The organism is Halalkaliarchaeum sp. AArc-GB (assembly GCF_031432225.1).
Taxonomy (GTDB): domain Archaea; phylum Halobacteriota; class Halobacteria; order Halobacteriales; family Haloferacaceae; genus Halalkaliarchaeum.
In genome coordinates, this window is the sequence record NZ_JAVKGM010000005.1 from 55,663 (window position 1) to 111,264 (window position 55,602).

General features: G+C 61.6%; 59 protein-coding genes and 2 pseudogenes (2 of these 61 cut by a window edge). 34 read left to right on the forward strand and 27 right to left on the reverse strand.

The window, feature by feature from the left end; translation table 11 throughout:
• From RH858_RS07010 to RH858_RS07055, 10 genes and pseudogenes are all read left to right on the forward strand, one after another.
• Positions 1–671 carry the 3' portion of a DUF5821 family protein gene (locus RH858_RS07010; protein ID WP_310561426.1) on the forward strand. The gene continues 148 nt to the left of window position 1, outside the view, so only the last 671 of its 819 coding nucleotides appear in the window; its start codon lies off the left edge, out of view; its stop codon occupies positions 669–671.
• Positions 672–865: 194 nt separating this feature from the next.
• Positions 866–1,228: a 50S ribosomal protein L7Ae gene (gene rpl7ae, locus RH858_RS07015; RefSeq protein WP_259535389.1), complete on the forward strand. Its 363-nt coding sequence runs from the start codon at positions 866–868 to the stop codon at positions 1,226–1,228.
• Between the two features lie 6 nt (positions 1,229–1,234).
• On the forward strand, positions 1,235–1,459 hold the full coding sequence (locus RH858_RS07020; protein WP_119815905.1) for a 30S ribosomal protein S28e: 225 nt from the start codon (positions 1,235–1,237) through the stop codon (positions 1,457–1,459).
• Positions 1,459–1,635: pseudogene (locus tag RH858_RS07025) on the forward strand (50S ribosomal protein L24e); the annotation flags it as partial. The gene RH858_RS07020 and the pseudogene RH858_RS07025, both read left to right, overlap by 1 nt.
• A 218-nt stretch (positions 1,636–1,853) precedes the next feature.
• Positions 1,854–2,327, forward strand: a complete 474-nt coding sequence (ndk, locus tag RH858_RS07030; RefSeq protein ID WP_259535390.1) for a nucleoside-diphosphate kinase — start codon at positions 1,854–1,856, stop codon at positions 2,325–2,327.
• A 145-nt stretch (positions 2,328–2,472) separates the two neighbouring features.
• On the forward strand, positions 2,473–4,458 hold the full coding sequence (locus RH858_RS07035; RefSeq protein ID WP_310561427.1) for an aconitate hydratase: 1,986 nt from the start codon (positions 2,473–2,475) through the stop codon (positions 4,456–4,458).
• Between the two features lie 90 nt (positions 4,459–4,548).
• Positions 4,549–4,926: a hypothetical protein gene (locus RH858_RS07040; protein WP_259535392.1), complete on the forward strand. Its 378-nt coding sequence runs from the start codon at positions 4,549–4,551 to the stop codon at positions 4,924–4,926.
• Between the two features lie 108 nt (positions 4,927–5,034).
• On the forward strand, positions 5,035–5,589 hold the full coding sequence (locus RH858_RS07045; RefSeq protein ID WP_259536530.1) for a GNAT family N-acetyltransferase: 555 nt from the start codon (positions 5,035–5,037) through the stop codon (positions 5,587–5,589).
• A 34-nt stretch (positions 5,590–5,623) separates the two neighbouring features.
• Complete coding sequence (gene pepF, locus RH858_RS07050; protein WP_259535393.1) at positions 5,624–7,420, forward strand: oligoendopeptidase F; 1,797 nt, start codon at positions 5,624–5,626, stop codon at positions 7,418–7,420.
• An 82-nt stretch (positions 7,421–7,502) separates the two neighbouring features.
• Positions 7,503–8,402, forward strand: coding sequence for a DMT family transporter (locus RH858_RS07055; protein WP_259535395.1), 900 nt, complete (start codon positions 7,503–7,505; stop codon positions 8,400–8,402).
• A 2-nt stretch (positions 8,403–8,404) separates the two neighbouring features.
• Here RH858_RS07055 and RH858_RS07060 read toward each other — a convergent pair whose 3' ends face one another.
• Positions 8,405–9,373 (reverse strand): carbohydrate kinase family protein, encoded by a 969-nt coding sequence (locus tag RH858_RS07060; RefSeq protein ID WP_259535397.1) that lies wholly within the window; start codon positions 9,371–9,373, stop codon positions 8,405–8,407.
• Between the two features lie 10 nt (positions 9,374–9,383).
• Positions 9,384–10,367: a ribose 1,5-bisphosphate isomerase gene (locus RH858_RS07065; protein WP_259535399.1), complete on the reverse strand. Its 984-nt coding sequence runs from the start codon at positions 10,365–10,367 to the stop codon at positions 9,384–9,386.
• Positions 10,368–10,605: 238 nt separating this feature from the next.
• On the opposite strand from RH858_RS07065, the gene RH858_RS07070 reads away from it, so the two are divergent.
• Entirely contained in the window at positions 10,606–11,613 is a 1,008-nt protein-coding gene (locus tag RH858_RS07070) for an ABC transporter permease (protein WP_259535401.1), read from the forward strand.
• Here RH858_RS07070 and RH858_RS07075 read toward each other — a convergent pair.
• The 6 genes from RH858_RS07075 to RH858_RS07100 form a co-directional block, all read right to left on the reverse strand.
• Positions 11,610–12,923, reverse strand: a complete 1,314-nt coding sequence (locus RH858_RS07075; protein WP_310561428.1) for an ABC transporter permease — start codon at positions 12,921–12,923, stop codon at positions 11,610–11,612. The two genes, RH858_RS07070 and RH858_RS07075, sit on opposite strands and share 4 nt — an antisense overlap.
• Positions 12,924–13,035: 112 nt before the next feature.
• On the reverse strand, positions 13,036–13,638 hold the full coding sequence (locus tag RH858_RS07080; protein WP_259535405.1) for a HemK2/MTQ2 family protein methyltransferase: 603 nt from the start codon (positions 13,636–13,638) through the stop codon (positions 13,036–13,038).
• Positions 13,639–13,641: 3 nt separating this feature from the next.
• Positions 13,642–14,523: a 16S ribosomal RNA methyltransferase A gene (locus tag RH858_RS07085; RefSeq protein ID WP_310561429.1), complete on the reverse strand. Its 882-nt coding sequence runs from the start codon at positions 14,521–14,523 to the stop codon at positions 13,642–13,644.
• A complete protein-coding gene (locus RH858_RS07090) occupies positions 14,520–15,131 on the reverse strand; it encodes a DUF655 domain-containing protein (RefSeq protein ID WP_310561430.1) in 612 nt (203 codons plus the stop codon). Before RH858_RS07090 ends, RH858_RS07085 begins: the two co-directional genes overlap by 4 nt.
• A gap of 84 nt (positions 15,132–15,215) precedes the next feature.
• Positions 15,216–15,572 carry an RNA polymerase Rpb4 family protein gene (locus tag RH858_RS07095; protein ID WP_259535411.1) on the reverse strand — a complete coding sequence of 119 codons (357 nt, stop codon included), beginning with the start codon at positions 15,570–15,572 and terminating at the stop codon, positions 15,216–15,218.
• Position 15,573: 1 nt separating this feature from the next.
• Positions 15,574–15,867: a 50S ribosomal protein L21e gene (locus tag RH858_RS07100; protein ID WP_310561431.1), complete on the reverse strand. Its 294-nt coding sequence runs from the start codon at positions 15,865–15,867 to the stop codon at positions 15,574–15,576.
• Between the two features lie 115 nt (positions 15,868–15,982).
• Here RH858_RS07100 and RH858_RS07105 point away from each other — a divergent pair, with 115 nt between their 5' ends.
• Positions 15,983–16,723: a PAC2 family protein gene (locus tag RH858_RS07105; RefSeq protein ID WP_310561432.1), complete on the forward strand. Its 741-nt coding sequence runs from the start codon at positions 15,983–15,985 to the stop codon at positions 16,721–16,723.
• Between the two features lie 110 nt (positions 16,724–16,833).
• Entirely contained in the window at positions 16,834–17,889 is a 1,056-nt protein-coding gene (locus RH858_RS07110; RefSeq protein ID WP_310561433.1) for a TrmB family transcriptional regulator, read from the forward strand.
• A 109-nt stretch (positions 17,890–17,998) separates the two neighbouring features.
• Here the strand turns inward: RH858_RS07110 and RH858_RS07115 are convergent, their stop codons facing one another.
• Positions 17,999–18,796, reverse strand: coding sequence for a hypothetical protein (locus tag RH858_RS07115; RefSeq protein ID WP_259535419.1), 798 nt, complete (start codon positions 18,794–18,796; stop codon positions 17,999–18,001).
• Positions 18,797–18,965: 169 nt separating this feature from the next.
• Between RH858_RS07115 and RH858_RS07120 the strand changes: the two genes are divergently transcribed.
• Genes RH858_RS07120 through RH858_RS07135 form a run of 4 tightly spaced genes read left to right on the forward strand, consistent with a single transcriptional unit; the run spans position 18,966 to position 23,611 of the window.
• Positions 18,966–20,420: a substrate-binding domain-containing protein gene (locus tag RH858_RS07120; protein WP_310561434.1), complete on the forward strand. Its 1,455-nt coding sequence runs from the start codon at positions 18,966–18,968 to the stop codon at positions 20,418–20,420.
• Positions 20,421–20,435: 15 nt separating this feature from the next.
• On the forward strand, positions 20,436–21,446 hold the full coding sequence (locus RH858_RS07125) for a sugar ABC transporter permease (protein ID WP_259535423.1): 1,011 nt from the start codon (positions 20,436–20,438) through the stop codon (positions 21,444–21,446).
• Complete coding sequence (locus tag RH858_RS07130; RefSeq protein ID WP_259535425.1) at positions 21,443–22,480, forward strand: carbohydrate ABC transporter permease; 1,038 nt, start codon at positions 21,443–21,445, stop codon at positions 22,478–22,480. The genes RH858_RS07125 and RH858_RS07130 overlap by 4 nt, the downstream gene beginning before the upstream one ends.
• 3 nt (positions 22,481–22,483) lie before the next feature.
• The gene (locus tag RH858_RS07135; RefSeq protein ID WP_259535427.1) at positions 22,484–23,611 is read left to right on the forward strand and encodes an ABC transporter ATP-binding protein; all 1,128 of its coding nucleotides are present in this window, start codon (positions 22,484–22,486) and stop codon (positions 23,609–23,611) included.
• 15 nt (positions 23,612–23,626) lie between these two features.
• Here the strand turns inward: RH858_RS07135 and RH858_RS07140 are convergent, their stop codons facing one another.
• Positions 23,627–24,010, reverse strand: coding sequence for a DUF4870 domain-containing protein (locus RH858_RS07140; protein ID WP_259535429.1), 384 nt, complete (start codon positions 24,008–24,010; stop codon positions 23,627–23,629).
• Positions 24,011–24,130: 120 nt separating this feature from the next.
• Here RH858_RS07140 and RH858_RS07145 point away from each other — a divergent pair, with 120 nt between their 5' ends.
• From RH858_RS07145 to RH858_RS07155, 3 genes are read left to right on the forward strand one after another with little or no spacing between them, the layout of a single operon-like run.
• Positions 24,131–25,192: a Gfo/Idh/MocA family oxidoreductase gene (locus RH858_RS07145; protein ID WP_310561435.1), complete on the forward strand. Its 1,062-nt coding sequence runs from the start codon at positions 24,131–24,133 to the stop codon at positions 25,190–25,192.
• Positions 25,193–25,234: 42 nt separating this feature from the next.
• Positions 25,235–26,206, forward strand: coding sequence for a sugar phosphate isomerase/epimerase (locus tag RH858_RS07150; RefSeq protein ID WP_310561436.1), 972 nt, complete (start codon positions 25,235–25,237; stop codon positions 26,204–26,206).
• A gap of 10 nt (positions 26,207–26,216) precedes the next feature.
• Positions 26,217–27,344, forward strand: a complete 1,128-nt coding sequence (locus RH858_RS07155) for a Gfo/Idh/MocA family oxidoreductase (protein ID WP_310561437.1) — start codon at positions 26,217–26,219, stop codon at positions 27,342–27,344.
• A 27-nt stretch (positions 27,345–27,371) separates the two neighbouring features.
• Here RH858_RS07155 and RH858_RS07160 read toward each other — a convergent pair whose 3' ends face one another.
• On the reverse strand, positions 27,372–27,854 hold the full coding sequence (locus tag RH858_RS07160; protein ID WP_310561438.1) for an adenylyltransferase/cytidyltransferase family protein: 483 nt from the start codon (positions 27,852–27,854) through the stop codon (positions 27,372–27,374).
• Complete coding sequence (locus RH858_RS07165) at positions 27,851–28,345, reverse strand: Mov34/MPN/PAD-1 family protein (RefSeq protein WP_310561439.1); 495 nt, start codon at positions 28,343–28,345, stop codon at positions 27,851–27,853. Before RH858_RS07165 ends, RH858_RS07160 begins: the two co-directional genes overlap by 4 nt.
• Before the next feature lie 119 nt (positions 28,346–28,464).
• Between RH858_RS07165 and RH858_RS07170 the strand changes: the two genes are divergently transcribed.
• Positions 28,465–30,369, forward strand: a complete 1,905-nt coding sequence (locus RH858_RS07170) for an OB-fold nucleic acid binding domain-containing protein (RefSeq protein WP_259535441.1) — start codon at positions 28,465–28,467, stop codon at positions 30,367–30,369.
• 35 nt (positions 30,370–30,404) lie between these two features.
• Here RH858_RS07170 and RH858_RS07175 read toward each other — a convergent pair whose 3' ends face one another.
• On the reverse strand, positions 30,405–31,238 hold the full coding sequence (locus tag RH858_RS07175) for a phospholipase D-like domain-containing protein (protein WP_310561440.1): 834 nt from the start codon (positions 31,236–31,238) through the stop codon (positions 30,405–30,407).
• 53 nt (positions 31,239–31,291) lie between these two features.
• Here RH858_RS07175 and RH858_RS07180 point away from each other — a divergent pair, with 53 nt between their 5' ends.
• The 6 genes from RH858_RS07180 (at position 31,292) to RH858_RS07205 (ending at position 37,390) form a co-directional block, all read left to right on the forward strand.
• Positions 31,292–31,849: a hypothetical protein gene (locus tag RH858_RS07180; RefSeq protein ID WP_310561441.1), complete on the forward strand. Its 558-nt coding sequence runs from the start codon at positions 31,292–31,294 to the stop codon at positions 31,847–31,849.
• Positions 31,850–31,851: 2 nt separating this feature from the next.
• Entirely contained in the window at positions 31,852–32,841 is a 990-nt protein-coding gene (locus RH858_RS07185) for a site-specific integrase (protein WP_310561442.1), read from the forward strand.
• Positions 32,842–33,910: 1,069 nt separating this feature from the next.
• On the forward strand, positions 33,911–34,774 hold the full coding sequence (locus RH858_RS07190; RefSeq protein ID WP_310561443.1) for a hypothetical protein: 864 nt from the start codon (positions 33,911–33,913) through the stop codon (positions 34,772–34,774).
• 629 nt (positions 34,775–35,403) lie between these two features.
• Positions 35,404–36,768, forward strand: coding sequence for a helix-turn-helix domain-containing protein (locus tag RH858_RS07195; protein ID WP_310561444.1), 1,365 nt, complete (start codon positions 35,404–35,406; stop codon positions 36,766–36,768).
• Between the two features lie 96 nt (positions 36,769–36,864).
• Positions 36,865–37,191 (forward strand): DUF4326 domain-containing protein, encoded by a 327-nt coding sequence (locus RH858_RS07200; RefSeq protein ID WP_310561445.1) that lies wholly within the window; start codon positions 36,865–36,867, stop codon positions 37,189–37,191.
• A 4-nt stretch (positions 37,192–37,195) separates the two neighbouring features.
• Positions 37,196–37,390: a hypothetical protein gene (locus tag RH858_RS07205; RefSeq protein ID WP_310561446.1), complete on the forward strand. Its 195-nt coding sequence runs from the start codon at positions 37,196–37,198 to the stop codon at positions 37,388–37,390.
• 1 nt (position 37,391) lies between these two features.
• Here the strand turns inward: RH858_RS07205 and RH858_RS07210 are convergent, their stop codons facing one another.
• Positions 37,392–38,213: a DUF4352 domain-containing protein gene (locus RH858_RS07210; RefSeq protein ID WP_310561447.1), complete on the reverse strand. Its 822-nt coding sequence runs from the start codon at positions 38,211–38,213 to the stop codon at positions 37,392–37,394.
• A gap of 784 nt (positions 38,214–38,997) precedes the next feature.
• The gene (locus RH858_RS07215) at positions 38,998–39,882 is read right to left on the reverse strand and encodes a phospholipase D-like domain-containing protein (protein ID WP_310561448.1); all 885 of its coding nucleotides are present in this window, start codon (positions 39,880–39,882) and stop codon (positions 38,998–39,000) included.
• Between the two features lie 82 nt (positions 39,883–39,964).
• On the opposite strand from RH858_RS07215, the gene pcm reads away from it, so the two are divergent.
• Positions 39,965–40,591 (forward strand): protein-L-isoaspartate O-methyltransferase, encoded by a 627-nt coding sequence (pcm, locus tag RH858_RS07220; protein WP_259535445.1) that lies wholly within the window; start codon positions 39,965–39,967, stop codon positions 40,589–40,591.
• Between the two features lie 25 nt (positions 40,592–40,616).
• Positions 40,617–41,030: a universal stress protein gene (locus RH858_RS07225; RefSeq protein WP_259535447.1), complete on the forward strand. Its 414-nt coding sequence runs from the start codon at positions 40,617–40,619 to the stop codon at positions 41,028–41,030.
• A gap of 51 nt (positions 41,031–41,081) precedes the next feature.
• Here the strand turns inward: RH858_RS07225 and RH858_RS07230 are convergent, their stop codons facing one another.
• From RH858_RS07230 to RH858_RS07240, 3 genes and pseudogenes are all read right to left on the reverse strand, one after another.
• Positions 41,082–42,446 (reverse strand): HEAT repeat domain-containing protein, encoded by a 1,365-nt coding sequence (locus RH858_RS07230; RefSeq protein ID WP_259535449.1) that lies wholly within the window; start codon positions 42,444–42,446, stop codon positions 41,082–41,084.
• Positions 42,447–42,528: 82 nt separating this feature from the next.
• Positions 42,529–43,530 carry a VOC family protein gene (locus RH858_RS07235; RefSeq protein ID WP_259535451.1) on the reverse strand — a complete coding sequence of 334 codons (1,002 nt, stop codon included), beginning with the start codon at positions 43,528–43,530 and terminating at the stop codon, positions 42,529–42,531.
• 69 nt (positions 43,531–43,599) lie between these two features.
• A pseudogene (locus RH858_RS07240) lies at positions 43,600–43,737 on the reverse strand (DNA-directed RNA polymerase subunit M); the annotation flags it as partial.
• An 89-nt stretch (positions 43,738–43,826) separates the two neighbouring features.
• Between RH858_RS07240 and RH858_RS07245 the strand changes: the two are divergent.
• Positions 43,827–44,042: a helix-turn-helix domain-containing protein gene (locus tag RH858_RS07245; RefSeq protein WP_259536531.1), complete on the forward strand. Its 216-nt coding sequence runs from the start codon at positions 43,827–43,829 to the stop codon at positions 44,040–44,042.
• 38 nt (positions 44,043–44,080) lie between these two features.
• On the opposite strand, the gene RH858_RS07250 is transcribed toward RH858_RS07245, so the two are convergent.
• The 6 genes from RH858_RS07250 to RH858_RS07275 form a co-directional block, all read right to left on the reverse strand.
• Entirely contained in the window at positions 44,081–44,236 is a 156-nt protein-coding gene (locus RH858_RS07250; protein ID WP_193588503.1) for a hypothetical protein, read from the reverse strand.
• 60 nt (positions 44,237–44,296) lie between these two features.
• Positions 44,297–45,589 carry a tRNA (N(6)-L-threonylcarbamoyladenosine(37)-C(2))-methylthiotransferase gene (locus RH858_RS07255; RefSeq protein WP_310561449.1) on the reverse strand — a complete coding sequence of 431 codons (1,293 nt, stop codon included), beginning with the start codon at positions 45,587–45,589 and terminating at the stop codon, positions 44,297–44,299.
• 95 nt (positions 45,590–45,684) lie between these two features.
• A complete protein-coding gene (locus tag RH858_RS07260) occupies positions 45,685–48,042 on the reverse strand; it encodes an amino acid permease (RefSeq protein ID WP_310561450.1) in 2,358 nt (785 codons plus the stop codon).
• Positions 48,043–48,317: 275 nt separating this feature from the next.
• Entirely contained in the window at positions 48,318–50,552 is a 2,235-nt protein-coding gene (locus RH858_RS07265; protein WP_259535457.1) for a universal stress protein, read from the reverse strand.
• A gap of 157 nt (positions 50,553–50,709) precedes the next feature.
• Positions 50,710–50,943, reverse strand: a complete 234-nt coding sequence (locus tag RH858_RS07270) for a hypothetical protein (RefSeq protein WP_259535459.1) — start codon at positions 50,941–50,943, stop codon at positions 50,710–50,712.
• A gap of 23 nt (positions 50,944–50,966) precedes the next feature.
• A complete protein-coding gene (locus RH858_RS07275) occupies positions 50,967–51,413 on the reverse strand; it encodes a DUF5796 family protein (protein WP_310561485.1) in 447 nt (148 codons plus the stop codon).
• A 145-nt stretch (positions 51,414–51,558) separates the two neighbouring features.
• Between RH858_RS07275 and RH858_RS07280 the strand changes: the two genes are divergently transcribed.
• Positions 51,559–52,419 carry a shikimate kinase gene (locus RH858_RS07280; RefSeq protein ID WP_259535460.1) on the forward strand — a complete coding sequence of 287 codons (861 nt, stop codon included), beginning with the start codon at positions 51,559–51,561 and terminating at the stop codon, positions 52,417–52,419.
• A 10-nt stretch (positions 52,420–52,429) separates the two neighbouring features.
• A complete protein-coding gene (locus RH858_RS07285) occupies positions 52,430–52,765 on the forward strand; it encodes a chorismate mutase (RefSeq protein WP_259535462.1) in 336 nt (111 codons plus the stop codon).
• A 29-nt stretch (positions 52,766–52,794) separates the two neighbouring features.
• Here RH858_RS07285 and RH858_RS07290 read toward each other — a convergent pair whose 3' ends face one another.
• Both RH858_RS07290 and cofD read right to left on the reverse strand, forming a co-directional pair.
• Positions 52,795–53,589: a tRNA-dihydrouridine synthase gene (locus RH858_RS07290; protein WP_310561451.1), complete on the reverse strand. Its 795-nt coding sequence runs from the start codon at positions 53,587–53,589 to the stop codon at positions 52,795–52,797.
• Positions 53,586–54,584, reverse strand: coding sequence for a 2-phospho-L-lactate transferase (cofD, locus tag RH858_RS07295; protein WP_259535467.1), 999 nt, complete (start codon positions 54,582–54,584; stop codon positions 53,586–53,588). The genes RH858_RS07290 and cofD overlap by 4 nt, the downstream gene beginning before the upstream one ends.
• Before the next feature lie 211 nt (positions 54,585–54,795).
• Between cofD and RH858_RS07300 the strand changes: the two genes are divergently transcribed.
• Together RH858_RS07300 and RH858_RS07305 are read left to right on the forward strand one after the other, a co-directional pair.
• Positions 54,796–54,999: a hypothetical protein gene (locus RH858_RS07300; protein ID WP_259535469.1), complete on the forward strand. Its 204-nt coding sequence runs from the start codon at positions 54,796–54,798 to the stop codon at positions 54,997–54,999.
• A 154-nt stretch (positions 55,000–55,153) separates the two neighbouring features.
• A complete protein-coding gene (locus tag RH858_RS07305; RefSeq protein ID WP_259535471.1) occupies positions 55,154–55,348 on the forward strand; it encodes a cold-shock protein in 195 nt (64 codons plus the stop codon).
• A gap of 166 nt (positions 55,349–55,514) precedes the next feature.
• On the opposite strand, the gene RH858_RS07310 is transcribed toward RH858_RS07305, so the two are convergent.
• On the reverse strand, positions 55,515–55,602 hold the 3' end of the coding sequence (locus RH858_RS07310) for a hypothetical protein (RefSeq protein WP_259535473.1). It continues 248 nt past the right edge of the window; the window shows 88 of its 336 coding nt (coding positions 249–336); its start codon lies beyond the right edge, outside the window; it ends in the stop codon at positions 55,515–55,517.

A 55,602-nucleotide genomic window follows, 5' to 3' on the forward strand; every position in this document is an offset into this window, starting at 1 on the left:
ACGTTCGACTACTCGCCGACGAGGACGTACTGAAATACGTCATGGACGACTTTATCGTCGGATCTGCCGCCGCAGATCTCGTCGAAGAGGGAACACTCGAGATGCGCACGCTCGTCGAAGACGAGGACAACTCGCTTCTCGTTTCCGCGGAGGCAGTGATGGCCCTCGTCACCACCGGGGACAACGTGGGTGCTTTGGTCACCGAGGACCGGGATTTCGTCGACGCTGTCGTCGCCGCCTACGACGAGGTCTGGGCCGCCGCGGAACCGTACAACCTCCGAACGCCGGCGATCAGTCACGTGAGGGAGACGCTCGCCGCGGAGATCGGTGAGGCGACGCGGGACGACTTCGACGCCGTCCTCGGCGCACTCGAGACTGCTCGTGGCAACGGAGACGGGCTCGACGAGGTGACGATTTCGCTGATCGTGGCCGCGAAAAACGACGTGTTGCTGTACGACATCTCCAAGTGGGGCGAAGACGTCGGCATCGCGTCGAAGGCGACGTTCTCGCGGACCAAAACCTACCTCGAGGACGTCGGCGCGATCGACACCGAGAAGGTTCCGATCGACGTTGGCCGTCCCCGTCTGCGCCTCAAACTCGGCGACGGCCGGCTCGTCGGTGTCGCTCCGGAGGAACTCGCGTCAGTCACGATGGAACTGCTCGCCGAATGAACGCCCCACCGACGTCCCCCCTCGATCCGAGCCCCGTGCCTCCTGTTCGCACGCGCTCGGTAGTTTGAAAGCGTTTTTAACCGAACCCGCTCAACGGAACTGTACAGCCTGTTCGGGGTTGATGATGTGCCGCGCCGTCAGGGACTCGACCGCCGGCGTGGTCACGCGAGCCCACGGGCAGGAGGGTAACAACCATGCCAGTTTACGTCGACTACGAAACTCCGGCCGACCTCGCGGACCGAGCACTCGAGGCGCTCGAGATCGCCCGCGATACAGGGATCGTCAAGAAAGGAACCAACGAAACGACCAAAGCCGTCGAGCGCGGCAACGCCGACCTCGTCATCGTCGCCGAGGACGTTCAGCCCGAGGAGATCGTGATGCATCTCCCGGAGCTGGCCGACGAGAAGGGGATCGCTGTCGTCTTCGTCGAAACGCAAAACGACGTCGGGCGCGCGGCCGGCCTGGAGGTCGGCAGTGCGGCGGCGGCGATCGTCGACGCCGGCGAGGCGAGCGACGACGTCGAAGACATCGCCGAAAAGGTCGAGGAACTCCGGTAAGCGACCATGAGCGCAGAAGAGGGCACCGGCGACTCGACCTCCGCGGAGGTCATCGAGGTCGTCGGCAAGACCGGGATGCACGGCGAGGCCATGCAGGTCAAGTGCCGCATCCAGGAAGGATCGAACAAGGGACGAATCATCACGCGGAACGTCCTGGGTCCCGTCCGGGAGGGCGACATCCTCCAGCTTCGGGAGACCCAGCGTGACGCCGATTCGATCGGAGGACAGTAATGGTCGAAAAGCGTACCTGCGATTACACCGGTGAGGAGATCGAGCCCGGTACGGGCACGATGTTCGTCAAGACGGACGGAACCGTGCTCCACTTCAAGGACTCCAAGGCCGAGAAGAACTATCTCCTCGGCCGCGAGGCCCGCGACCTGGAGTGGACCGAGGCGGGACGCTCCGAACGCGCCTCGGCCGTAGAGCACGAGGAAGCTGAAGAGGTCGAAGAGGCAGAAGAGGCTGAAGAGTCTGAGGAAGCCGAAGAGGCTGAAGAGTCCGAGGAAGGCGGAGAAGCCGAAGAGGTCGAAGGGGCCGAAGAGGCGGAAGAGTCCGAGGAAGGCGAAGAAGCCGAAGAGGTCGAAGACGCGGAAGCTGAAGCAGACTCGGACGAGGAGGACGACGGATGAGCCACCACGACGAGCGCACGTTCGTGATGATCAAGCCCGACGGCGTCCAGCGCGGGCTAATCGGGGAGATCCTCTCCCGCTTCGAAGACCGCGGCCTGAAGGTCGTCGCCGGCAAGTTCCTGCAGCTCGACGAGGAACTCGCCAGCGAACACTACGCCGAGCACGAGGACAAGCCGTTCTACGACGATCTGGTTTCGTTCATCACGTCGGGTCCCGTCTTCGCGTTCGTGCTGCAGGGCGCGGACGCGACCCGACAGGTCCGTAGCATGGTCGGCACGACGGACCCGCTGGAAGCCGATCCCGGGACGATCCGCGGGGATTACGGCCTCGATCTGGGTCGCAACGTCGTCCACGCCTCCGACCACGAGGACGAGGGGGCCAACGAACGCGAGATCGCGCTGTTCTTCGACGAAGGGGAGCTCGTCGACTACGAGCGGATCGACGAGACCTGGCTGTACGAGGACCACTGACCTCGGCAGCTGTCTCACCGGCTACTCTTTCCGAGCTCGTAGCGACAGTTCGGGTAGTATGGATAAGTGGCCGGGCTAATTGTTCAAGGGGTTTATCCATCGACTCAAGGGATTTATACCGAAGGCGTCCCGACAATGAGACGATATGGGACAGACAGTCACGGAGCAGATTCTCGCGGATCATCTCGTCGACGGCGAGCTCGAACCCGGCGAGGAGATCGGGATCGAGATCGATCAGGTGCTCACCCAGGACACCACTGGCACGATGGTGTGGCTCCAGTTCGAGGCGCTGGAACTGGAGGAAGTCCAGACGGAGCTTGCAGCGCAGTACTGCGACCACCAGACCTACCAGTTCGACTTCAAGAACACCGACGACCACCGGTTCCTCCGATCGGCGTCGGGCAAGTACGGCGCCTACTTCTCCCGTCCGGGGAACGGGATCTGTCACCAGGTTCACAAGGAGAACTTCGCCGCGCCGGGCAAGACGCTGCTCGGCTCCGACTCGCACACGCCGACCCCGGGTGGACTGGGTCAGTTCGCGATCGGTGCCGGCGGGCTCGACATCTCGGTCGCGATGGGCGGGGGCCCCTACTACGTCGAGATGCCCGAGATCGTCAACATCCGTCTCGAGGGTGAACTCCCCGAGTGGGCGACCGCCAAGGACGTGATCCTCCACCTGCTCGACGAGCTCTCCGTGAAAGGGGGCGTCGGCAAGGTACTGGAGTACACCGGCCCCGGGGTCGAATCGCTCACGGTCCCCGAACGCACTACGATCACCAACATGGGAACAGAGCTCGGGGCGACGAGTTCGATCTTCCCCACTGACGAGGAGACAAGAGACTGGCTCTCGAGGATCGGCCGGGAGGAGGAATACGTCGAACTCACTCCCGACGATGACGCGGAGTACCACGACGAGGTCGTCGTGAACCTCTCGGAACTCGAGCCGCTGATCGCCGCCCCGAGCATGCCCGACAACGTGATTCCGGTTCGAGAGGCCGCCGGAACCGAGGTGGACCAGGTGATCGTCGGCTCGTGTACCAACGGCGCCTACGAGGACGTCCTCCCCGCGGCGAAGATGCTCGAGGGGCGGGAGGTCTCGAAGGGGGCCGAAATGATCGTCGCCCCCGGATCGAAGCAGGCCTCGGAGATGCTCTCCCGGGAGGGATGGACCGCCGAGCTGATGGCCGCCGGCGTCAACTTCTCGGAGGCAACCTGTGGGGCGTGTATCGGGATCGGCCACGTTCCCGCCTCAGATTCGGTCTCGCTGCGGACGTTCAATCGGAACTTCGAGGGCCGGTCGGGGATCGAAGACGACGCGGTGTACCTGTGTTCCCCGGAGGTGGCGGCTGCGGCGGCGATCACCGGCGAAATCGTCGATCCGCGAGACCTCGCCGAGGAGCTCGGCGATCTGGAGGCACCCGGCTTCGAGATCGGGGACGGCTACTCCCCGGGGATGGGACAGGACGATCCGGACATCATCGCCCCCGAGGAAGCGATCGACGACGAACTCATCAAGGGGCCCAACATCGGCGAGGTCCCACTCAGGGACGAACTGGAGTCGGAACTCGCCGGCGAGGCGCTGTTGAAGATGGGGGACAACATCACGACCGACCACATCATCCCCGCCACCTCCGACATCCTGATGTACCGGTCGAACATCCCGAAGCTGTCGGAGTTTACGCTCTCGCGGGTCGACGAAACGTTCGCCGATCGGGCGCTCGAGGCCGACGGCGGCTTCCTGGTGGCCGGCGAGAACTACGGGCAGGGTTCCTCCCGGGAGCACGCCGCGCTGTGTCCGATGTATCTCGGCGTGCAGGGCGTGTTCGCACGGAGCTTCGCCCGGATCCACAAGGCGAACCTGTTCAACTTCGGTCTCGTCCCGCTGACGATCGACGCTGAAACCTACGGGCGTCTCGACCAGGGTGACGACCTCGAAATCGTCGACGACGTCGGCAAGGGCGTCCGCTCCGGGAAGGAGACGTTCACCGTCCGCGTCAACGACGACTGGGAGTTTACTGCACAGCTGGACGCCTCCGAGCGGGAGCGGGAGATCCTCGCGGCCGGCGGCAAGCTCTCGTGGACAAAACAGCACCACGAAAGCGGCTCCGGCGCCGCGCCGGCCGACGACTGATCGCGGCGACGACCGACCGCAGCGACGACTGATCGCGGCGACGACCGACCGCGCCCACGACGCCTCGACCGATCACATCCGTTCGATCCCATGACAGACGCACGAACCGTCGAAGCGAAAACGCCCCACGGCTCCGTCGAGTACGACGTGGTCGCGTGTTCGAACTGCAGGACGGAGATCGTCCCGGAGGAGGCAGTCATCGTCGGCGTCGGCCGCGAGACGTACACCTGTGACGGGTTGCCGATCTGTCGGACGCAACACGAGCGGCCGGCCGAGACGCGGGTCCTCTGTTCCTACTGTGCCGAGGAAGTACTCGACTACGGCGGCGGCCCCGACGGCGTCGGCGACCGACTCGCCGAACTGGCCGCGGAAACGTCCCCCCTTTCGGTCGGCGTGTGGCTCGGCACCGCGGTCGGGATCGCCCTGGTCGTCACCGTCGCCATCCTTCGGCTGTTCGGGCTCCTTTGAGCGGCGCGTCGACTCGCGCACCGGTCGGGCAGCACGAACGAGCGTCTTTTTACTGGAGGGTCGTTATCTCTTTGCGTGACCACGGTTCCCGAACGCGAGACTGGCTCCATGTACGTTCGGCGGGCGACCCAGAGCGACCTGCTCTCAGTCTCGCGGATCGAACGGGCGGTGTTTTCCCAGCCGTGGACGTTTTCCGTATTCGAGCGCTTTCTCGGTGAGAAAGGGTTCATGGTCGCGGCCCGTCCGGAATCGGACGACCGCGAGCGGCGACAAAACGACAGGGAATCTCCGCGTCGCATCGGCGACGACGGCGAGACAGTCCTCGGATACGTCGTCGCCGACGTCACGCCGAACTTCGGGCGCGACATCGGTCACGTGAAGGACCTGGCGGTGCGGCCCGACGAACAGGGCGCTGGAGTCGGCCGCAGGCTCCTCGGCCGGGCGCTCGTGTCGCTGCTGATCCAGGGTGCGACCGTGGCCAAGCTCGAAGTGCGTCCCAGCAACGAGGCCGCGGTGTCGCTGTATCGGTCGGAAGGGTTCGAACCCGCACGTCGGGTGCCCCGATACTACGCCGACGGCGAGGACGCGCTCGTCATGCTTCTCGACCTCGAAAACTGGGGTGCGAGGGTCGAATTCACCGACGACGTCGGGCACCTGAAGTGAGAAGACTTACCACTCGACCGATCGTTTATCGGGTATGAGTTCCCTCCCCGAGCGCGAGGAGATCGATCGCGAATACAAGTGGGCTCTCGAGTCGATTTACGAGGACGACGACGCCTGGGAGTCCGCCTTCGAGGGGGTGAGCGATCGCGTCGACGAGCTCGCCGCCTACGAGGGTGAACTGACTGACGATCCTGGGACGCTTTTGGAATTTCTCGAACTCCGCGAGGAACTGATGCGGACGGTGGCAACCGTTGTAACGTACGCGAACCTCCGGAAAAGCGAGGACACCAGAAACCAGGAGTACCAGGCGCTCTCGGCGAAGGCCTCGGCGCTGCAGTCCGACGCGGCGGCGGCGACCTCGTACGTGGAGCCGGAACTGCAGACGCTTGCGGAAGAAGACGTGGAGGCGTTCATGGAGCGGGAACCCGAACTCCGCGAGTACGAGCACTTCTTCGACGACGTGCTCCGGATGAAACCGCACACCCGATCCCCCGAGATCGAGGAGCTGCTCGCCGAACTCGGCGAGGTCACCTCGGCGCCCTCGGAGATCTACTCGATGCTTTCGGACGCCGACATGACGTTCCCGACCGTCGAGGATCCGGACGGCGAGCAGGTCGAGATCTCGCAGGCCAACTTCGTCCGTCTCCAGAAGAACCCTCACCGACCGTTCAGACGGACCGTCCACGAGGAGTTTTACGACGAGTGGGAGACGGTCCGGAACGCGGTCGGCACTGCCCTGGAAAAGCAGCTGAAAAAGGACGTGAAGGTCGCCCGCGCCAGAAACTACGACACCGCCCGCGAGGCCGCCCTCGACGGGTCGAACGTTCCGACGGACGTGTACGACGCGCTGGTCGACACCGTCCGGGAGAACCTTGACGCCCTCCATCGACACTCCAATCTCAAACGCCGGGCGCTGGAGGTCGAGGAACTCCGTTCCTGGGACCTGTACATGTCGCTTACGGGCGAGGAAGGACCTGATGTCGAGTACGAACAGGCCGCAGACTGGATCGTCGAAGCGGTCGAACCGCTGGGCGAGCCGTATCAACGCCGACTCCGCGAGGGGCTCGACTCCCGGTGGGTCGACGTCTACGAGAACCGCGGGAAGCGCTCGGGGGCGTTCTCGTCGGGAGCGTACGACACTCAGCCGTTCATCCTGGTGAACTACCAGGACGACGTCCCCTCGATGTTCACGCTCGCACACGAACTGGGCCACTCGATGCACTCGGAGCTCGCAAAGGAGAGCCAGCCGTGGCAGTACGCCGGTTACGACATCTTCGTCGCGGAGATTGCCTCGACGGTAAACGAGACGCTGCTTACGGACTATCTGCTTGCGAACGCACCGAGCGACGAACTCCGGGTCCACGTGCTCGATCAGTACCTCGAGCGGTTCCGGTCGACGCTGTTTAGACAGACGATGTTCGCGGACTTCGAACAGCGGATCCACGCTGCAGTCGAGGACGGGGACCCGCTCACGCCGGACGCGTTCGACCAGCTGTACGGGAAGCTAAAATCAGAGTTCTACGACCCCGCCGAGCTCGACGAGTGGATCCGCCGGGAGTGGATGCGGATCCCCCACTTCTACTACAACTTCTACGTGTTCCAGTATGCGACCGGTATCTCCGCGGCAGCGGCCGCCGTCGAACGGATCCGAAACGAGGGCGAACCGGCCGCGGAATCGTACCGGGAGATGCTCCGCAAGGGCGGCTCGGAGTATCCGATTTCGGTGGTCGAGACCGCCGGCATCGACATGACTTCGCCGGCGCCCGTCGAGTCGGCGATCGGTGTCTACCGGGAGTATCTCGACCGGGCCGAGGAACTGCTCGAGGTGTAGCTGTCGTCGGCTCCGAGGAGAAGTTGCCGCCGGGAGCACCGGTTTCGAAACCGGTAAGCGATCCCCGCTGCCACGTGTTCCCGTGTCGAATCACGTGACTCGGCCGGCCGTCCCACCGATCGGGGGCCTGGGCGTCGCCATCGTCGCGATCAGCTTCGGTGCGATCCTCGTGCGCTGGAGCAATGCCCCGAGCGTGATCGCGGCCTTTTATCGGGTGCTGTTCACGACGCTTCCGCTCTTGCCTGTCGCGTTGATCCGATATCGCGACGATTTCCGCCGGATCACGCGTCGTGATCTCGGATACGCGGTCGTCTCGGGGGCGGCGCTCGCGATCCACTTCGGCGCCTGGTTCGAGTCGCTCGACTGGACCAGCGTGGCGGCCAGCGTCACGCTGGTGCAGGCACAGCCGGTGTTCGTCGCGCTTGGGGCGTGGCTCCTGTTGCGCGAACGGGTCACTCGACGGATGGTACTGGGCATCCTGGTTGCGGTCGCCGGAATGGTCGGACTGTCGCTCGGGGATCTGCTCGGGGGCGTTCTCGTCGGCCCGAACCCGCTTTACGGCAACGCGCTCGCGCTCCTCGGGGCGGTGATGGCGGCCGTCTACGTCCTTGCCGGGCGGGACCTCCGCCAGCGGGTGGCGCTGGTTCCGTACGTCGTCGTCGTCTACTCCGTCTGTACTGTCGTCCTCTTCGGGTTCGTCGTCGTCGGTGGCCATCCGGTTTCGGGATACCCTGCCCGCGAGTGGGTGCTGTTTGCGGGGCTGGCGCTCGGGCCGGGGCTGTTCGGCCACACGGTCATAAACTGGGCGCTGGGGCACCTCGAGTCGAGTGTCGTCTCCGTCTCGCTCCTGGGGGAACCAGTCGGCGCCACGATCCTGGCGCTTTTGTTGCTCGCGGAGGTTCCGACCGCCGTGACGGTCGCCTCGGGAATCGTCGTTCTTTCCGGGATCTATCTCACTGCCTCCGACCGGCAGGCGGCGTGAGGTCACCGATTTGCGTTCTCGACCAGCGACGCGATCCGGTCCCACGCGAGCTCCGTCCGGGCGGTCGCCTCCATCGCGGTCAAGGCGCCGCAGGCGTTCGCGACCGCGAGCACCTCCTCGAGAGGTGGGTCGTCGACATCGTCGGGGAAACCTTCCGAATCGGAGGGGCCGCGGTCACGGCGGAACCGCCGCCGGAACGCCCGGGAACCGAGCCAGGCAGCGAGAAAGCCGGCGGCGAACGCGTCGCCGGCCCCGGTGGTGTCGACGGCGTCGATCTCGTAGCCGGAATGGGAGACGGTGCCGTCCGGTCCCGAGACCGACGCGCCGTCCCCTCCGCGTTTGATCACGAGCAGTCCGTCGTCGGGACCGTGCTCCCGGTAGTCGTCGGCCGAACGTTCCGCCTCCCGGCGGTTGCAAAACAGCACGTCGACGTACGGAAATGCCCGTTTGAAAGCCCGTTGTCCGATACGTCGGCCGGGATCGAAACTGACAGTCCCGCCGACGTCGCGAACCAGTGCCGCGAGTTCGACGGCGGTTTCGGGTCGCTGGCTCGTCAGATGGAGGTGATCCGCTGTTGCAACCACCCGGGGCGGGAGATCGCCGGCTGAAAACGCCTCGTTCGCGCCGTCGCTGGCGAACACCATCACCTCGCCGCAGTCGTCGACGACGAGGTACTTCACCGCGGTCGTTTCGCTCTTCGCGACGAGGACGTGACCGCACTCGACTCCCGAACGGTCCAGCTCCCGCAGGGCGAACGCTCCGGAGTCGTCGCCGCCCACGCTGCCGAAGACCGTCGCGTCGGCTTCGAGCCCGGAGAGGCCGACGGCGACGTTTGCGGCGCTCCCTCCGCCCGACTGGATCAGCTTCCGTATCTGCACCTCGCCGTCAGGCTCGGGCAGCCTGTCGACGTGCATCGTCACGTCCCAGTTGATGTGGCCCGCACAGATCACGTTCGGCTCGTGTTCGTTCATTCCTACCCCGCTACGGCGTAGCGCTCTCGCCGGGTTCCGTCCACGGCTCGTCCGCCGACTCCCCGAACAGCTCCCGCATCAGCGTGACGATGCTCTCGGGTGGGAACTGGCCACTCTCGGTGACGATAGCGTCGACGTACCGGGGGGGCGTGACGTCGAAGGCGGGATTTTCCACCTCGATGTCGCCGATCTCCGCCCGAGTTTCCTCGTCCACGACCTCCTGTTCGTCTCGTGTCTCGATCTCGACGGTGTGTCCCGTCAGCGTCTCCGGGTGGAGCTTGATCGTCTGGGCGGCGACCACGATCGGCGTTCCCAGTTCGCGGGCGCTGACGGCCAGCCCGGAGGTGCCGATCTTGTTTATCACGCTGCCGTCGGCGGCGATCGAGTCGGCTCCCACCAGTACGTGGTCGGCCTCCGGGAGATACCGGTGGGCCGCGGAATCGACGATCAGCGTCACGGGAACGCCGAGTTCGCGGAGCCGACTGGCGGTGATGTGGCCCTGATTCCGCGGGCGGGTTTCCTTTACGTACGCCTCGAGCTGTTTGCCCTTGTCGACCGCGGCCTCGACACACGAGAGGACGTCAGTCGAGTGGCAGTGGGTCATCACGACGTCGCCGTCGCGGAGCCGGTTTGCGCCGACTTCGCCGAGCTTGTCCTGTGCGCGGTCGAGTCGGTCGCCGAACTCTCGGGCGGCATCGACCACGTTCCGCCGCAGCGTGTCGACGTCGTCGACGCCGTCGCCGTCCATTCGACGGAGTACGTATCGGAGCGCGTTGGGCAACGACACCGCGGTCGGACGCGTCTCGTGGAGCCTTCGGGCGGCCGCCCGGAGCTCCCGCCTGAACGCCTCCGGATCGCTCGCGGTGCTCGCCTCCGCCTGGGCGGCAAGTGCGTCTGCCGCCGCCGCAGCGATCGTTGCCGCCCCGCGAATCTCCATCGCGGCGATGGCATCGGCGGTCGACTCTACCGCCTCGCCCAGCGTTGGCGTGGTCATGGCTCCCTGTGGGTGCCCCGAACAAAAGGGCGTTCCGGCCGTGTCGGCTGCCGAGGCCCGGACAGTTCTTCCTGAGCTCCGGCTTCGTCCGAGAAACATTTATGCGGTATGAGGTAACAACCCAGACCGTCGTGTCCCTCCGTACAGTGGTCCTCGCCGCCCGTACAGCCCTCCCCGCCGCCCGCAAACTGCTCGGTCGGCGTGCTCGTCCGACGCTTCGCTTCGCCGTGATCCAACCATGAACCGCGCGTGGTGGCTCGCTCGCCGCCTGGCGTTCTCGCTGTTTGCGCTGTGGATCGTCGTGTCGGTGACGTTCGCCCTCGTTGCGTTCACCGGTGATCCCGGCGAGGCGTCCGTCGAGTTCAGCGTCGCGGCCGAACTCGCGGACAGCGGTGCCAGCGCAGAAGAGATCGAACGGGAGGCCGACCTGGCAGTGCAGGCGTACCGCGAGGCGAGGAACCTCGACCAGCCGGCCCACGAGCGATACGTAAACTGGCTTGCAAGCGTCGCGAGGCTGGATCTTGGAACCTCCTACAGCCATCCGACGCCGGTGACGACGCTGATCGGCGAACGGTTGACGATCACGCTCGGGTACGTGCTCCCGGGCATGGCGATCGCGCTCGTCGGCGGGGTCGCCGTCGGTACCTACTCCGCGATCGGAACGAACCCCGTTCTCTCGCGGGTGGCGACCGGATTCACCTACACCGTGTTCGGCGTCCCGAACTTCTGGATCGCCGCCGTGGCGATCATGGTCGGGATGTACCAGTTCGGGTGGCTGTTCCTGATCGGCTACGACCTCGAACAGCGCGTGCTATCGACGCACAATCTCAAGCGACTGGTGCTGCCGGCGGTCCTGCTCGGCACGGGATTGATCGCCGAGCAGGCCAGATACGTCCGCTCGGCCGTGCTGTCGCGGGAAGGGGAGCTGTTCGTCACGCAGGTTAAAGCAAAGGGGATGGGTCCGCTCCACGTGGTTCGACACCTCCTTCGGATCTCGCTGGTCCCGCTCGTCTCGCTGTTTTTCGCGAACCTTCTCGGCGTACTCGTCGTGAACGTCTTCGTGATCGAGTTCGTTTTCGAACTCCCCGGGTTCGGCACGCTCTGCTACGAGGCGATCATGAACCGCAACCTGCCGGTAATCATCGGGATGACGCTGTTCGTCGCGGGAGTCGGAATCGTCGGGAACTTCCTCCAGGACGTCGCGTACATGGTGTTCGATCCGCGGATCGAACTCGACGGGAGCTAGCGACGGTCGGCGTCGGTCTCCGCTTCGCTCGCGTCACGCGCATCGTTTTCGGGTTCAGAACGTCCAGCCGTGGGGTCGAGCGCGTCGCGGAAGAAATCGCCGAGCACCGTGATCGACAGGACCGTCATCACGAGGAACGCGATCGGGACCGTCGAGATCCACCACGTGTGGACGAACTGGTGCTGGTGGCGCAGTCCCATCGTCGCCGTGTGGCCCCACGACGGGACGCCGATGTCGTTCAAAAGCATAAACGAGATCGCCGCCTCGATCAGCAGGATCCGAGGTATCGCCTGCGTCGCAGAGACCGCGAGGCTGTCGTACACGTTCGGCACCACGTGCCGCCGGAGCACCCGAAAGCGCCCGGCACCCTGGCCCAGCGCAGCTGCGACGTACGCCTCCGTTCGAATCTGGAGCACCTCGCTGCGGACGATCCGGGCGATGCCGCCCCAGCTCAACAGGCCGAACACGAGAACGAGCAGGAACAGGCTCCGACCGTAGACGTAGATCAACACGACGTACACGAGGAAGGCGGGGACGGTACCCTGGACGTCGACGTACCGCATCAACACGGCGTCGGTCCGTCCGCCCGTGTAGCCGGCGATCACGCCGACGGCGAGCGCCAGCGGGACGGCGATCATCCCCACGACGAACGCGACCCGCAGGCTCACGCCGGCACCGAGCACGACGAGTTCGATCAGCCCGTTTCCGTGGGCGTCGGTACCCAGCGGATACTGGACGCTCCCGTGGCACCGCCCGGCCGCCTCGGCGCCGAGACACTGTACCGGAACGTGCTCCGGGACCGAAAAGAAGACGGGCGGCTGGTATCCGTGATCGAGCCCTTCAGAGATCGTGTTCCCCAACAGGGTTCCGACGAGGCCGGCGACAAAAAACGCCAGCAGATACAGCGCGGCCGCGAGCCTGAGCGGCTCGGCCCGGAGGAGACGGACGTAGCGGGCGGCGCGTTGCCGGTCCCGAATCAGCGGAACCACGAGGAGCCAGCCGAACCCCGAAAGCGACAGGAGAAACAGCCAGTCTACCGGCGTCGGATTCCAGCCGAACGCCAGCGGTTCGTTCCCCTCGAGAACGGCGTAGTCGTAGGCAGTGCCGAGGGCGACGGCCAGCCCGGTGAGAACGAGCCCGACCAGCCGGAAGGTGTCACGTCGCTTCCCTGTGCGCCTGACACTGTAGTCGGGGACCGCCGGTGAGCTGTCCGCGGCGGACCCGTGGTGGACGCCGAAGCCGGGCACTGCGTCGGTGTCGGAACCGGAGGACGGACCGTACCCGTCGCCGGGGTCAGTGTCGGAGGGCATACCTCGTGGGAAGGCACTGCGCGGGGGCGGTGTGCTACTCCGAGTCAATCACCCACACACAAAGAACCTTTCGACGGTTCGACCGGCGCTGGGATCCCGTCAGCTCTCGTGTTCACGACGGGTCCGGCCCGGCTGGAACTACCCGCAACACCCACAGCGTCTCGAACGGGTACGACTCCTCCCGGACGGCTTCGGCGTCGAATCCCGCGTCGGCCGCGATCGATTCGACCGCTTCCCGATCGGTGAGGCTGCTCACGAGCAGGAGCACACACCCACCGGGTGCGAGCACGCGTCCGACCCGTTCGAGGAACGGTTCCACGAGACGGCGGCCGGTTTCCCCGCCCGAGAGTGCGGCCTCCATCCAGTCGTCCCACTCGTTGTCCGGGTCGGTGGGGAGGTACGGGGGATTGAACGCGACTACGTCGAAGCTGTCGTCCCGGAACGGGGAGACGAGATCTGCCCGTACCACCTCCAGCCCGCGGTCGTGCGCCTGCCTGCAGGCGTGGGGATTGACGTCGGCGGCGATCACCCGGGCCTCGCGGATCTCGCGGACCTGGGCTGCGACCCAGCCGGAGCCGGTTCCGACCTCGAGCACTGTGTCACTGGGTTCGACCGCCTCGACCGTGGCCGACGCCAGCAGCGCCGAGTCCTCCGCCGGCTGGTAGACGTCGGTTTCGAGCCCGCGGCGCTGTGCGAGGTCGTCGGGTCCGGCCACGTGTTACTCCCCGGGATCGGGCTCGAACCCGTGTTCGGCGGCGACCGCGGCCAGCTCCGCGAACTCCGCCGGGGACAGCTCTCCCGGCCGCTTCGAGAGGGTCGCCTCGTCGACCGCGCTGACGACCGCAGCTGGATCGTCCAGTCCGGAGATGTGGGCGGTGTTGCGGATCGCGTTCCGGACGGTTTTCCGACGCTGGGTGAAAACCGCCTTCACGAACCGGAGAAAGAACGCCTCGTCGTCGACGGTGTAGGACGGGTCGCGAGGAACCGCACGGACGATCGCGCTTTCGACCGCCGGTTGTGGGTCGAACGCCTCCGGGGGCACGACCTCGAGGAGTTCGACGTCGGCGTAATGCTGTGCGCTCACCGAGAGCCGCCCGTAGTCGCTGGTGTTGGGTTCGGCGACCATCCGTTCGGCGAACTCCCGCTGGAACGTCAACACCAGCGGTCGCTTTGCCGGGAGCAACCGGAACGCGAGTTCGCTCGAGACGCCGTACGGCAGGTTCGAGACGCAGGCGGTAAACGCCGGGAGCTCACACTCCAGGGCGTCCGCTTCGACGACGGTAAGTGTTCCGTCGGCGATCTCCGCGTCGAACTCCTCCCGGAGAAACGCGGCGAACGTCGGATCCCGTTCGATCACGGTCACTCGGCCCCCGGGCGGTGCGGCCGCGAGCAGACGGTCGGTCAACGCGCCGGCGCCGCCGCCGATCTCGAGGACGTGGCTCCGGTCGGCCGACTCCGGGAGGTACGTCGGGATCCTGTCGAGCACGCGGTCGTCCACCAGGAAGTGCTGGTCTCGGTCCGGACACCCTCTGACTCCGGCACGTCGTACGAGGGCGTCCGGATCCCGTGACCCGCACCCGGCTCCGCTCCCGCCGGTCATTCGCTTTCGCCGTCCTCCCTGCGGACGAACGTCTTGTATTTGAGATCCTCCTCGCGCAGCTCCTCGATGATCCGCTCGACGACGACTTCCTTCGGACTGTGGAGCCCGCTGACCCGCTCTGTGATCTCCTCGAAGCTCTCGAAGGGACCGCGTTTTCGCTCGTCGAGGATCGTGTTCCTGATCTTCTTTCCGACTCCCGGGAGGAGGTTCAGCTGGTGGAGCCGAAGGGTGATCGGCTGGGCGTCGTTGTAGAAATCGACGAACCGACGCTCGTCGCGGTCGATCATCTCCTCTACGGCGTACTCGAGTTCGGACATTGCGCTGCTCGAGAGGTCGTCGTAGTCGATCTTCCGGATCCGCGAGATCCGCTCGTCCTGTTCGGGTTCGATCCGGATGCGATCGGTGATGTTCAGATCCGGATCCTCGGTAAGCGTAAACTCGAACAGCCGGAATCGGTCCTCGCCGATCGCCTGGGCCACCGGCGACTTCTCGAACTGTGGACGGGAGTCGTCCGGATGTCCGTGCGGGAAGTAGTCGAGCACGACCGCGTAGATCTCCTCCGCCTCGTCGGGCGAAGAGTCGAGAGAGTCTGAGTCCGTCTCTTCCATACCGTCCGATAGGACAACGGGATACTTAAAAAATCGCCCGAGAAGACCGACGACAGCCCACGTCCGCCAGTCCGGTCGACGCGATCACGCGTATTTTGCGATCAGGTTGAGAATCTCGTCGAGTTCGTCGCCGTCGAGGCTGTACCGTTCCTGGGCGAACACCGCGCGAAGTTCCGTCCGGTCCTCCGGAAGGAGGTCGACGATCTTGATCGCGGTCTTCTCGTCGACTTTCTCCAGTTGCTGGAGCTCCTCGACGAGTTCGCGGGCCTCTTCGGGGTCCAGGAACGCGTACCGGTTGACGTGTTCGAGCGCGCGCGCCAACTCGTATCGCATCTCCCGGTCCTCTTCCAGTGCGCGCTCGGACTCCACCTGCGAGAGGTACTCTTTCGCCTCCGCGACCGTGAGATACTCCTCGTCGAGCTTCTCCTTGAATATCGTCATACTACCCCTGCTGGGCGCGGAGGTGAGCCGGATGTGCGAGGACGGTTTTTTGCTTCCCGCCGTCGGTGATCGACACCTTGTAGGCGGATCCCTGCGTTCCGATCACTTCGCCGGTGTGGCCGCTGAACCGCGGGTGGAACCGTCCCTTCGGGACGCTCGGATCGATACGGAGGTGGACCATCTGGCCCTCCTCGTACTCCTGGATCGCCCGCTGAGGCGGTGATTGTCCCCGATCCCGGGGATGGTTGGCGAGCTTTTTCCGCGTTCCCTTCATGGGCCCATTCGAACTCGGCATAATCGTACGACCCTTTACTTCGGGTTCGATTATAAATGGTGCGTTCCCGATCCGCGGACGTGTTGCCCTACCACGCGCCAGAACGACTATATTTCATCCCGCTGAACTGTATCCCATGTTTGGCATGTTCCGTCGGGAAGCGAACGTACGGATCACACACGACCGACAGCCGAGCCGGACGCTCCTGGCCGGGTTCTCGACGCTCGGTCTCGCGGGCTTGACGGCGGCCGATTACCTCGTCGATCACCTCGAACTCGAGGAAACCGGTCACGTGCGGGTCGAGGGGTTGCCGTCGATCACACCGTTCGAGAACGGCCGTCCCAGACATCCGATTCGGCTGTTCTCCCGTCCGGATCTCGACGTGACTGTCCTGGTCAGCGAACTGTTCGTCCCGCCGTACCTCGGCGAGCCGTTCGCCACGGAAGTCCTCGACTGGACCGAATCGCACGGCACAGAGGAGATCGCGATCCTCAGTGGGATTCCGATCGCCCACGGTCCCGAGGATCACCGGACGTTTTACATTGCGACCGACGACTACCGGAACCGCCGACTCGAAGGGAGTGACGTCCCCTCGATGGGAGCCGGGTTCCTCGATGGTGCCCACGCGGCGTTGATCGAGCAGGCGATCGATTCGCCGCTGGGCGTCGGCGTCTTCGTCACGCCGGTGCATCCCCAATCCGTCGACGTCGAAGCCGCACTCAGGCTCGTCGAGACCATCGAAGACATCTACGATCTCGGTGTGGATTCGGAACCACTCAAACAGTTCGCGGAGGAGGTCAGACAGTACTACACCGAACTGGCCGACCGGATCGAGCGCCAGGAGGTGGATATGCCCGACGACCGTATGTACATGTGACGGGCGGCCCTCTCCGATCGCTGTCGACGGGTTCGTGTGTACTGGATTTCGAAAACCGGTGTTACTCGAATACCAGTAAACTCTTTACGGACGGCTCCGAGGCTACGGACATGACGGACGACCTCCGGAGTACCCTCGAACGGTTCGGCGAGCGGTTCAACCTCGGCGAGTACGAGATCGAGGCCTACCTGACCGTTCTCGAGCGCGGGGAGCTTACAGCCAGCGAGATCGCCGACAGAACCGACATTCCACAGCCGCGCGTGTACGACACGGTTCGGAGTCTCTCCGACCGTGGTCTGGTCGAACTGCGCGAGTCCCGCCCGATGAAGATCGTTGCGGTGGACCCGGAGGACGCCTTCGGGGATCTGGAGGCATCGTTCGGCGAGCTCGTTGCCGAGCTGGAGGCCAGATACACAGCACCCACACGGGAGACGGAAGCGGTCTCTCTTGTCAAATCGCGTTCGACGATCCTTCGGTATCTCGAAGAAGTGATCGCCGACGCCGATTACGAGCTTGCCCTGTCGCTCACCCCGGAGCTGTTGCGTCGGTTCCACGACGAGCTCGCAGAGAAGATCGACGACGGCGTCAGCGTGGAACTGCTCGTGACGCCGGCCTCCCGCGCGCCGAACCCGGAGGAGTACGACTACTTCGAGGTCGCGACGATCGCACGGGCACGGCGAGGGATCACGACGCCGATCCTCGCGGTCGCCGACGGGGAGCACTCGGTGTACGCCACCCAGGACGCGCTGCGGGACGACCGCGATCGGTACGGCGTCATCTTCAACCGATCCGCGCTCGGATTCCTGGTGTCGGGCTTTTTCGGCACCGTGCTGTGGACGACTGCAGAGACGCTCGCTTCCGACGGCAAGGAACGTCCGTTCCCGCGACATTACGCGTCGATCAGGCGGGCCGTGAAGGACATTCGCGAACTCGGCGGCGGGTTCTACGCAGCCGTCGAGGGTCGTGACGTCGAATCGGGCGACACCGTCCACGTCGAAGGCGAAGTCGTCGACGTCGCCTTCGAGGAGAGCGAGGAGGTGGCGTCGTTCGTCGTCGAAACCGAGACGGGTGATCGCGTCCGGATCGGCGGCCTCGTGGCCGCCCTCGAGGAGGTCGAAGCCCAGGAGATCCTCCTCGACAGGGATACGGTGCCGTCGCTGGGCTGATACTGATTATTCTCGGTCGTTACCGGACGATCGGCCATCGGATGGACCGATCGACCGGTAAATCACTACAATAACCATTATGGTTTCCTCCGTTCTCGCGGTGCCCCTGTTACGGGTCCGGTTCGTCGAACTCGAACAGGACGACCTCGCAGGATTCACACGCGAGCACCTCGCGCTCCGGGCGTCGAGCGCCCCCGGGACCGCCACAGCAGCGCCTGACCGTCGTTTCCGCCACGGTTCCCCCGCAGTCGGGACACTGTTTCAAGAACAGACGTAGCGGTCGTGCCGCCGCCGTCCGTACTTCGGGGTCGATTCCCCGGTCCGCCAGCGCTTCGACGGCTGCAGTCTCCGCGATGGCGACCGGCCGCGACAGCCAGACGTCCCGCCCCCCGGCAAGCAGGATCCGATCGCCGTGACGTTCGGCGGAGACGTCACCGCGTGCAGCCGCCGCGGCGCGGTCGAGGAACTCGCGTTCGTCGGCGTCGGCCAGTTCCGACATCCGTTCGGTCCAGTCTTCCTCGAACGACTCCGAGAGCGAGAGGTCCTCGTCGCCTTCGAGAATGCAGACCTCCAAGAGCTCGCCGAGAACCGCTTCCGGGTCCGGGCCGACGTCGTCTGCAGTCAACGAGTCAGACACTGGGCCGTCCCCGGGGCCGTGGTTTGGCCCGACGTCGATCGGCAGATGGTCCACCAGTTTCGGCGCGAACTTTGGGGTGTACGGAACTACGTAGCCGCGGAGGTACACGAGTAACAGTCCGCCCAGAAGCACTGGAAGTGCTGCCGGCAGCCACAGGAGTGCCGCGAGAACCGAAGCGGCCCCGACGACGACCGTGTTCACCGCGGTGCAGGGCCAACAGCGACTGTCTCCGGTGTACTCCGGCCTGCGGACCCGTTCGAGTACCGACATGGTTGCAGGACGGTTACCGCCGGGCGTACAAAAGATTCCACGGTGCCTCCCGTAATCGAGTAGGCGCCCCACCTGATCCCTGAACAACCTCTCTGATATAGAACAACAACAGGTGTAGTAACATGTCCCAAATCTATATACGCCTGGTGTCCATATCGACGAAACTGTAATGGTCGATACTGACCCCCAACGCGATTCGAAACGGAGTGGCGTCTCCCGGCGGCGGTTCGTGCAGGCGGCTGGAGCATCGGGCGTTATGGTCGGCGTCGCGGGCTGTCTCGGAGACGACGACGATGGCCCGATCGAAATTACGATGGACGGAGAGTGGGTGGACATAGAGGACGAGGTGATCCAGTCACTGTACGACGCCGGCCTGGACGAAGGGATCGAGGTCGAGATCCTGCCGGGTGACTTCGAAACGGGCGAACGGCGCGCCGACTTCACGTCGGCGCTGGACGCGGGCCGTGGGAGCCCGGACATCTTCATGATGGACTCCGGCTGGACGATCCCGTTTATCGTTCGCGAACAGATCGTCAATCTGGAGGAGGAACTGTCGGAGGACGTCCTGAACACCGTCCAGAACGACTACCTCGATGCAGCGGTCGACACGGCGAGCCACCCGGAGACCGGCGACCTTTACGGGGTGCCGCTGTTCCCGGATTACCCGATGATGCACTACCGGAAGGACCTCGTCGAGGAAGCGGGGTACGATCCGGAGGGAGAAAACTGGGCGACCGAGCCCATGTCCTGGCAGGAGTTCGCCGAGATGGCGGCCGACGTGTGGGAGTATCACGGCGGGGAAGACGAGTTCGATTACGCGTTCACGACGCAGGGTGACAACTACGAGGGGACCTCCTGCTGTACGTTCAACGAACTGATGACGTCGATGGGTGGGGCGTACTTCGGGGACCACGAGAACCTGTTCGGCCCTGTCGGCGAACGTCCGATCACCGTGAACGAGGAGCCGGTCCACGACGCGCTCCGGATGATGCGGTCGTTCATGTACGGTCCCGACGCCGACAACGCACATCCGGACTTCCCGAAGATCTCGACGTCGGACCTCGTCGAGTTCACCGAAGAGCCGTCGCGGGAACCGTTCACGGGCGGCAACGCGATCTTCCACCGGAACTGGCCGTACGTCATCCCGATCAACGCCGAGGACGCTGCCTTCGACTTCGAGGACCACGCGGCGATGCCGCTTCCATACGGCGTCGAGGCGGGGCAGGGGAACTACGCCGGGACGGGCGGTACGGCCCACGCGCTGGGTGGCTGGCATCTCACGGTCAACCCGAACACGTCACAGCTCGAGGAGGCGATCCAGGTCGTGGAGGCGTTCGTCAGCGAGGACGTCATGCTGAGCAACTTCGAGCTCGGCGGGTACATCCCGCCGAGCCCCGACGTCATCGAACAGGCGGATCCCGACGCTGTGGGCCCGATGGGGCGGTTCCTCGACACGCTGGCCGTCGTCGGCGAAAACACCGTTCCGCGACCCGTGACGGCAGTCTGGCCCGAGCAGTCGCCACTCATCTCCTCGGAGATCCACGACGCGTACCTCGGCGACAAGACGCCGGAGGAAGCGATGGCCGAACTCGAGGATCAACTCGAGACGACCGAGGAAGCCTAACGAGGGCCGAGCCGGATGTCTCCCGATTCACAGACCGAACGCGGATCCGGCCGTCTCCTCTCCCGTCCGCTCGACTGGCTCGAAACCCGCAGCGAAGAGGTGTACGCCTACATTCTGTTGCTTCCGTCGTTTCTCCTTTTGGGCGTGATCGCGTTCTATCCGCTCGTGGAGACGTTCCGGTTCTCGCTGCTGGCGGACGAGGTCGCTGCTGCGGATCCGTTCGGCGAATTCGTCGGCCTCGACAACTACGTCGCGCTGCTGTCGGGCGAGGCCCGGATTCCGCGACAGTTCATCGACATCGTGTTCACCGGTCAGTTCCCGTTCGTCGAACTCGGCACGCCGTTTCTCCGGCAGGCGATCATGGTGACGCTCGCGTTCGCGATCATCAGCGTGCTGTTCGAGACGCTGATCGGCTTCGGTCAGGCGCTCGTGATCGACCAGGACTTCTACGGCCGCCGGTGGGTGCGCGTCGCCATCATCATCCCGTGGGCGATCCCGATCGTCATCCAGGCGATGATCTTCTTTTTGATCTTCAATCCGACGATCGGCTTCGGCACCGACTTCATGCAGTGGCTCGGCGTTTTCGGGGACAATCCGCTCGCCAGTAGCCGCGACTCGTTTATCATCGTGCTCGTGGCGGACATCTGGAAGACGGCGGCGTTCATGGCGCTTCTCATCCTCGCAGGGCTTCAAAGCATCGACCGGGGTCTCTACGACGTCGCAAAGGTATCGGGCGCCTCCCCGTGGCAGCGGTTCAAGTTCATTACGTTGCCGCTGGTGATGCCGGCACTTCTGGTCGCGATGCTGTTCCGGACGATGGACGCGATGCGCATCTACGGACTGATCGACGCGACGGCCGGCTGTCAGACGGTACCGTCGTTGACCTGTCTGGTCATCATTTCACTGCAGGAGACCCGTCGGTGGGCGACCGCCTCCGCGGTCGCGTTCCTGACGGCGGTGGTCATCGGGCTGCTGGTGATCGTCTACCTGTGGGGACTTCGTGACACCGACGGAGGGATATCATGAGCGACGACGAACATCCAGACCTCGCTGCACAGCAACGTCCCGAAGAGCCGGAGCTCGACCGGGGAGTCGTCGAGGCGTGGGCGGCACGGATGATCTCGAATCCGGATCGCGCCTACCGTGCAGCCTTCTACACCGCGACGATCGTCTTCCTGGTCACCACGCTTTTCCCCTTCTATTGGCTGTTCGTGCTGGCGGTCACACCGCGCGCACAGCTGGGCGACACCGGGGTTTTGACGCCCGGCGGAACACCGCGGGCGGACATCGAACTTCCCTTGATCGACGCGACCCTGGCGGTTCCGGTCGGACTCCCGGCCGACTTCAACGTCCTGGCGTTCGTCGAAATATTCCAGCGGCTTCCGTTCCACCGGTACGTCTTCAACAGCTTCCTGATCGCCGTTCTGGCGACCGTGATCGTGCTGTTCGTCGGGAGTCTGGCCGGCTACGTGTTCGGCCGGCTCCGGTTCCGGGGGAAGAACCCGCTTTTGTTGCTGGTGCTCGTCACCTCGTTCTTTCCGCCGGCGGCGTTCTTCGTCCCGCTCAACCGGCTGTTCAACCGGAACATCGACGTTCTCCGGCCAGTCATGGCAGACGGATCGCTGTACAACACGCCATACGCGATTTTTGTCCCGCTGTCGGCGATTTTCCTCCCGTTGTCGATCTTCATCCTGATGACGTTCTACTCGCAGATCCCCGACGGGCTCGAGGACGCCGCACGCGTCGAGGGGACGACCCGGCTGGGTGCGCTCTTTCGGGTCATCGTCCCGCTTTCGGCCCCGGGAGTCGCAACCGCCGGCGTGTTGACGTTCATCGCCGTCTACAACGAGTACTTCTTCTCCTCGTTGATGACGGACGGTCGCCACGAGAACTGGGCGCCGATGCTCGAGGGGATCCTCCGGTTCCAGGGCGAGTTCGAGGTGCTGTTCAACCTCATGGCCGCCGCGAGTATCGTCGCCGTGTTACCGGTGGCGATACTGGTGATCGTCGCACAGGAAAAGATCGTCAGCGGACTGACCGCGGGGGCGGTCAAGGAGTAACCTATGGGATCAGTCAAACTCGAGAACATCACGAAACGGTACGAGGACGTAACGGCGGTCGAAGACATGAACCTGGAGGTCGAACACGGCGAGTTTCTCACGCTGGTCGGCCCCTCCGGCTGCGGGAAGTCGACGACGATGGAAACGATCGCCGGGCTCACGCTCCCCACTGAAGGCAGCGTTTACATCGGCGACCGCGAGGTCACCGACCTCCCGCCGAAGGACCGGGGGATCTCGATGGTCTTCCAGAACATCGCGCTGTTTCCCCACATGGACGTGTACGACAACATCTCGTTTGGCCTCCGGCTCCGGAAGTACGACCAGGAGGAGGTCGACCGGCGCGTCGAGGAGGCGGCCGACATCGTTCAGCTGGAGGGGATGATGGACCGGATGCCCCAGGAAATGTCCGGTGGCCAGCGCCAGCGCGTGGCGATCGCCCGCGCCATCGTGCGCGAACCCGACGTGTTCTTGATGGACGAGCCGCTCGCGAACCTCGACGCCGAACTTCGGGTCCACATGCGCACCCAGCTCCAGCGGCTCCACCGCAAGCTGGATACGACGATCATCTACGTCACGCACGACCAGGCGCAGGCGATGACGATGTCCGATCGCATCGCGGTCATCAACGCCGGCAAACTCCAGCAGGTCGCCCCGCCGCTCGAGTGTTACAACGAGCCGAAGAACCTCTTCGTCGCCGGCTTCATCGGCTCGCCGTCGATGAACTTCATCGAAGGCGAGATCGGCACCGACGGGTTCGGTTCAGAATACGTTTCGGTTCCGATGGATCCCGACACACAGGGCGTCCAATCGGGCCAGAACGTGACGCTCGGGGTTCGCCCCGAGGACGTCTATCTCGCCCGGGGTCGAGAGAAGGCGACGGCGCCGACGGACACGATGCACGCCGTGGTCGACGTTCTCGAACCGATGGGCGACGAGCTGTTCGTGTATCTGCTGTTCGACCGCGAGGTCGAAGCGAGCGCGGAGGGGCGCGGGAAGGGACAGCTGCTCGTTAGCCTCCCTCCAGACACCGACATCACGGAGGGCGAGGACGTCGAGATCGTTGCCGACCGGAGCAAAATCCACGTCTTCGACACCGGAAGCGGCGAGGCGATCACCCACGGACTGACGTAGTCCGACGGCCGACGTTCAGACGAATCGTTCTGCGACTGTCCCGAGGAGAGGGAGTTTGAACCGTTCACCCCGGCCGGCTTTCACCATCAAAAGCAGCCAGAGGACGAACGCGGCGAGCCCCAGCGCCGAGGACACGAGCGTGACGGCAGCGGACACCCCTGCCTCGAGCGCCGACACGGTTCCCAGGAGTGCGCCGAGCAGTTCGAACAGGAGGACGAGTGCGAATACGCTCCCGAACGCAACGACGCTCTGTGCGGCGTGAAACCGGACGTACTCGTCGTCGGTCACTAGATAGAAGACGAGCCCGGTGAGGAACGTGACCGAGTAGGCGAGCGCACCCGCCAGGTTCCGGTCCAGTCCGAGCACTGTCGACCTGGCCGGATCGGGATGGTCGCTCATGAAACGGCTCGTTCGGGACGTTCCTCTCCGAACAAATAATTACTCCGTTCGGTTTCCCGTGTTCTCACATCCGCCCGCCCGAACGTGATATTTAACAACCGACGTAGTTAATCGACGTTCATGAGCCTCGAAGACGTTCGCGTCGGCGTCGTGGGTCTGGGCGGCATCGGTACACATCACGCCGAACGCCTCCGGGAATCTGACGCACAGCTGGTCGGCGGCATGGACATCGACGCGGACGCACGCACCGAATTCGCACAGGGGTTCGACGTCCCGACGGACGGCGACGTCGACGAACTCCTCGAACGCGTCGACGCCGTCCTCGTCACCACGCCCAACAGGTTCCACGAGGAGTATGCGGTGCGGGCTCTCGAGATGGGGACGGATGTCCTGCTAGAGAAGCCACTTGCACATACCCTCGAAAGCGCAGAACGGATCGCCGACGCTGCCGCCGAGGCGGACGGTTTCTGTATGGTCGGGTTTCACAATCGGTTTGCGGGCTCGACGGAGGTGTTCAAACACTACCAGCGTGAAGGACGGTTCGGCGACCTCACGCACGTCGAGGCGAACTTCCTGCGGCGGCGCGGGATCCCTGGGCGTGGGTCGTGGTTCACCGATCTGGATGTCGCCGGCGGCGGCGCGCTCGTCGACGTCGGCGTCCACGCGGTCGATCTCGCCTTGCACCTGCTGGATCACCCGACCGTCGAGGAGGTGTCCGGTCAGACACGCGCGGAGTTCGGCATCAGCGATGAGTACGCCTTCATCGAGATGTGGGGCGAGGACTGCGGCCCGGACGGGTTCGACGTCGAAGACTCGGCGACGGCGTTTCTCCGGACTGCAGACGGGGCGACGATCTCGCTGGAGGTCGCCTGGGCGGCGAATCGTCCGGACACCAGAGAGATGTTCGTCCGCGGCATCGACGCCGGCGCGTCGTTCGACCTCGGGAGCGACGAGCTGACGATCTACGAGGCCGACACCGGCGGCGGCAACCACCTGGCGGACACGGAAATTACGACCCAGTCGCGGGACGCGTACGCGGCAGAACAACGGGCGTTTCTCGAGGCGGTCGCGGCCGGGGAGCCGCCGGCCCGAAACACCGTCGAGGAAGGGCTCCAGGTACAGCGAATCGTCGACGCGATATACCGGTCGGCCGATGAAGGGCGGAGCGTCCGGTTAGACTGACGGTACTGAAGGTTTATTCGTGAGGTTGTACATACTCCAGACATGGATATCGGCGTACTCACCGTTCCGCTCGGGAACCGATCGAGAGGCGAGGCGTTCGAGGCCCTTGCGGATCTCGGCGCAGACGCCGTCGAACTCGGCGTCGGGGGCTGGCCCGGGGAGGATCACGTGGATCGCCGCAGGACCCTCGACGACGAGGCGGCACAGTCCAGACTGCACGACCAACTGGAGGAACACGGCCTCCGGATCTCCGCGCTCGCGACGCACAATAACCCGCTGCATCCCGACGAGGATCGCGCGACGGAAGCCGACACCGAACTGCGCGAGGCGATCCAACTGGCAGCCCAACTCGAGGTGGGGACAGTCACCTGCTTTTCGGGACTGCCCGCAGGCGGGCCGAACGACGAGGTGCCAAACTGGGTGACTGCGCCGTGGCCGACCGAGCACACGGAGGCGCACGACTACCAGTGGAACGAGGTCGCGATCCCGTACTGGCAGGACCTGGCAGCGTTCGCCGACGAACACGGGATCGATATCGCGATCGAGATGCACCCGAACATGCTGGTGTACGAACCCCGCGGGATGCTCCGACTCCGCGAGGCGACGAACGAACGGGTGGGCGCGAACTTCGACCCCTCCCATCTCTACTGGCAGGGGATCGACGTCACTGAGGCGATCCGCCTGCTGGGTTCGGAAGGAGCGATTCACCACGTCCACGCCAAGGACACCCGGGTGTACGAGGCGAACGCCCGGGAGAAGGGCGTCCTCGACACTGCCGACTACACCGACGAAGTGAACCGGTCGTGGCTGTTCCGATCGATCGGCTACGGCCACGGGGAGGAACACTGGAAGGACGTCGTCTCCACGCTCCGGATGGTCGGCTACGAGGGCGCACTGTCGATCGAACACGAGGACTCGCTGACGTCCTCGATGGAGGGACTCGAAAAGGCCGTCGACGTCCTCGAACGCGCGGTCTTCGACACCACGCCCGGGGAGGCCTACTGGGCGGAGTGAGGTGATTCACGTGACTGACACACTTACCGTCGGAATGCTGGGGTACCGGTTCATGGGCAAGGCCCACTCGAATGCGCTCGCACGCCTGCCGATGTTCTTCCCGGACGCGCCGGACGTGCGCCGGGACGTACTGATCGGACGCGACGAGGAAACGCTCGCCGATGCAGCAGACCGGTTCGGGTTCGATCGGACCGCGACCGACTGGCGTGCGGTCGTGGACGAGGTGGACGTCCTCTACAATCTGGGGCCGAACCACCTCCACCCGGAGCCGTCGATCGCAGCGCTCGAGGCCGATACCCACGTGCTGTGTGAGAAACCGCTCGCGCCCACGCTCGCGGCGGCAGAACGGATGCGAAACGCTGCCGAAGACAGCGAGGCTGTCGCCGGCGCCGCCTTCAACTACCGGTTCCTGCCGGCGATCCAGTACGCGAAGGGGCTCATCGAGGACGGCGAACTCGGGGAGATCCACCACGTCAGGGGGAGCTACCTGCAGGACTGGCTGGTCGATCCGGAGGCGCCGTGGGTGTGGCGGCTGGACGAGGAGCTCGCGGGTTCGGGCGTGCTCGGCGATCTGGGGGCACACACGATCGATCTGGCGAGGTTCCTGGTGGGTGAGGTCACCGGCGAAATCGAACGGATCTCGGGCCACCTACAGACGTTCGTCGAGGAGCGCCCGGTGCCCGACGAGGACGAAACGCGGCCGGTCACCGTCGACGACGCCTACTCCGCCCAGGCGGCCTTCGAGAACGGCGCGGTCGGAACCTTCGAGGCGTCGCGGTTCGCCACCGGCCACAAGAACGACCACGCGATCGCGATCCACGGTTCGAAGGGGAGCGTCCGGTTCTCGCTGGAGCGGCTGAACGAACTCGAGGTGATGCGCGAAGGGAACCGCGGCTACGAGACGGTGCTGGTCACCGACGAGACGGATCCGTACGTCGACCGGTGGTGGCCCCCGGGACACGTGATCGGCTGGGAACACACGTTCGTCCACGAAAACTACGAGTTCCTCTCGTCGGTCGCCAACGGTGAGGCGTTCTCGCCGTCGTTTTCGGAGGCGTATCGCGTCCAGCAGGTGCTTGCGGCGATCCAGGAAAGCGACGAACGCGGTGAATGGGTCGCAATCGACGACGTGGAGTGATCGCCCCGGAACCGTGCCCGTCGAGCCTCAGGGACACCGCTCGTCGATGATTCGCTCGACGATGGCAGTACTCGAGAGTATCTCCCCATCGTAGTCGGGTTCGCGCCGGGTGGCACGCTCCACCCGACAGTCGAACCCCCGGTCGCCCAGAGCTTTTCGGATGGAGTCGGCGTCGTGGTGCTGGTCGTAGCCCAGCACGATGACGTCGGGGTCGATCCGTTCGATCGGGACGAAGATGTCCTCGGGGTGGCCCAGGTGCGCCTCGTCGACGACCGAGAGGGCGGCGACGACGTCGCGTCGCTGCCGATCCGGGAGCACGGGAGGGTCCTTGTGGGTGACGTTCTCTCGACGGGCGACGATGACGTGCAGTTCGTCGCCGTACGTCGCGGCGTCCTCGAGGTAGTGGACGTGACCGGGATGCAGGAGGTCGAAGGTTCCCTGGGCGACGATCCGGTCGACGGAACCGTCGCCGGCGTCGCTGTTGGTCCCCGGATCGTTCCCGCCGCTCATCTGTACTCCTCGTTTCGGAGTTCGGCGTCGATGTCCTCCTGGGTAAAATCGAAGAACTGCTCTTCGGGGAGTTCGACGTCGAGGACGTCGAGCTTCGTCCGTTCGCCCTCGTTGTCGAACGCCCGCCAGTCGCTCCAGCCGTACGGGGCGCCGACGATGATGTGGACCTGGCCCTGGCCGAACGTCATGAGGTCCTCGTCGCTCGGGCGGAGCACGCCGTTCGGATGCGAGTGGACCGAGCCGACGCTCCGGATGTCGTTCGGCTTCATGTTGGTCTTCACGGTCGCGCTCATCGGGTTCGAAACCGTGCCCGGAATGACGAGCACGTCGGTGATCACCTGCCCGTCACGGTCGAGGTCGAACTTGCGGGCGTCCTCCGCGCGGAGGAAACCCATGTACTCGTTGGGATGTGTCTCCTCGGAGGCCTCGAGGATGAACTCCATCGTCTCCCGGGCGATCCCGAGGAGCTCGCGCGACCGGAACAGGCGCATGTACGGCCTTCGGAGTCGTTGCCTCCTAAGGATTCCGGACGCGTTCCGTCCCGCGCCGGCGCGTCCGGCCGGAGGGACGGATAATAACGCTTACCTCTGTCACCGCCATATCGCGGGACATGACAGACGAAATCGCCGGGGATTCCGGCGAGCGGGACGATTCGAGTTCCGCACCGACTGTGTTCGATCTCTCTCCGGACTGCACGCTCGAGGACGTATCGGAGGGTTCCTACTACCACGCCGTCGTCAACGGCGTCGTCGACTACGGTGTATTCGTCGACGTCTCCGACGTCGTTTCGGGCCTGATCCACGAGTCGAACCTCGAGGAACGCTACGCCGTCGGCGACCGGTTGATCGTCGAACTCGAGGAGGTACGCGAGAACGGCGACGTCGCCTTCGACGTCGTCCATCCGGACGACTATCGTACCGAAGCCGTCGAGCACGAGCCGGAGATCACCGACGTCGGGACGCTCTCGCCCGGCGCCGAGGTGACGATCGAAGGACTCGTCGTCCAGATCAAACAGACCGACGGGCCGACGATCTTCCACGTCAACGACGGCACAGGGATCGTTCCCTGTGCGGCCTTCGAGGAGGCGGGCGTGCGGGCGTCCCCCGAGATCTCACTCGAGGATCCGGTTCGGATCGCCGGCTCCGTCGAGAACCACCAGGGAAGCCGGCAGGTCGAGGTCGATGACCTGTCCGGGCTGGCCGACGAACGCGCTCGAACGGTGGCGGAAACCGTCGAGGAGCGGATCGACGAACGCGCCGAACCGATCGACGTCGAGCCGCTGGTCGAGTGGGGGGCGTTCGAGCCGATCCGCGAGGACCTCCGGGAGCTCGCGCGCCTGCTCCGACGGACGGTTCTCGAAGGACGGCCGATCCGGGTCCGTCACCACGCGGACGGCGACGGGATGTGCGCGGCGATCCCGGTGCAGTACGCACTCGAGGAGCTGATCCGGACGGTCCACGGCGACCCCGACGCGCCGAGACATCTGTTCAAGCGGCTGCCGAGCAAGGCGCCGTTCTACGAGATGGAGGACGTCACCCGCGATCTCAACTTCGCACTCGAGGGGCGCGCCCGCCACGGACAGAAGCTGCCCCTGCTTTTGATGCTCGACAACGGCTCCACCGAGGAGGACGTCCCTGCCTACGAAAACCTGGCTCACTACGACATCCCCATAGCGGTCGTCGACCACCACCACCCGGACCCGGACGCGGTCGAGCCGCTGCTCGACGCCCACGTGAACCCGTATCTCCACGGGGAGGATTACCGGATCACGACCGGAATGATGTGTGTCGAACTCGCGCGGATGCTCGCGGCTGACCTCGGTGACGAGCTGGAACACGTCCCCGCGATTGCCGGGATTTCCGACCGGTCGCAAGCGGAGGTCATGGACGAGTACATCGCCCTCGCCGGGGAGGCCGGATACGACCGGGATGATCTCGTCGACATCAGCGAGGCGCTGGATTACGCCGCCCACCTGCTGCGGTACAGTGACGGCGAAACGCTCGTCAACGACGCGCTCAACGTCGGCTGCGACGACGACGAACGGCACCGCGAGCTCGTGGCGTTCCTCGCGAGCCGATCCCGGCGGGACGTCGACAAACAGCTCGCGGCGCTGGAACCACACGTGGAACACGAGCGGCTCGCCTCCGGCGCGCACCTCTATCGCGTCGACCTCGACAACTTCGCCCACCGGTTCACCTATCCTGCGCCGGGGAAGACGACAGGCAACCTCCACGATCGGAAGGTGACCGAAACCGGCGAGCCGGTAATCACGATCGGCTACGGCCCGGACTTCGCGGTGCTCCGGTCGGACGGCGTCCGGCTCGACATCCCCCAGATGGTGACCGAACTGAACGAGGAGCTCCCTGGAAGCGGCGTCTCCGGCGGCGGTCACCTCGTCGTCGGCTCGATCAAGTTCGTGAAGGGTCGGCGATCGGAAGTGATCGACGCCCTGGTCGAGAAGATGGCTGACGCGGAACTCGACGAGGCGCTCTCGTCGGCGGCGACCCCGGAGTAAGCGGAGTCGGCTCCGACAGGGCGACTGCTTTTCGATCAGGCGAAGCGAACTCGGCGCCTGGCGACCTCACCCCCCACGAGTGTAACGGCCGCAAATCCGCCCAGCAACCCGACCGGCGTCCGGAAGCTCCCGCCGTGCCAGTCGGCGGCGAGGACTCGCCAGTAAAACTCCGCGATCGCCGGGTTCTCCACCGCGAGCAGGAGCTCACGGTTCCGCGATCCGGCGTGCTCGTTCCAGTTGAGCGAGCCGACCACGGCGGTGTCGTCGATCACGGCCCCTTTGGCGTGGACCCTGTCGAACCGCCCCCGGGGCTCGACGATCCGGGCGTCGAGTTCCCCCTCGCCGACGTCGAGCCCGCGCAGCTCCTCGACGAGCGCCTCGTTTTCCTCCCGGTCGTACCACGCACCTGAAAGCTGCAGCCTGACTGTTACACCCCGCTCGGCCGCGCCGATCGCCGCCTCCAGAAGCCTGTAGCCGGTACCGCCCGTCCGTGGAACCACGACCGCCACCCGTTCGTCGGCGCCGTCGATCATGGCCTCCAGTTCGGACTCGGCGTTGTCGGGCGCGAGCATGAGCCTGACGGTCGCCTCGTCGAACTCCGCAGTCGGAAACCGCTCCGGGTAGCTCTCGTTTGCACTGGTGCCCTCGCGAACGGTCGCGCCGGCCCGGTACTCCGTCCAGGGGACGGCGTCACGCCAGCCGGAGTCGTGTTCGAACACCTCCGCCACGGAGGCGGCGACGTTCCTATCGTCCACCCGGACCCCCCACCCTCGGTTCGACGCGCCGCCAGTCCCGGAGGGTTTCCAGTTCTCCGTGAGCGCCACCACCGTGTCGTCGGCGACGGCGTACTTGGCGTGGGGGTACATCATATATTGAGTATCCTATGGACAAGTATTATTAGTTACCAGATTCAAGGGTGGGTATGGTGAGAGTCAACCTAGAAGTCCCCGAAGAGACAAAAGAGAAGTGGCAAAAAGAAGCTGAAAACGATCCTAACGCGGGTGGTAATCTATCCGGGTTCGTTCGTTCTGCAGTATCAGAGAAAATCAATCAAAGCGATTCTGAGGTATCTCACGGGGAGGATATACACTCAGAGATAACCGAATTGAAGAGTATGGTCAATCAATTAGCTGAATCGCTCGAAACCACTAATGCACGTCTAAGAGAAATTGAGGGTGAATCAAAGAGTGACCCAGAGACAGAAAAACTCGCAAATGAACTATTCTCACGTCTCCCCACGAAAGACGACTTTGAATCATGGCATAGTGGTAAAGATGAATCGCTAAAACTCTCGGAGTATCCCGAAGAGGAACACACTAATCTTAGGGCTGAACGTGGGGGAGCTATCGGAGCGTTTGCTGAACTAATGGATGTTACTGTCATACAGATTCATGACGCTATCAGTTATCTTCGGGAGAATACTCCCCTAATTCAAGAGAGAGAAATTAACGGTGAAACCCGGATCTACAGAGAGGGATAACTATGCACGAAACACTCTCAGAGTATTTAGAAACCAAGAAATCAGGTAACCAGAATACCTATGAGAACACTCAGACGGCGGTGAAACACTTTGATGAATGGTTAGACGGGGACGATCCAAGAAAGAAAGAAGCTCTTGATATTGAATCATTCTGTCGGTGGATGAATAACGAACAAGGGTTAGCTGAAATTAGTTGTATCAGATACGTCCGTGTTATCTCCGGGTACTACAAGTATATTCAGAAACGACAGAACGGGGGAAGAAAACGGGGAGAAATAGATGAAAGTCTCATAGTGTACGATAATCCCGTGCATGAAGCTGATACGTCGGGACAGTACGAATCTAGTCGTGAGACGAAACGCTCGAAAGAAATGAGAGACGATTATTTCGCTTTGTCCCCAGAGGATATGACGAAAATGATTGAAAACGTCCCCGAACCCGTCTTTCGTAATCAGCTTCTATACAAGATATTGGGTCAAACGGGTTGTAGACCGGGAGAAGTTATCAATATCCGTCTAAAGGATGTTACCAACGATGAACTATGGGATAACAACCGTATCCGTATTCGTGCTGAAAAGACTCAGAACAACCGGACAGTACGATATAACGATTCTCTCAAGTTCTATTTGCGTCAATGGTTAGAACAAGGAGAGAGAGATAACTTCTACAAAGCGGGAGAATCTGAATACCTATTCCCCACCCATAAATCTGAGAAAATCAGTACCCGACGTATCCAAGAGATAACTCGAAAGACCGCAAAGAACGCGGATATACAAGAAGTATTGTACAAAGATTCTATAGGTAGACCTAGGTACAAAGTAACCGCATATGCATTTCGTCATGGATTTGCTGAAAACATGATACGGGAGGGTTGTGACCTAGCTAGACTCAAGAAATTAATGGGACACTCAGATATTTCTATGACGCAAAAATATTTGGATCCAGATGAAACCGCATTAGACGAAACCACCCAATTCGTCCCCGAAATATAGGGACGGTTCACCCGACTCTTTTTCGTCTCAAATTCTCACTTACCGTGGGGGTATCGGGGGTATTGTCCCGTTCTTCATTCTCAACTTGTCCTAAACTCCCACAGTCAATTCTACAGTCAACACATGAGACGTATGGTCCGTCAGATTTGATTGAATCGGATAGTAGTGGTTTGGGTCATATATTCTGAAATCGCTTTGAGAGTCATACAGTTTGTTCTCTAAGAGGTTTGTGAGAATAGCAGAGAAAACCGACTATGGATCTAAGAGAAATTGAATTGAATAGTGTTGAGAGAGATAACAGAGATTTAGAAAAGAGAAAAGAGATTAAATCAAAGAAGAGAATCTATAAATCTGTTAGAATCTGTCTGAACAAGTTTTGATGAAGTTTGGACAAAGTTTGAAAGAAACCTGATAAATTTGTTAATCTTTCGAGCAAAAAATATTCGTCACAGTTATATCATCTCTACCTGCTTTAACCCACACTTCAAACTGTGAACGGTATTTCCGGCAAAAATCTCAAAAAATTTCTCACATACTGAAATACTGAACAGAATACCCGGCGATTGATGAAAGGGTTGGGAAACGTTTCCCACCCCTTCACCCTTTGAAGGATGTGCGAACGTTCGCACACCCTTTGAATAGGGTTCGTAGAATTCTCCGAACCTTCTTTATCTGTATCCTGTTCTGGAAACGTTTCCAACTCTGAACCTTTCGCTCAATTGAACGAGAAGTAACATTCTGGAAATATTTCCTAAATGTATCCCTTATTTGGGGGTCAGGAAACATTTCCTTACCCGCGTTTATCCAATTATACCCCTGTGAAGACTCTTCATTAGGATGATTGTCCATTTCTAACCTACTTCTTTGTCCATTCGTCAATCTAAATATAAAGACTTATATACCCTGTAGGTTCTATAATTAATTAGTCATGTCAACTGACGGTGGAAAACGGGAGAACGAGTTTACAACCGTTCGACTTGAACGGGATTTAGTCGAACAGTTACAGAATGAGATGAGTTACGGCGATAGTTATAACGACTTTTTAAAGAATAAATTGGAGATTTAAATTATGGCAGTTATCAAACTAAGCAAAGACGACAATACTAACGGTGGATCGACTTACGATGAATTTAGCAGTCATCAAGATATTGAAGAGGCTGAACTAGATTCGGACGATCTTATTATTGAAGAGTTATCCGGGGACTCTCGAACCCGTATCAGAGAACGTGATTCTGACGAACATTATATCAAACTGAACCCACAGAGCGAATACGTTCAGAAATACTTTGACGACGATGAGATCGAAGAGTTGAGCGAAAAAGATAGAATCGTGAATGGATCCCCGGACGAACCCGAAGATATTGATGAAGTGTGGGATGGGATGCGGGAGGATATTGAAGCTCACAATCGGGAAGTGGCTAAGAAAAAGATGGCCGAAGAGAAGGCCGAAGCTCGTGAATTTTTCAAGAAGGGGACAAAGTTAGATAAGGAAATCTCTGAAATGACCGGTTCGGAATTTGCCGAATTAATGGCAAATGCCAACGAGGGGGAAACAGGGATCGAAGCCGAAGATATCCCCGAATATAAGGAGACGATCAAAAATATCGAAGAAAAGTATTCTAAGATATTGGGTAAGAACGAACCCGATATTAAAGACCCAAATGATGCTGTTGAGAATCTATCCGAAGCGACGGACGCTTTTCGAGAGTATGATAACGCGGTCTTTGACGAACTAGCTCAAGATATTGAAGATAGCGACGGATTGACGGAATACACTACCCTATCGGAAAACAACTCTCGCCGGGTTCGGACCAAAGATCCGGAGCTTCGGGATGCTATTGTTAACCATGAAAACGAACCGTTTGACGGGGATGTTACGATTCACGAAAGAGGATCGGAATACGTCGAAGCTACAATTACGAAAAATGACTGAATCTGATTGTCCCAAATGTGGGTCAAATACCTACTCTACCCACAAGGAGAAAGATCGGGTATCCGAAGGGATTGTTACCTATGAGTTTCATTCAGAATGTAGTGACTGCGGTTATACCCCGCTATGATTAGTGACATACCATGTCCCCGATGCTTTTCGGAAACTGATAGCGAAACATCCCACGAATGGTTAGGGGATGCTAAGCTTCGACTAGACCTAGATATTGACTGCTACTCTTGTGACTTTGAACGGACGCTAAGCACACATTTCAGATAATAATATGTCTGAAATCACAACTACAGACTCTTACTTTACATCAACAGTAGATGATTCCAACTTAGAAGAGATTAGAGACTCTTTAAAGAGTGAAGAGCCATTAATTGGTTACTCTCATAACCAGCTACAAGGTACTGTTACGGTGGTTGTAGATCTGTCAGATATTGATACAGAGGTGTTACGGTATATCCACTAACAATATGTAACCCGGTTACATTATGTTACCCGGTTATTTTATGTTAGCAAATCTTTAAATACGTGTAGATACTAAAGTAATATACTGACTGATTGAACATACGTCTAACTGACGACGAAAAAAGCGGGTTGGTGGCACAACCCGGAGGAAGCCAAGGATGACTACAACATATCAATATACTGTATCTAATAATATAAGACTTTCGGACGAATCGCGGAATAAGAGTGACGAGTTTAATCAAATCGCGGATAATCTACCCAATAATAGTATTTTTACTCAATGTGGGGGAGATTACAAAGGAGGGGAGATTAACGGATATACAAATAAAGAAAACCTACTTACAAAAGAACGAGCATTAACCCACCTACAAGATGGGGGTAACGTCGGGATTGTACTGGGGAAATGGATTGATGGGGTTACATACGTCCTATTCGACGTGGAGGAGACGGACATACTCCCGGCGGATATTGAATCAATAATAGAAAGTCATGCTGTTTTGACCTTTGACTCTCCCCACTTGGGACGTAACAGATTGGTTCAGATTGATTCTCAAGAGACGTATGACCTACTCCGTTCGTTATCCCAAGGAGAGAGTGTAAACTGGTTTAGAGACGGGGAGAAAGACGACTTGGAGATTATAACAAAGGGTCATGCTATGATACCTCCGTCATCGATAGATCATACCACTTGTTCGGATGAAAAAGGGGGTTGTAGTGGGGAAGGGGAGGATAGATATATTCTCCAATCTGTAAATCCTACAGCTGAACCAATTGATTACGATACTGTAGATCGGCTTGGTGAACTACTCGACTTAACCCCGTCCGAAGAGAGTGAACCAGAACGTCCGACAGAAACAGATATTGATGTCCCCTCCCCAATCCCGAAGATCAATCCCAAGAAAGAATTTGCTGATAATGTCCCCTCCGTATCCCATACTTTTGACGACAGAATAGAATATATGAAATTCGGTGATTGGGACGGACAAGAGCAATTCATTCAATTATGGAATGGGAATTTTGAGAGTGTATCAGGCTCCAATAAACAAGGACGGGGAGAGTGTAAGTTAGCAAACTATATCGGGTTCTTTTTCGGGAGAAATGAGGATATGATACGGTTTATCATGTCTACTCTCCCCTTTGAAACACATTATCAGAAATACCCACGACACAGAAAGAATTTGCTCAACTTCACCAAGAATGTTAATTGGTGCTATTGTGAGGGAGTAGACTTTGAAAGAAAACTTAGTGTTGCTACTAATATCTGGGGGAATGATACAACCACCGTAAATGAACTAGCAGAACAAACTGAAATATCCAAACGACAGGTAAGAAACGCATTAGATATACTTGAATCGGAGGATCTTATCCGCCGGAATAAGGTAGGGAGAAAGAGATATATTCTGAACGATGGGGTAACTCAAGGGTATGTAATGGAATTAGAGAAAATCTGTGAAAAATATGAAGAGAAAGGAGATATGAATGAACAAACAAATAATAGTAATGTAGAAAAGGTGAAGATATGAACGTTTATACTATAATCCTTTATCCTTTTATAACAATGTTTCCGATGGGACCAAAATCGCAAGAAGGCGGACGAACCATTTATAAGGGGATAAACTATGAGTGAAACAGAATTAATCAATATTTCAGATTACGACGGACAATATACGTATATCGGTCGTGGTTCACCATTCGGTAATCCGTTCAAGCTGAAAGAACACGGTGGACAATATACCAGAAAAGAATCGGTGAAAAAGTATCGGACGTATTTCTATGAACGAATAGAAGAGAAAGATACGTTCAGAAAGAAGGTTGAAGGATTGAAAGGTGAGACATTAGGGTGTTACTGTTATCCCGAAGCTTGTCATGGGGATGTAATTCTTGAATATCTCGAAGGTGAACCGTGGGATCGAGCGATAAATACCAAGTCGATTTTTGACTATTAGAATTATGAGTAGAACTATAGAATATAATTCAGAACAAGATGCACCGTTTATGAAGAATTTCAGATTGACAATCAGCAACGACGTGTTGGTTCAGGCTATTGAAGAGCATCAAAGACAAACAGGTATGAGTGAGAGAGAAATAGCAAAAGAAGCGATTGTATCATATCTTGAAGAGAAGGAGCAAATCAAACTACAGTAAATCAGTTAAGGAGTACCCCCGACTCAAGTTCTACCCTGTATCTTGTATCTGTATCAATAACTAAATCAGGAGTGACTTCTGCAGGAATATCAAATATAATTTGTATTGTGGTTGTAATACCGGGGTTAATGGTTTCCCATATTCCAGATATCCCGTGTTCTAGATACGCACTTAAACCTGAATCAGGTTCATATACTGCATTTCCACCTTCTGCATCCTCGATCTCAAATAGACTGTGACCAATATCTACAGATTCATCTCCAACATTTGTTATTTCCATTTCAATAGCTTGAAAAATTCCATTAGCTTCATCAGGACCAAATTCTGGTCCCCTAAGTGCCGTAACAACAGTTATTTCAATATCTTCTTCATCCACTACAAAGCTTTCATCCATAGAGTAGACTATACTCGTTAAACTGAACGTATGCTGCTCCTGATTACTATTTATTTGTATATTGTCTTGAATATCTATGTGGTCGGGATGGGTGATCTCAATAGCATACTCATCTTGGTCTAATTCTTCCGCAATAAAAATTCCAGATTCGTCTGTCGAACCTGCCGTTACTGTTTCATCATCTGTTAATAGACCACCTTCATCAATAATACCTATCACAGCATCGCTAACAGGCTCACCTTCCGTATTTTCTACAGTAAATTCTACTGTTGCTGTTTCTTCCTCTGGTTCGGGTTCTGGCTCTGGTTCAGGTTCAGGCTCTTCCTCTTCAGGCTCTTCTTCGGGTTCTTCATCATCCGTATCCCCTGTACACCCAGCTAGTGCTACAGATCCTCCAAGTCCAATAAGCACTTTGCGACGATTTGGCATATCCTAACCCAGAAACTCATGACTAATAAAAATGGTTAGCTCATAGACTGATTAGTGAAATCAACACTCTCAACACTTCTTACGGTTATATAACTGTAGGTAATACATAGATATAGTGGTATTAGTGGGTATAATTGATAGTAATAAACTACTAAGTCTTTATTATACAGTAGGTTCATGGGTGTTAAACCATAGAATAGGGTAAAAGAAGGGTGTTTTCCAGTTGAAATCAGGGGGTTCAAAGTCTCTGTGTATTATATAAGTCAATTGTCTAAATTAAGTTCGTCAAATGACAGACACCCAGATCTGCCGTTATCCCCTCTTCATAACTTATGTTTAAGTTTAAAACTATCAAATCAAAAGACTTATTTATTTGTAGATACTTTATTTAATCACGGGGCGTTGGTTCCGTCCTGCCGGACATGGATCCGGTAAAGTAAGTAGAGATCCTTTCGAGATACCGGGGTTTTCCTTGGTTTCTCTTTGGATTCGTTCAGCTTACATTTGAACTGTTGAGAGAGTCGTTCAAGGCTCTTCAACCCGTCCCCGTGGGGATATAACGGGGCTTCAACCCACCGGTGGGGGATATACACCGGCTTTCGACATAGTGGATTTCACATTCTCTCTTGTCCTTCTGTGTAGAATCATTATATAAATTTAACAGAATAGGGTGATTTACCTAAATCGCAAGAAGGGACGGGGATGGGGGTTTCTGCTAAAATAATGCGGATAATGTTGCTTGTTTCTCCCCCGAATAGTGGTTAAAAATTGAGTATTCAAATGACTATTTCGCGTGGTGGTACGTGTATCGCGTGTACTCACCGTCGAGCACCCGGACGTCGATCCCCTGTCGGTCCAGGAACCGGAGCACTGCGGCCTGCGTCTCCGTGGCGCCGCCGACAGGGCTCCCCTCGAGGAGCACTCGCACGGTCACCCCACGCTCGGCTGCTGCGGCCAGCGCGTCCGCCAGCCGCCAGGATTCCAGCGTGTAGGCGGCGAGGTACACTCTGTCGTCGGCCTCGCGGATCGGCGCCACGGGCTCGCCCGGGGCGTCGGGCAGGACGAACGCACGGCCCGAAACGTTCTCGAAATTCTCCGGCTTCCGGGGACGGAACCCGTCCGCACGCCAGCCGCCGTCGGCGTCCGGCTCCCGAACCAGCTCGCCGTCCTCGCGGAGCCACCGGGCGCCGACCGGTGCGCGTCCGTACGAGATTTCGTCTTTCGTGGTGCCGTTTTCTGAGAGGCGTAGCGTCTCGCCGTCGTCGGCCAGCCTGAGCCGCCCCTCGAGACCGTACACGGGTACTTCGGCGAACTCGGCCGCGATCTCCGGCTCCGTCGAGACGGCGAACCGTCCCGTCCGGTCGGGTATCTCGACGGTCGTCGTTCCGTCGGTCAGCGTCCAGTTCCCGTCGGTCGGCACCTCGAGGACCACGTACTCCCCAGGGTCGCCGTCCGCGTGCGGGTTGGGGTACGCTTCGAGGATCCGAGCGTCCGCTTTAGTGGCGTCGGAACTACGATTTTCGACCGTCCCAGTTCCGTTCGACGTGCCGGACGCCGCAGGAACTGTGCCCAGGAGTGCGACGACGAGGAGCCCGACTGCGAGAAGCGCGACGACCGTCCCCGGACGGAGTCCGTCTGACGGAAGCGAAGCGCCGTTCCGATACGCCATAACGGTGCTGGCTCGGTATCGCAGATAAGTGGCGGGAGGCAGTCGACACAAGCGCTTATTTTCCAGCACCCGTGTACCGACTGTGGAGTTCGAATCGGCACGGAAACGGATGGTCGAGGCGATCGATCCCGAACTCGAGACGACGGCTGACGCTCTCCGTGTGGTCCCCCGCCACGCATTCGTCACCGAGCGGTGGCGTCATCTCGCGTACGCGGATCGGCCGCTACCCATCGGCGGCGGCGCGACGATCAGCGCGCCGGGGATTGTCGCGGAGATGTGCGATCACCTCGCGCTCGCTTCGGGGGATCGGACGCTGGAGGTCGGCACCGGATGCGGCTACCACGCCGCGGTGACTGCCGAGATCGTCGGCGCCGAAAACGTCTACACGGTCGAGATCGACGCCGAACTCGCCGACGCGGCGCGCGAACGGCTCACGGAGCTGGGATACGGCGCTGTGTCGATCCGCGTCGGGGACGGCCGCGAGGGCTGGCCCGAACACGCACCCTACGACAAAGCGTATCTGACCTGTGCCGACCGGACGTTCCCCGACGCGGTCGTCGAGCAGGTCCGCACGGAGGGGCTCCTGCTCGCACCGATCGGCCTGGCCGATCAGCGGCTCGTGCTGGCAACGAAGCTTCAGGACGGCTCGCTCGATCGTCTCGACTGTGGGCCGGTTCAGTTCGTCACCATGCAGGGGCCGGACGTTTGATTACCTCAGCCGCCGAACTGTCGGTATGGTGATCCTGGTTCCGATCGACGACTCCGATCCGTCTCGGGAGGCGCTGGAACTCGCGTATACGGATCATCCGGACGCGGCGTTTCTGGTGTTGCACGTGCTGGACCCCCAGCGGAGCGTCCTCGCCGGTGGGCTCGGCAACATCGACGCGGCGATCGAGGGCCACCAGGAGGACGCGGAGGCGCTGCTTGCGGACGCACAGCGGCTGGGAGAAGAACGCGGTTTCGACGTCGAGACCGAACTCGCATTCGGGCGTCCGGCCCGGGTGATCGTCGAGTACGCGGGTCTCGAGGAGGTCGAACAGGTCGTCATCGGCAGTCACGGCCGGACCGGAGCCGCGCGGGTGCTGCTGGGAAGTGTCGCAGAAACGGTGGTTCGTCGGTCGCCAGTCCCGGTGACGGTCGCGAGGTGAGCCGACGATCGTCGGTTATCGTTGTCGACGAGCGGCTCTCAGAAACGCGGCTCAGGCAGTCGGTTCGGGTTCCTCGCCGAGCGTCGCCTGCGCCTTTTCGGCCTCCGTCTGGAGGAGGAACGAGCGCTCGTCGTCGTATTCGGCGGCGATCTCCAGCGCCTCGCGGGTGCCGATCTGTCTGAGTGCCCACGCGGCGGCGGCCCGGGTGGTGTCGTCGTCGTCAGTTTCGAGCGTCTCCGACAGCGGCTGAATCGCCCGGGTGTCGCCGATGAAGCCGAGCGCACGCGCAGCCACCGGGCGCACGTCTGCCTCCCCCGCCGCCAGGTGGTTCGCGATCGGCTGGACGGCTTCCGGGGAGCCGATCTCCCCCAGCGCCTTCAGGGTGACCTTCTGTAGCTTCGCGTCGTTGTCGGGATCCACGTACTCCACCAGCGTGTCGACGGCCTTCTCGGCGCGCATCTTCCCGAGGATCCGGATCGCGTCGTGGTTCCGCCGGTTCGCGAGCCCGAGCATCTCCTCGATGGCCTCGTCGGTGGCGGCGATCCGGCCCATCCGTTCGAGCGCCTCCAGGCAGTGTTCCTCCATGAAATCCGACTGGAGGGAGTTCAACGCGAGCAGCACCATGTCGACGTTGCCGCGCTGTTCGTGTTCCTTGAGCGCCGACCACTCCACGGGATAGTCCTTGTAGTGGCCGAGCACGTCGTAGTACCCTTCGGCTGCGAGCTGATCTCTGGTCTCGAGGTCGCTCCACTCTTCGGCGTCCTCGAGCCCCGCCTCCAGCTCTTCGACGGCTTCGAGTAGCGACGCGATGGTCTCGGCGTCGTCGTCGGCGTCGAGTTCGGCGTCTTCGACCGCCTCCTCGACGGACTGGAGCGCGGCCGCGAGCGCCCCGTCGGAGTTCTCGCCGGCGTCCGACTCTCCGTCGCCGTCGATCGCGAACGAGGCGTCGAGCGTCCCGCCGACCACCTCGAGGAACGCCGACACGGCGGCCTCGACCTCGGGGACGCCGTCTTCCGTCCACCGAGTTCCGGTGAGGGTCGACCGGGCGCCGGAGACCGCGTCGACGACGTCCTCGCCGTACGGCCCGCGAGCGTCCTCGATCCCATCTCGGAGGTCGCCGATCCGGTCTTCGAGTTCCTCGACCGGGGACGGTCCGTCGTCTTCGTCGTCTTCCTCGCCCCCCTCTTCCTCTTCTTCTTCCGGGAGTTCGACGCCCTCGAGGTCGCTTTCGACTCCGTCGAGGTCCGCCTCGACGTCGTCGAGGTCGGCTTCCGTCTCCGCGTCCTCGAGCGCCGCTTGGACGGCGTCGAGCAGCTCGCGGAGTTCCCCGATGAGTTCCGGTTCCTCCTGGGTCTCGCCCGCGTCGGTTTCCTCCGCCGCGTCGGCGTCCTCGCCCGCGTCGGCGTCTTCGCTCATATAACGGGAAATCTGCGTGACATCCATAAGGGCGTTTCGCTTGCCGGTGACCGCGGTCGGTGGCGGCCCGTCCTGCGGAGTTTCAGGTTCCCTCGGCGCTGTCCTCGGCGTTCGCCGCCGCGCGGGGGATCGTCACGTCAGCGAGTTCGGATTCGATGGCTTCCCGACGGCGCTCGAACTCGCCGGGGAGAACGAGACGGCCGCCGAGATCCTCGAGCGGTTCGTCGCTGTCGTATCCGGGGCCGTTCGTGGCGAGTTCGAACAGGATGCCCCCGAATTCCCGGAAGTACACCGACCGGAACCAGTGGCGGTCGATCTGTGCGGTCGGCCGGAGTCCCGCCGACTGGACGGTCGCACGCATCGCCTCCTGATCCTCGTCGGTCGGGGTCTGGAACGCGACGTGGTGAACGGTGCCGTGTCCTGGACGCCCGCTCTCGACCGTCGAAAGTACGTCGACGTACTTGCCGACGGGCCCGGTCGCGGCGAATCGGGTCCGCTCGTCTCCGGGCGTGTCGCCCTGTGCCTGTTCGGTGCCGGCCGCTTCGAACCCCATCGTCTCGAGCAGTTCTTCCGTCGGCTCCGGATCTGCGAGCCACAGCGTCACCGAGTGGAACCCTCGGATCGCGGCTTCCTCGGGGACGAACTCGGTCCACGGAACGGTGGGATCGTCCGACGGAATCTCGACTGCGATTAGCTCGACCGGCAGTCCGTCCGGATCCCTAAACGGGAGGACGGTCTCGCCGAAGCGTTCGAGCCGGTCGTCGTACGCGACGTCGTACCGATCGAATCGATCCTCCCAGTAGTCGAGGCTCCCTTCGGGAACCCGGAAGGCGGTCCGGGCGATCTGTCCCGAGCCGACCTTCCCCTGCGAGAGGTTCTCCCACGGGAAAAACGTCATGCTCGTCCCGGGGGTGCCCTCGGTGTCGGCGAAAAAGAAGTGGTAGGTGCTGGGGTCGTCCTGGTTGATCGAGCGTTTGACGAGCCGGAGCCCGAGCGTCTCGACCCAGAAGTCGAGGTTCCGCTGTGGATCGCCGGCGATACAGGTGACGTGATGGATTCCGGGGGTCGGCGTCGGATCAGTCATGGAGACGGTTACGTGTCGGAGGGACTTCAATCCGCGCCGACAGTGGTGTTATATCGTCTCGGCGGGGCTCTGGGTCGCGTCGGCCACGGCGGGTGTCCCGTCGTCCCGCTGTCCATCCTGGGTCGCCATCGCCGCTTCTGCTTGCGAGTCCCGCGAGCCCTCGTTCTCACAGGAGCGACACACCCACGTGTCCCCCTCCGTGTGCATCATCGGACCACACTCGATGCAGAGTACGGCATTTCGACAAACGTTGAAATGGGGATTTATTATCGTCGAACTCATTTCGTCGAACGATGATGCAGACCTCGCGGCCGACAAAGCGGGTTCCAACGGAGCTACAGTCGCCACAGGCGAAACTAGTGTATCTGTACCTGTCGACCCACGGGAGTGCGACGATCACCGAACTCCAGGAGAGCCTCGGGATGAAGAAACTCTCGCTGTACGGCATCCTGAAGACGCTCAGGGAGGAGGGACTCGTCGGGCAGCGGACGGACGAGTACGTCCTCACCTGATGTTCTGTCGGACCGAGAACTGACCGAGACGACCGCAGCTACCGGCGCTTCGAACGAGCTTTCCTGACGGTAGCGCCCTCGCGTACCACGTCTTCACACTTCGGACAGGCTCGCGGATCCTCCACGTCGTTTGGAGTGAACACGCGTGCGTACGACCGGGTGACGAACGAGCCACAGTTTTGGCACTCGGGCATATGTAGACGTATTCGAATTTACGTAATAATTCTTTGTGCCAGAGAGGTTCCTTCCGGCAGTCACGCGGCGTCGGCTGCACCGACCGTCGGGTTCTCCTCTCGGCCGACGGGTCGTCCCAGCGCGTACATCGTGTTGTGGCCGGTCACTTCGACCTCGAACACGTCACCGGGTTCGACGCCACGTTCGTCGGCTCGCTGGACGATGATCTGGCGGTAGGCGCTGTCGCGGCACTTCACCGAGTCGCCGGTGCCCGGCCGCACCGCGAGGACGGTCCGCCTGGTGCCGACCATCGACTCGTACGCCTCGCCGACGACGCGCCGCTTCAGTTCGGACATCTCCTTCGACCGCTCCTTTTTGATCGTCCCGCCCAACCCCTTCATCTCGGCGGCGTCGGTGCCGGGACGCTTCGAAAACCGGGTGACGTTGATCTTCTCTGGACGCACCTCACGGAGCAGTTCCATCGACTGTTCGTGGTCGGCGTCGGTTTCCGTCGGGAAGCCGACGATGAAGTCCGTCGAGAGCGTCCACTCGTCGAGACGATCGTCGAACGTCTCCACGATCTCCCGGAAGTACTCCGTGCGGTGCTGTCTTCGCATCGTCTCCAGCACCTCGTCGCTGCCCGACTGCACCGGCAGATGGATGAAATCGTACAGCTTCCGGTTACGCGCGAAGACGTCGGCAAGTTCCTCGCGGATCCCGTGGACTCCGCCCGGGTTCGCCATGCCTAGCCGCACCCGGAACTCCCCGTCGATCGCACAGATCCGATCGAGCAGCTCCGGCAGCTTCCGCTCGCCGGTGTCCCAGCCGTAGACACCGGTGTCCTGGCCGGTAACCCGGATCTCCTTCGCGCCGGCGTGGACGAGTGCCCGCGCCTTCCTGACGTTCTCCTCGACCGGCGGGGAGTCGATCCGACCGGTCGCGAACTTCGTGATGCAGTACGAGCAGTTGCTCATACAGCCGCGAGCGATCGGGAGGATCCCGACGACGCCGTCGAGCACCGGCTCGATGTCCGGGGTCGTCGTCGGACACTCCCCGTTGAGGATCGCCGTCGGCACCTCGTCCCAGTGGAGGATCTCGGCGTCGAGTCCGGCCTCGCGGAACTGGTCGCCCTGTGCGAGGGCCATGCAGCCGGTTACGACCAGATCTGCGGTTTCATCGGCGAGTTCCTCGGCCCGCCGGAGCATGTTCCGTTCTGTCTTCTCGACGACGGTACAGGTGTTGAGGATGGCGACGTCGGCCTCCTCCGGCCCGTCCGCCGGGCGGTGGCCGCCGTCGCGGAGCGCCCGCTCGATGCGGCGGCTCTCCCCGCGATTGGACGTACAACCGTACGTCTCGATGTGATACGTCGCCATCGGAGTACCACCTGTTGGTGGCGGACGAGCAAAAGTTCGGCGGATCAGCGTGCTGAACTACGAGACAGAACGCGGTCGAAACCGCAACGATCCAACTACTCTTCGGGTTTGGTGTCCAAAGCGGCTTCGGCATCGACTTCGAAATCCGAATCGGCTTCGGATTCGGGGCCGGAATCCGAATCGAATTTCCGTCCGAACAGCCGTTCCCTGAGCGACCGGCGCCGGGGACGCTCACAGAGCAACACCGAGCAGTCGACCTCGTCGACGATGCTGTACACCAGCGATCCGCGGAGAAGCCGCGAGAGCAGCCCCCGTTCGGTCGCCCCGATGATCACCATCGTGGCCTCCTCGGAGTGGCGTCCGATCGCGCTCTCGATGTCGCCACCCGTGTCGACGCTCAGTTCCGCACCTCCGAGACCGTTTTTCTGCGCCCATTCACCGAGGAACTGTGCGCCGGCCGCGCGTTCCTCCTCGTCGTCGACGACGTACAGGAGTTCGACGGTCGCGTCGCGTCCTTCCTTGAGTGTGCGGGCCACCTCCGCCGAGAGATCGGAATCGCTCCCGCCGGCGGTCGGGACGAGCACGTGACTCGGATCGAATCCAGTGTCCTGAAGGACGAGGAAATCACACGGCAAGTTCCGCGTGAGTTCGTCCAGCCCCCGCTCGACCCGGCCCGACGACCAGAACGGCTGATCGGCCCAGCCCATCACGACCAGGTCGGCCCCGCCGGTCTCCGCTGCGTCGAAGATCTCCTCGAACGACTTGTGGGAGATGACGGTCCGGGTTTCGACGTCGACGTCGAGGGTCTCGGCCTCTTCGGTCGCGTCCGAGAGGAGCCGCTGGGATTCGGCGTCGAGCTGTTCGACTCGCTGTGCGCCGGCTGAAAGCGGCACCTGATCGGGGACGGTGACGATGTGGACTGCCTCGACGACGCCGTCGCGTGCCTTTGCCATCACGGCGGCGAGTTCGAGCAGATCGTTTGCGGTCCGCGGGTTCGCGAGCGGCACCATCACCCGGTAGTTCGCCTGTTCGGGTTCGACTTTCGTTGCTGCCGACACCGCCGCTTCCGGAAGCTCCTCGGAGCGTTCGCTGATGTACTGGCCCAGATGGCCCTGGTGCTCGGTGTGTTTCCGTGCGTAGATGAAGTACCACGCGATCGCCGCCAGAACGAACCCGATCGAGAGGGCGATCTCGACACCGTCCATGAACCCGATCAGTCCGAGCGACAACACCGCCCCGAGGATCGGCGTCACCGGGTACAGCGGCACGGTGAAGTCCGGATCGTACTCCGGAACGTCGGCCTCGCGGAACACGATCAGGGCGGTGTTCATCAGTGCGTAGACGATCAGGTGAAGCACCGACGCCGCCTTCGCAAGGATCTCGAGATCCCGCCCCAGCAGCGCGATGAAGACGATGATCATGCTTCCAGTGACCAGGATCGAGCGGTACGGCGTCGAATAGCTGGGGTGGATCTCGTTGAGCCAGTCGGTGACGATCTTCTCTCTGCCCATCGCGAAGTTGATCCGTGCCGACGAGAGGATCGACGCGTTCGCCGAGGAGGCGGTCGCGAGCAGTGCACCGAGCGTCATGACGGTCGCTGCCGCCCCCGCGACGCCGGAAATCGGTCCGATCGATTCGGGGAACGCCACCAGTGCCGCCTGTGCGACGGGCGCTTCGACACTCAGCTCCGGCCAGGGCACGACTCCGAGCATCACGGTAACGAGAATCGCGTACACGACGGTGACGAACGCGACGCTGCCGATCACCGCGATCGGGAGGTTCCGCCCGGGGTTTTTCATCTCCTCGGCGACGGTCGCGATCTTCGCATATCCCAGGAACGAGACGAAGACGATCGCCGTCGCGGGCAGCAGTTCCCCGTAGCCCAGCGGAACGAGCCCGCCGTCGCCGGTCAGCACGGCCCAGTCGAACGAGAGCCATCCGGCGACCGCGAAGACGCCGAGGATGGCCAGAAGCGTCAGGACGATGATCGTTTGGACGCCGCCAGTTTCCTTGGCCCCGATGTAGTTTACCCCGACGAAGACGATCCCCGCCAGTAGTGCCCCGACCTGGATCTCGTTTAGAAACAGGATAGACGGAAGCGTCAGCAGTTCGGCGAGATATTGGCCGAAGCCAATCGCGTAGAAGGCGGAGGCGAACGCGAGTCCCATCCAGTCGCCGAGCCCGGCGATCGAGCCGAACATCGGCCCCAGCGCACGGTTGACGTAGTAATACCCCCCGCCGGCTTTCGGCATCGCAGTTCCCAACTCCGAGACCGACAGGGCGTTTATCATCGCGATGACCCCCCCGATGACGAACGAGACGACGACTAGCGGCCCCGCTTCCTGTGCCGCAAGCCCGGGGAGCACGAAGATTCCGGCCCCGATCATCGTGCCGATCCCGATCATCAGCGCCGACAGGAGGCCGAGGTCCTTCGCGAGTTCTTCGTCAGCCATGCTCTTTCACCTCGATTGTACCGTCCGAAAAGTCCGGTTCAGCGCGTCGATCGTCGATCAATCCTCTGGTTCGTTCGTACATAGTTCGATCTGTGTTCGTTCGAGCGATCCCGGTCGGGGCCAGGCAGAAACTGTCCGTTTGAATCATCTCACGGATGGTCCGCAGCTTCGGAAATTGTCCGAAATGTTCCCCCTACGGCTTCTGTCACGTCTATGCCCATAGAGGGAACTGGGATAAAAGCAGTTCGACAGCGTTCCGATGCTGTTCGGTTGACTCATTGACGGTTCCCTTCCCTGAACAGCAACCGCTCGACGATCGGTTCGAGGAACGTCGCCCGCCGGGATCGGCTCGAGTGGACCATAACGACCGGCTGGTCGAGACGGGTGGCGATCCGGTCGGATTCCAGCGTGAACACCAGGTCCGGGAGTAGCTTGTGAGTCTTCGTCGACAGCATCACCAGGTCAGCGGTTTCGACCTCGGCGAGCAACTGTTGCCGTGCGTCTTCCCCCTCGATGATGGTGCCTTCGACTGGCGAGCTACAGAGCTCGTTCAGCTCCTCGTGATAGGCACGGATCGATTCGAGCACCTGTTCGGAGGCGTCCACACCGGCTGGGAACACGAACCGGAGACGTCCACCCGTCTGCTGGGCGATCGCGTCAGCAAGTTCGACCTTGAGGGGGTCGTTGAACGGGCTCCGGTCGGTGACGATCGCGATGTCGTCTATCTTTTCGAGCTTCCCGAGCTGGACGAAGGCCACGTCACAAGGCGCCCGCTCCATGATCCAGTCGGCGTCTCGACCGAACAGCGTCCGGAGGCGGCTCACGGGGTCGGCCCGCGTGAGGATCAGATCGACCCCCTCCCGCTCAGCGAAATTCACGATGGCGTGTTTCGTATCGTGGCTTACGATCTCGCCGACTTCGACGGGAACGTCCAGCCCTCGGGCGAGTTCGTCGGTTCGCTGTTCGAACTCGATGTCTTCGCCGGACTGATCGACGGCCTGGTCGAGCGGATACTGGTCTGGAACCTCGTCGAATCTGACAACACGGATGCGGCTGTTTCGGCTCCGGGCGATGGGCGCGGCGATCTCGAGCAGCCTGTTTTCTTCCAGCCTGCTTACGTCCCGACGGAGTGCGATCAGGATCTCGTCACCTTTCGGTTCGGCGATCTTTCGCTCGGTCTCTGCGACGTACTGCCTTCCGGCCTCCCGCCGAACTGCGTCGACGGCGATCCCTTCGCGGTCGACCTCCCCACGGACGTAGTAGAGATACCACAGGCCGCCGAACACGGTGATCCCGACGGCCCCGACCAGCGGGAGGACGTCCATCTGGGTGATGATGAACGCGGCCGAGACGACCCCGAAGAGCTGAATCCACGGATATCCCGGCGACACGAAATCCGGATCGTACCAGTCCAGATCCCGCTCTCGGAACGCGATCAGGGCGGCGTTTACCAGCCCGTACACCAGGATCTGAAACGCGCTGGCCATCTTCGCGATCTCCTGGACCGGTAGCGAGACGATGATGAAAAGCATCACGCCGCCGGTGACGAGGATCGCGACGTGTGGGGTCTGATAGCCCGAATGGATCCGCGAAAACACGTCCGGGATCAGGTCGTCCCGGCTCAACGCAAGCGGATACCGCGAGGCGGTGAGGATCCCGGCGTTCGCGGTCGACACCAGTGCCAGGATTGCCGCCAGGACGATCGCGATGACGCCGAGTGTGCCGAACAGCGGATCCACTGCGACCACCATCGGAATGTTCGTCCCCCGAAGCGTTTCGGCGTCGACGATTCCGACGAGAACGAAGACGATAAGCACGTACAACAGTGTCGTGATCGCAAGCGAAATCAACAGTCCCAGCGGCAGGTTTCGACCGGGGTTTTCGATCTCCTCGGCGACGCTAGCGACCTTGGTCACGCCAGCATACGAGACGATCACCAGCGCGATGGCGTTGACGACGCCGCCCCCGCCGGCGGTGAAGAACGGATCGTAGCTTGCGCCGTCGACCTGGAGGATCGACACGGAGATGAACACCGCCAGGATCGCGACCATCACCACGACCATCCACGACTGGAGCTGTCCCGTTTGCTTTACGCCGAGCAGGTTGATCCCGATAAGTACGGTCGCGAGAACGACGGCCGTCGCGGTGAGATTGGGCAGCGCAAAGACGACGTCGAGATAGTACATGCCCCCGACGAGCGCGAGCGCCCCCTTGAAAAGGAGCGTGAGCCACGTCCCGAGTCCGGCGATCGTTCCCACGCCGGGACCCATCCCCCGTTCGATGAACACGTAATCGCCGCCCGCCTCGGGCATGGCGGTTCCGAGCTCGGAGATCGAAAGCGCGGCAGGAATCACGAGGATTCCGGCCACCAGAAACGCGAGGATCACGGCCGGCCCCGCCTCCGCCATCGCGAGCCCGGGGAGGATGAATATCCCGCTGCCGATCATCGCTCCCATCGAAACGGCGATGACGGCAACGAGACCCAGATCCCGCTCGAGATCTTTCGTCATGTGCGTGTTTCTCTTGACTTCCGTGACTTGTGCTTTTGCATTTCTCTGTTTATTACTGGATTAATTATTATTTATAGTGTGGGAGTTGAGTACTCGTCAAGAATATTTGAGTAAAATCTCAAGCTGTTTCAAACCACGACTCCGGGAGAGGGCGTGTTCAGGAGTGCTCTTCGAGGAGCCGTTCGGCGTGGTCTCTCGACTGCGCGACGGTCCACCTGACCTGCCGAGCGTCGCCATAAGCGAGCTCCTCTTTCAGGTCGTTCCGGAGTACGCCGACTGCCATTCCCAGGCTGTTTCCGCTCCCGTCACCCAGTTCGTACACGCCGTATCGATCCGGTGCACTCGCGACGGTACGTTTGTCGAGTTCGCGCCAGCGTTTTTTGAGGCTCATCGTTTTCGAGACTCGTCGTCAAATCACTCGTCACTGTCGGGGGGAGCGACGAGCTCGTAACTGTCTTCGGTCCACTCGTCCTCGACGAAGACGAACACGCGCCCCCGTGCGACCGCGGGATCGGCCTCGATTTCGGTCCGTTCCCGGGTCTGTCTGGCGGTCACGCCGGGAAACAGTTCCTCTGTTTCACCCGAATCGAGGACGATCCGTCCGACCCCCGAATCCCTGAGAATTTCCTCGTCCGTCTTACGGTCGTTCACGTACAGCATGACGCCCTCGGTTTCGGCGGGATCCGTCACGAGTACGTGGATCTGTTTGGTCGAAACCGCGATGAGCGTTCCCTCGACGCGTTCGGGGACGCCGCGATACAGCGTGGTCCGTCCGTCGATGTACTCGACGACGACCCCTTCCTCGCGCAGCTCGATCCCGACGGTGTCCGGCGGAACGTCGGTTCTTCCTGGCCCACTCATAAGTAGAGTTGTTACCGCCGTGTTGAAGTACTCCGCGGTCTCTCCACTCCCGTCGGCGTCATCGATCCGGGGTGCCGTTTGCATCGTCGCTTCGCAGTCTCGCCGCGACCGCCAACCATTTGCCCCCGCTCGTTCCCCTTCCTGTATGGAGGGACGGGCCGCGGCGCCGGGGGCAGGAACCGTACTCAACGCGCTCGCAACCGGCGTCGGATCGGCGTTTGCGATCGACCTGGAGACGCGCGCGACCGTCGAGCTCGATCCTGCCGCCGCCGCCGTGACCGGAGAGATCGCCGAGATGCCGGACGCTGACACGACGCTGATCGAGCGGTGCGTCGAACTCGTCGCCGAGGAGTTCGGCGACGGCGAGGGCGGTCACGTCCGAACCGAAAGCGACGTCCCGCTTGCAGCCGGTCTCAAAAGCTCGAGTGCCGCCGCCAACGCGACGGTGCTCGCGACACTTTCCGCGCTCGGCCGGGCCGACGGCGTCGCCAGGATCGACGCCTGTCGACTCGGTGTCCGAGCCGCACGCGAGGCCGGCGTCACCGTCACCGGGGCGTTCGACGACGCGTCCGCGAGCATGCTCGGCGGCGTCACGCTCACCGACAACGACACCGACGAACTCCTCGTTCGGGAGGAGCGCGACTGGGACGTTCTGATCTGGACGCCTCCCGAGCGAGCCTACAGCGCCGACGCCGACGTCGACCGCTGCGGACAGGTCGCGCCGATGGCGGAACTCGTCGCCGAACTGGCCAGGGACGGACGGTTCGGCGAGGCGATGACCGTAAACGGGCTGGCGTTTTCGGCGGCGCTGGGGTTCCCGACCGATCCGGCGGTAGAGGCGATGCAGCTGGCCGAGGGCGTCTCGCTTTCCGGCACCGGACCGAGCGTCGTCGCAGTCGGCGAGTTCCGGGATCTGCAGACGCTCCGGGAGCGCTGGCAGGACCGCCCGGGGGAGACCCGACTGACGACCTCCCGATCGGACGGGGCACGAATCACGACGGAGTAACAGATCGACGATGACTGGGACCACACAACCGAACCGAAACGAGGAATCGGACGACGAGCGCGCGAACGTTCCCGAGGAGATGTCCCTCGAGGAGCTGCGTGCGGAGATCGAGTCGATCGATCGGGAGATCGTCGAACTGATCGCCAGGCGGACCTACGTCGCCGACACCATCGCACAGGTGAAAGAGGAACGCGGGCTGCCCACCACCGACGAGTCTCAGGAAAGCCGGGTGATGGAACGCGCCGGGGAGAACGCCGAACGGTTCGAGGTGGACTCGAACCTCGTGAAGGCGATCTTCCGGCTGCTGATCGAACTGAACAAAGTGGAACAACGGGAAAATCGGTAGGACACGAGGAAGGATCGTCGAGCCAGTCGTCAGTCGGCTGTTCCGTTCTCGAACCACTTCACTACCGCCTCGCGAACTCGGGAGAGCACCTCCGGATCGTCGCTCGGGCGTCCGACGCTCACAGCGTCGGCGCCGTAGCCGAGGTACTCGCGGACGGTTTCCCGATCGCGCACCCCGTTGTTGGCGACGACGACGGGTCGCCTTCCGACGGTCGCGTCGGTGCCCGCCTCCAGTGTGTCCACGACCGCTCCGACGACGGGTTCCGAGTCCATCGCGTCCACGTGAACGACGTCGACTCCCGCCGCAGCAACCTGCCGAGCGGTTTCCGGCAGGTCGACCCCGTCGACTTCCGTTCTGACTTTCACCGAAACCGTCGCTCCCGTTTCGGCCGCCACAGAGACGTACTCGCAGAGCCGATCGGTATTCCGCAGGAGACTCTCTCCACAGCCGATCGCACACATTTCCTCCTGGCGACAGTGGGCGTTGACCTCGAGGATCGCGCCGGCGGAGGCACACGCGACCGCCGCCTCCTGGATCGGCTCGACTGCCGACGAACGGACGTTGATTCCGGCGCGGATCGGGACGTCCTCTAGCGCCTCGAGCTGTGTCCTTATAAATTCGATCGGGTCGTCCGGCAGGAACTCCTCGCGATCTCGCTTTCGCATCCCTCTGGCCGCGTCCCGGCTTCTGGAATCCAGGGCGATCCCCCCGAGGAACGCACAGCCGACGTACGGTGCGGCGGCTTTCGCCCACTCGGCGTCGGACTGGCCGCTCAAACTGGCGGCGGCGACGGCCGGAGAAAACGGTACTGACGGACGAGTCACACTTCGCTCACCCGCTCCAGGGCCGTCGCCACCGCCTGCATCACGCGCTCTGCGTCGTCGGCGTCGTCGATGGTCACGTCCGTGTGGACGGTCGGACGGTCGAGCGCTGTTCCGTCGTCGTCGTCGAGGACGAACGCGTCGGCGAACGGATACGCCTCGGCTACGCCGGCGGTCGACGGCTCGTACCCCACCGCCGTCATCAGTTCCGCCGCCGGCCCCGAGAACACCTCCCGCTCGACGAACGGGGAGACGACGACGACGGGCGTCGCGTGCAGCGCCTCCCGGACCCCTGTCAACGCGAGTATGGGACCGACGCTCGTCACCGGATTCGACGGCCCCACGACGATCGGCTTTTCGAGCGCAGTCCGTACTTCTGGACTCGGGGTCGCCTCCGCGGATCCACGGAACTCGACGTCCTCCACGGTGGGTTCGCCCCGGTTGGCGACCCAGAACTCCTGGAAATGCATTTCTCCCTCCTCGGTGTGGACGATCGAGGCGACTGGGTCATCGGACATCGGCAGGAGATCGACGTCCAGTTCGAACGCCTCCGCAAGCAGACGAGTCACCTCGGTGAGTCGGTACCCCTCGTCCAGCAGGCTGGTGCGCGTGAGATGGACCGCCCGGTCCCTGTCGCCGATTTCCATGAACTCTGCGACGCCGGAGAACCGCCGCCAGCGTGCGATCTCCCGTCCGTCTGTCTGTAGCTCGTCGGGAAGGTATCGAGGGCCGATTTCCAGTCCCGCGGTCTCGGCGAGTCGGTGTAGCTCGGCGTGGGTCGTCGTCGTATCGTTTGCGATCCCCCACCAGGTTTCGCGATCGAGCACGCCGCCGCCACGGAACAACACAGTGTCGATGTCCGGACAGACGAGCAGACCGCCGAGTTCGACGTCGTCCCCGGTGTTGCCGACGACGGTGACGTTCGACGGTTCGAGCAGTCGAACCGCGCCGTCGAGCAGCTTGGGGGTGCCGGTCCCGCCAGCGAGAAACGTAACCATACGCGTTCATCGATGGGCACCACTTTGTACCCTGCGTAACGACACGCGGGAGCGCCGGAGCGTTGGCGCGACGGCGATGGACTCGGTGACTGGCGATGGACTCGGTGACTGGCGATGGACTCGGTGACTGGCGATGGACTCGGTGACTGGCGATGGACTCGGTGACTGGCGATGGACTGGCTTTTTACGTTCGCGGGCAGTTCCGTCGGGTATGGCTCTCGACGAACTCGCAACGAACTGGTTGCTCGCGCTCATCGCCGCCCTCCTGGCCGTCCTCGTTCTCGACGCCACGGGACAGAGCTTCGTGGAACCGCTGGCGCCGATTGCTAACGTGCTCGCGCTCGTGACGTTCCTCGCGTTCGTCCTCGCAACGGGCGCGTTCCTCGTGTACACCGCTTCGTTCAAAAACGAGTGAAAAACGAGTTGGCTGTCGGTTTTCTCCAACAACCCGTCCCTCACCCCCACCCCGGCCGCTTCGACGGATCTTTTATGTACTCGCTCCGAAAGCCGGATTGCAACCCACAACTATTTATGTCGAGATTGCCTCACTCCGCCTGGAGTCACTTGCAATGGCGAAAGGCACTGTGGCGTTTTTCAACGACACTGGCGGTTACGGTTTCATCGAGACTGACGACGCGGACGAGGACGTCTTCTTCCACATGGAAGACGTCGGCGGTCCGGATCTCGAGGAAGGACAGGAAGTCGAGTTCGACATCGAGCAGGCCGAGAAGGGCCCGCGCGCGAAGAACCTTCAGCGGCTGTAACTCCGGTGGAGTCGGCCAACCGTACGGATAGTTCGGCCTCCGGATCGTCTTCAGCGGTTCCGGTGGTTCGAAGGAACCACATATTTTCGACCCGCGCAGCGTCGAGTACAGGGGGTCCGGGGCAAAACTGCGTGGATACAGTGCTGTTCGTGTGGCCAGCGGGACGCTACCGTCGCTCGCCGAGCGGGAACTCGTCCTGTTCGGTCGGTCTCTTCTTTCGGTCGGCCTTCCTCCCGGTGCCCTCTGTCGTGAGT

Excerpts from the sequence above, each read along its gene's own strand:
- RH858_RS07305 (WP_259535471.1), top strand. The coding sequence starts at position 55,154 with ATGGCGAAAGGCACTGTGGCGTTTTTCAACGACACTGGCGGTTACGGT.
- RH858_RS07175 (WP_310561440.1), bottom strand. The coding sequence starts at position 31,238 with ATGATGTACCCCCACGCCAAGTACGCCGTCGCCGACGACACGGTGGTG.
- RH858_RS07040 (WP_259535392.1), top strand. The coding sequence starts at position 4,549 with ATGACAGACGCACGAACCGTCGAAGCGAAAACGCCCCACGGCTCCGTC.
- RH858_RS07285 (WP_259535462.1), top strand. The coding sequence starts at position 52,430 with ATGACTGGGACCACACAACCGAACCGAAACGAGGAATCGGACGACGAG.
- RH858_RS07210 (WP_310561447.1), bottom strand. The coding sequence starts at position 38,213 with ATGCCAAATCGTCGCAAAGTGCTTATTGGACTTGGAGGATCTGTAGCA.
- RH858_RS07090 (WP_310561430.1), bottom strand. The coding sequence starts at position 15,131 with ATGGAAGAGACGGACTCAGACTCTCTCGACTCTTCGCCCGACGAGGCG.
- RH858_RS07115 (WP_259535419.1), bottom strand. The coding sequence starts at position 18,796 with ATGTCGGTACTCGAACGGGTCCGCAGGCCGGAGTACACCGGAGACAGT.
- RH858_RS07035 (WP_310561427.1), top strand. The coding sequence starts at position 2,473 with ATGGGACAGACAGTCACGGAGCAGATTCTCGCGGATCATCTCGTCGAC.
- RH858_RS07100 (WP_310561431.1), bottom strand. The coding sequence starts at position 15,867 with ATGCCGAGTTCGAATGGGCCCATGAAGGGAACGCGGAAAAAGCTCGCC.
- RH858_RS07205 (WP_310561446.1), top strand. The coding sequence starts at position 37,196 with ATGAGTAGAACTATAGAATATAATTCAGAACAAGATGCACCGTTTATG.
- RH858_RS07185 (WP_310561442.1), top strand. The coding sequence starts at position 31,852 with ATGCACGAAACACTCTCAGAGTATTTAGAAACCAAGAAATCAGGTAAC.
- RH858_RS07075 (WP_310561428.1), bottom strand. The coding sequence starts at position 12,923 with ATGCCCTCCGACACTGACCCCGGCGACGGGTACGGTCCGTCCTCCGGT.
- RH858_RS07060 (WP_259535397.1), bottom strand. The coding sequence starts at position 9,373 with ATGAACGAACACGAGCCGAACGTGATCTGTGCGGGCCACATCAACTGG.
- RH858_RS07120 (WP_310561434.1), top strand. The coding sequence starts at position 18,966 with ATGGTCGATACTGACCCCCAACGCGATTCGAAACGGAGTGGCGTCTCC.
- RH858_RS07235 (WP_259535451.1), bottom strand. The coding sequence starts at position 43,530 with ATGACTGATCCGACGCCGACCCCCGGAATCCATCACGTCACCTGTATC.
- RH858_RS07065 (WP_259535399.1), bottom strand. The coding sequence starts at position 10,367 with ATGACCACGCCAACGCTGGGCGAGGCGGTAGAGTCGACCGCCGATGCC.
- RH858_RS07300 (WP_259535469.1), top strand. The coding sequence starts at position 54,796 with ATGGCTCTCGACGAACTCGCAACGAACTGGTTGCTCGCGCTCATCGCC.
- RH858_RS07125 (WP_259535423.1), top strand. The coding sequence starts at position 20,436 with ATGTCTCCCGATTCACAGACCGAACGCGGATCCGGCCGTCTCCTCTCC.
- RH858_RS07250 (WP_193588503.1), bottom strand. The coding sequence starts at position 44,236 with ATGCCCGAGTGCCAAAACTGTGGCTCGTTCGTCACCCGGTCGTACGCA.
- RH858_RS07150 (WP_310561436.1), top strand. The coding sequence starts at position 25,235 with ATGGATATCGGCGTACTCACCGTTCCGCTCGGGAACCGATCGAGAGGC.
- RH858_RS07245 (WP_259536531.1), top strand. The coding sequence starts at position 43,827 with ATGCAGACCTCGCGGCCGACAAAGCGGGTTCCAACGGAGCTACAGTCG.
- RH858_RS07225 (WP_259535447.1), top strand. The coding sequence starts at position 40,617 with ATGGTGATCCTGGTTCCGATCGACGACTCCGATCCGTCTCGGGAGGCG.
- RH858_RS07105 (WP_310561432.1), top strand. The coding sequence starts at position 15,983 with ATGTTTGGCATGTTCCGTCGGGAAGCGAACGTACGGATCACACACGAC.
- RH858_RS07160 (WP_310561438.1), bottom strand. The coding sequence starts at position 27,854 with ATGAGCGGCGGGAACGATCCGGGGACCAACAGCGACGCCGGCGACGGT.
- RH858_RS07190 (WP_310561443.1), top strand. The coding sequence starts at position 33,911 with ATGGCAGTTATCAAACTAAGCAAAGACGACAATACTAACGGTGGATCG.
- RH858_RS07270 (WP_259535459.1), bottom strand. The coding sequence starts at position 50,943 with ATGAGCCTCAAAAAACGCTGGCGCGAACTCGACAAACGTACCGTCGCG.
- RH858_RS07215 (WP_310561448.1), bottom strand. The coding sequence starts at position 39,882 with ATGGCGTATCGGAACGGCGCTTCGCTTCCGTCAGACGGACTCCGTCCG.
- RH858_RS07045 (WP_259536530.1), top strand. The coding sequence starts at position 5,035 with ATGTACGTTCGGCGGGCGACCCAGAGCGACCTGCTCTCAGTCTCGCGG.
- RH858_RS07230 (WP_259535449.1), bottom strand. The coding sequence starts at position 42,446 with ATGAGCGAAGACGCCGACGCGGGCGAGGACGCCGACGCGGCGGAGGAA.
- rpl7ae (WP_259535389.1), top strand. The coding sequence starts at position 866 with ATGCCAGTTTACGTCGACTACGAAACTCCGGCCGACCTCGCGGACCGA.
- RH858_RS07140 (WP_259535429.1), bottom strand. The coding sequence starts at position 24,010 with ATGAGCGACCATCCCGATCCGGCCAGGTCGACAGTGCTCGGACTGGAC.
- RH858_RS07145 (WP_310561435.1), top strand. The coding sequence starts at position 24,131 with ATGAGCCTCGAAGACGTTCGCGTCGGCGTCGTGGGTCTGGGCGGCATC.
- RH858_RS07170 (WP_259535441.1), top strand. The coding sequence starts at position 28,465 with ATGACAGACGAAATCGCCGGGGATTCCGGCGAGCGGGACGATTCGAGT.
- RH858_RS07020 (WP_119815905.1), top strand. The coding sequence starts at position 1,235 with ATGAGCGCAGAAGAGGGCACCGGCGACTCGACCTCCGCGGAGGTCATC.
- RH858_RS07130 (WP_259535425.1), top strand. The coding sequence starts at position 21,443 with ATGAGCGACGACGAACATCCAGACCTCGCTGCACAGCAACGTCCCGAA.
- RH858_RS07255 (WP_310561449.1), bottom strand. The coding sequence starts at position 45,589 with ATGGCGACGTATCACATCGAGACGTACGGTTGTACGTCCAATCGCGGG.
- RH858_RS07180 (WP_310561441.1), top strand. The coding sequence starts at position 31,292 with ATGGTGAGAGTCAACCTAGAAGTCCCCGAAGAGACAAAAGAGAAGTGG.
- RH858_RS07195 (WP_310561444.1), top strand. The coding sequence starts at position 35,404 with ATGACTACAACATATCAATATACTGTATCTAATAATATAAGACTTTCG.
- RH858_RS07085 (WP_310561429.1), bottom strand. The coding sequence starts at position 14,523 with ATGACCGGCGGGAGCGGAGCCGGGTGCGGGTCACGGGATCCGGACGCC.
- RH858_RS07165 (WP_310561439.1), bottom strand. The coding sequence starts at position 28,345 with ATGCGCCTGTTCCGGTCGCGCGAGCTCCTCGGGATCGCCCGGGAGACG.
- RH858_RS07135 (WP_259535427.1), top strand. The coding sequence starts at position 22,484 with ATGGGATCAGTCAAACTCGAGAACATCACGAAACGGTACGAGGACGTA.
- RH858_RS07095 (WP_259535411.1), bottom strand. The coding sequence starts at position 15,572 with ATGACGATATTCAAGGAGAAGCTCGACGAGGAGTATCTCACGGTCGCG.
- pepF (WP_259535393.1), top strand. The coding sequence starts at position 5,624 with ATGAGTTCCCTCCCCGAGCGCGAGGAGATCGATCGCGAATACAAGTGG.
- RH858_RS07275 (WP_310561485.1), bottom strand. The coding sequence starts at position 51,413 with ATGAGTGGGCCAGGAAGAACCGACGTTCCGCCGGACACCGTCGGGATC.
- RH858_RS07260 (WP_310561450.1), bottom strand. The coding sequence starts at position 48,042 with ATGGCTGACGAAGAACTCGCGAAGGACCTCGGCCTCCTGTCGGCGCTG.
- RH858_RS07200 (WP_310561445.1), top strand. The coding sequence starts at position 36,865 with ATGAGTGAAACAGAATTAATCAATATTTCAGATTACGACGGACAATAT.
- RH858_RS07110 (WP_310561433.1), top strand. The coding sequence starts at position 16,834 with ATGACGGACGACCTCCGGAGTACCCTCGAACGGTTCGGCGAGCGGTTC.
- RH858_RS07265 (WP_259535457.1), bottom strand. The coding sequence starts at position 50,552 with ATGACGAAAGATCTCGAGCGGGATCTGGGTCTCGTTGCCGTCATCGCC.
- RH858_RS07070 (WP_259535401.1), top strand. The coding sequence starts at position 10,606 with ATGAACCGCGCGTGGTGGCTCGCTCGCCGCCTGGCGTTCTCGCTGTTT.
- ndk (WP_259535390.1), top strand. The coding sequence starts at position 1,854 with ATGAGCCACCACGACGAGCGCACGTTCGTGATGATCAAGCCCGACGGC.
- RH858_RS07280 (WP_259535460.1), top strand. The coding sequence starts at position 51,559 with ATGGAGGGACGGGCCGCGGCGCCGGGGGCAGGAACCGTACTCAACGCG.
- cofD (WP_259535467.1), bottom strand. The coding sequence starts at position 54,584 with ATGGTTACGTTTCTCGCTGGCGGGACCGGCACCCCCAAGCTGCTCGAC.